Consider the following 57,671-nt stretch of genomic DNA (forward strand, 5'->3'; position numbering starts at 1 on the left):
GCGGTGGGAGTAGACCACGCCCTTGGGGTCCCCGGTGGTGCCTGAGGTGTAGCACATGGCGGCGGCGGACCGTTCGTCCAGCTCGGGCCAGTCGTAGCGGGTGGGACGGCCCGCTATCAGCTCCTCGTACTCGTGCACCCGGGCCTCGGTGTCGGCGAGCAGCGAGCGGTCGCCGGGGCCGGAGACGACGATGTGCTCGATCGTCGGGAGGTGCGGCAGCAGCGGTGCGAGCAGGGGGAGCAGGGTGCCGTCGACGATGACCGCGCGGTCGGCGGCGTGGTTGACGATCCACACCAGCTGCTCGGCGGGGAGGCGGAGGTTCAGGGTGTGGAGCACGGCGCCCATGGAGGGGATCGCGAAGTACGCCTCCACATGCTCGGCGTTGTTCCACATGAGGGTGGCGACGCGCTGGTCGGCGTCGATGCCGAGTTCGTCCCGCAGGGCACCCGCCAGCTGATTCGCCCGCTCGCCGACGTCGGCGAAACTGCGGCGCCGTGGCTCGGACTCGCCCGTCCAGGTGGTGATCTGCGATTTTCCGTGGATCGTCATCCCGTGGTGCAGGATGCGGGTCACGGTCAGCGGTACATCCTGCATGGTGCTCAGCACGGCGTCCTCCCGGTGGGCGCTGGCGCTACGTGGCAGTAGGGGTGTGCAGATTCTGCGCCCATACCGATTGGTATGTCACTACCCGCCGCGCAAACGATTCCGCGCGCTGTGCCGTGACAGCCGCCTGCCGGGCGCGCCGGGGGGCGCCGGGCGCGCCGGGGTTCGCCGGGGGTCAGCGCACCGGGGCCAGCTCCGGGTCCTCGCGGAGCTTGCCGAGCGCGCGGGACACCGCGCTCTTGACCGTGCCGACCGACACCCCGAGCACCTCGGCGGTCTGGGCCTCGCTGAGGTCCTCGTAGTAGCGCAGCACGACCATCGCCCGCTGCCGGTCCGGCAGCTTCATCACCGCCCGCCACATCGCGTCGTGCAGCACCTGCTGCTCGGCGGGGTCGGGCGAGGGCACGGTCTCCGGCTCGGGCAGCTCGTCACAGGCGAACTCGTCCACCTTGCGCTTGCGCCACTGCGAGGTCCGGGTGTTGAGCAGCGCCCGGCGCACATAGCCGTCGAGCGCCCGGTGGTCCTCGATCCGCTCCCAGGCGACATAGGTCTTGGTGAGCGCGGTCTGCAGCAGATCCTCCGCGTCGCACGGGTTCGCGGTGAGCGAGCGCGCGGTGCGCAGCAGTACGGGTCCCCGCGCCTTCATGTACGACGAGAAGGACGAGTAGCGGGCGTGCGGCGCGTATCTGGCATCGGTCCCGGCACCCGCCCCGACCCTGGTCACGGCCCCGGGCCCGGTTCCGGTCGCGGTCCCGAAACCGTACGGCGGAGGCACCGGCAGGGCAGCTCTCGAAGCGTTTGTGCAGACTGGCGTGGTCATGGGTCCACGCTAGGAGCGGGGCCCGCTCAAGCGGATCGGCCGGAGGGCCTGAAGCCGTCTCCGCCTCAGGTTGTACGGGTGGGGTCGCCCCCACCTCCTGAAGGTGGAGGAGACCCTCAGAGGCGATCACCCCGCTCTCAGGGCTGATCTCACCCCTGCCGGGCCGGGAGAAGGCCGGGACCGGGCCCGGGCCGGGACCGGTTCAGTCGCGGATGCGGGCCACGGGGGCGTCGGTCATGTTCCGTCCGATGGTCAGCCGATGGCCGCCGTACTCCTCGCTGACCCGGCCTTCGTACTGATGGATGCGGCGCTTCACCCGCCAGGCGTACGGGTGCAGGGCACGCTCCCCGTACAGCGACGGCCTGCGGTTCCAGCGGGCGAACCACAGCGCGGACGGCAGATCCCCGGCGCCGGCCCGGCGGGCGCGCTCCATGTGCCGCACGCCCGCGTCGGCGTCGCTGTGCAGGCCGGGAACGTACCCCTGCCGCCGTACTTCCCGGTTCCAGGCCCGGATGAAGTCGAGGGTCGCGCGAACGCAGGGGGAGTCGCCGAGATCGTACGACTTCAGGCTGATGTAGAGCGCGCTGCCCGGGCCCATCCCGAGAGCCGCCGCCCGGCGGACGGCCTCGTTCCCCTCGCGCTCTCCCTGGACGGCGGGGACGGCTCCGATGAGGTGGCGGGGGCGCCGGGCGTCGGGGGCCTGCCGGGCCTCCTCGGCGGCCTCCTCCGCGGCCTCCCCGGCGGCCCGGGCGCCGTCCCGGTCCTCCCGGGACTTCCCGGTGTCGTGGGGGGTGTCCGTGCCGGTGCCGGACGCACTGGTCTCGGATGGAGTGGTCTCGGACGCAGTGGTCTCGGACCGGCCGGTCTCGGACGCGCCGGTCTCGGACGCGCCGGTCTCGGACGCGCGGGCGCAGGAGGGCTGCGCCCCGGTGAACACCGGCAGCACCCGCCACCCCATCCGGTGCACCTCGGCGACCCAGCTCCGGGTGAGGTGGGGCTGGCCGGCGCACTCCCGGCCCCGGCCCGCGTAGGGGATGCCGACCGCGCCGTACGGGGAGGACTTCCGCCAGGCCCTCATGGCGGCGAGGGACGGGGCCCGGCAGATGTCGAACGCCGGCCCCCGGAAGGTCACGGCCGTGTCGGCGGTGGTGTCGGGCGGGGTGCTGGTCGCCGACGCGAAGCGGGCGTCCTGCCGGGCCGGTGCCGGGGGCGGGGCCAGCAGCAGATCGGGCAGGCCGAGCAGCACGGTGAGGACGAGGGCCGCGGCGACCTGGGCCCGGGCCGATCTGCGGGTGCGCATGGCCCGAGTCAACGTCGGCCCGGGGCGGGCGGCCAGCGCTGCGGCCCCTCACTCAGCCGTCCGCGCCCAGGATCAACCCGGACGTGGGAACGCCCGTGCCCGCCGTGACCAGGACCCGGGCCGCCTCCGGTATCTGGTTCACCGAGGTCCCCCGGATCTGCCGGACGGCCTCCGCTATGCCGTTCATCCCGTGCAGATACGCCTCGCCGAGCTGACCGCCGTGGGTGTTCAGCGGCAGGGCGTCCGACGCCACGAACCCCGAGCCCTCCCCCGGCCCGCAGAAACCGAACTCCTCCAGCTGCATCAGCACATACGGCGTGAAGTGGTCGTAGAGAATCCCCACGTCGATGTCGGCGGGGGCCAGCCCCGAGCCGCGCCAGAGCTGCCGGGCGACCACCGCCGTCTCGGGCAGCCCGGTCAGGTCGTCCCGGGAGAAACTCGTCATCTGCTCCTGCGCCCGGCCCGCCCCCTGGGCCGCGGCGACCACCAGCGCCGGCGGCCGGCGCAGATCGCGGGCGCGCTCCGCTCGGGTGACGACCACGGCCTGGCCGCCGTCCGTCTCCTGGCAGCAGTCCAGCAGCCGCAGCGGCTCGGCGATCCAGCGCGACGCGGCGTGGTCGGCGAGGGTGATGGGCTTCCCGTGGAAGTACGCGGCGGGGTTGCGGGCCGCGTACCGGCGGGCGGTGACGGCGACCGGGCCGAACGCCTCGGGGGTGAGACCGTGGGCGTACAGATAGCGCTGGGCCGCCATCGCCGCCCAGGAGGCCGGGGTGAGCAGTCCGAACGGCAGAACCCAGCCGAGCGCCGCGCCCTCGGCCGACGGCTCCCGGTGCTGGACCCCGGAGCCGAAGCGGTGGCCCGAGCGCTCGTTGAACGCCCGGTAGCAGACGACCACATCGGCCACCCCGGCGGCGACCGCGAGGGCGGCCTGCTGCACGGTGGCGCAGGCCGCACCGCCTCCGTAGTGGACACGGGAGAAGAAGGACAGCTCTCCGATGCCGGCGGCCCGGGCGAGGGTGATCTCGGGGTTGGTGTCCATGGTGAAGGTGACCAGGCCGTCGACATCGGCGGGGGAGAGACCGGCGTCGTCCAGCGCGGCGTGGACCGCCTCCACGGCGAGCTTCAGCTCGCTGCGGCCGGAGTTCTTGGAGAACTCCGTCGCCCCGATACCGGCGATGGCCGCCCTGCCGCCGAGGCCGTCCTTCCGGCTCCGGCTCATCCGGTCCCCTCCGTCCGGACCGGGAGGGCCACCGTGACCGTGCCGGTCACATGGGTGCCGAGGGCGTGGGTTCCGGTGATCCGCACCTCGGCGGTGCCGTCCCCGGCGGAGGTCACCGTGCCCCGCAGCACCAGGGTGTCCCCCGGCCCGCAGGGCGCGCCCAGCCGTATCGCGACCCGGCGGAGCAGCGCGCGCTCCCCGAGGCAGTCGGTGATGTACCGGCCGACCAGGCCGTTCGTCGTCAGGATGTTCATGAAGATGTCGGGGGAGCCCTTGCGGCGGGCCAGCTCCGCGTCGTGGTGGACGTCCTGGAAGTCCCTGGAGGCGATGGCTCCGGCGACGATCAGGGTGCGGGTGACCGGGATCTCCAGCGGGGGCAGTTCGTCACCGACGGCCGGGGTGGGTACGGGCGCGGGGACGGGTCCCGGGGCGAGAACGGGTACGGGCGCGGGTCCCGGCGCGGGTCCCTGCGCGGCCGGAGCCACGGAAGCGGTCCGGGCGGAGTCGGGGTCCGGGTCCGAGTCCCGGTCCGGGTCCGAGTCCCGGTCAGGGTCCGAGTCCCGGTCAGGATCGGGGTCCCGGTCAGGATCGGGGCCCGGGGCCGGGGCCGGGTCGGCGGGGGCCCGGAAGACCGGAAGCTCCAGCCCCGCGTCCACCCGGAGGAACTCCAGCTCCACCGGCATCCCGATCCGCACCCGGTCGTACGGCACCCCGGTCACACCGCTGACCATCCGCACCCCCTCCGACAGCTCGATCAGCCCGACCGCGTAGGGCCCCTCGCCGAAGGCGGGGAAGGGCGGGTGGTGCATCACCACATACGAGTGGACGGTGCCCGCGCCGCTCGCCTCGACCGTGTCCCACTCCGCCGAGCCGCAGCCACCGCACCCCGGCAGCCAGGGGAAGCGCAGCGCCCCGCACCCGGTGCAGCGCTGGATCAGCAGCCGGTGGGCGGCCACCCCCTCCCAGAACCCGGCGTTGTCCCGGTTGACGACGGGGCGCGGCCGGAGCGGCGCCGGCCCCTTCCGCCCGGGGGCCCGGGGGCCGGCCGGCGCGTACTTCAGGATGCGGAAGCGGTGGGTGCCGGCCGGTTCCCCGTCCGCCCGGATGTCCATACGGGTGGTCACGAAGTGGCCCGCGCCCAGCCTGGTGGTCTTGCGCCCGGACACCGACTCGATCACCGCGTCGTAGGTGATCCGGTCCCCGGGCCGCAGCGGGCGCGGATACTCCTGCTCGCAGTCGGTGGCGACCACCGAGGTGTACCCCGCCCCTTCCAGCAGGGCGAACAGCTCGTCCTGCGGGGTCCCGCCGTCCGAGTGCCCGGAGAGACCGCCCATCGTCCAGACCTGGAGCATCGTCGGCGGCGCGATGGCGTCCGGCCCCCGGTAGGCCGGGCCGGTGTCGCCCATCGCCTCGCACCAGTGCCTGATCATCGGCTCGTTGACCAGGTCCTTGCCCACCGCCGATGTGACGGCCGGAAGCCCTTCGTACGCCTTCAGCCGGCGCCGGAACCCCGCGTCCTCAGCGTCCTCCGTGTTCCCCGCGTTCCCCGCATTCCCCGCGTTCCCCGCGTTCCCCGCGCTTCCCGCGCTTCCCGCGCGCCCCGCACTCCCCGCACCGCCCACGGCCCCCGTGCGGCCGAGCCGCGCCGTGGTGACGACCTCCCGCTGCACCTCGCTCACCCCTCCCTGAGGAAGCCCCGGCGAAGGAGCCCCGGTCCTCGTCCCGGAGGCCACCGCCCGCCCCGCCCAGACTTTCTGACTGTCCGTCAGACAGTTTGGGCGTGTCAAGGCCGCCGACCGCGCCGGGGCTCCGGAACCACCACGCGCGGCAGCCCGCGCCGGGCACCGAAGTGCCCCGCGCGGGCTGCGCTCACCCCTCGGACAGTCCCCCCATCGGGCCGGCCCTCACCACCACAGCGGAGTGAAATTGATCGAGACATTGTCCTGGTCGACGAAGGTGAAGGCGGAGCCGCTCACACCGGCGACACTGCTCTGGCCGGTCGATCCGGGGGACGTCAGCAGCTGGCTGGTGGTCGACGTGCCGTAGTTGTCACCGGCGACACCGCCGATGAGCGCACCCACCGTCGTGCTCGATCCGTCGTCCGCGAAGAGAACCCCGTTGTCGGCCGCGGCGGCACCCGAGAAGAGGGCGACGGTGAGAGGCAGCGCGGCGACAGCGGCGAGAACGCGGGCGGTACGGATGCTTGCCATGTGTTTCCTCCAGGAACCGGATGGGCAAATCAGGGCCTTCTCCCGGGGGTTGGCCGGCCGCCCGGGAGCCGCTCACGACGTCGCGACCTCAGAGTTGCCCACCGATTCCCCATCGAACCACCCATGAGGCGACCATCCCCCGCAAGCGTGAGCGTTCCCCGATAAACCTCCGCCCGCCCTCTCCGCATCGCCCGTCGCCCCCCGCTTCTCTCTCCCCCCGCTTCTCCCGGTGGGCCGGCCAGGGCCTCACCCCGGCGGACCGGCCAGGGTGGCGGGGCCGAGCACCCCCGGTCCGTACCGGGCCCGTGCCCGGTCCGCCACCGCCTCCACCGCCAGCGCCCGGTCGGCACGCGGATCGAAGGTTAGCTGCCGGACGGCCTCCGCCGCCGGACGGAGCCCCTCCGCGCCGAGCGTGAACCGCCGGACCCTGGCGCGCTGGAGGCCGAGCCGCTCGTACAGTCCGTACGCGCTGCGGGCCAGCGCCGCCGAGTGGTGGGTCGGCTCGGTGAGGGTGCGGGTACGGGTGGTCGTCGACCCGTCCGCGTACCGCACGGTGAGCGTCACCGCCCCCGCGATCCGCGCCTCGTCGCGGAGCCCGGCCCCGAGCCGCTCGGCGAGCCCGAGCAGGGCGCGCCGGTGCCGGACGGGGTCGAGTTCATCGGCGTCGAAGCGGTGCTCGGCGGTGGCCTGCCGGGGCGCCGCAGCGGGTGTGACCGGCCGGAGGTCCCGCCCGTGCGCCCGCTCGTGGAGGTTCCGTCCGACGGCGGCGCCGAAGAGGCGCTGCACGGTCGGCAGCGGAGTGTCCGCGAGGGCGCCGATGGTGTACAGCCCGTACGCCGCCAGGGTGGCCGCCGTCGCGGGCCCCACCCCGTACAGCGCGGCCACCGGCCTCGGCCGCAGAAACGCGGCCACCGCCCTCGGTTCGTGCCTGATCACCGTCATACCGCCGGGCGGGGTGGCATCGGCCGCCATCGCGGCGATCATCCGGTTGGGGCCCGCGCCCACGGTGGTGTCGTGGAGGCCGTAGAGGGCGGCCGTGCGGAGCTGGACCAGCTGCCCGATCCCCCGGACGTCCCGGCCCCAGAACCGCAGCGCGCCGGTGACATCGAGATCGGCGGCGTCGGGCTCGACGGCCTGGACACGGGGGGTGATCCCCTCCAGGGTGCTCAGCACCCTGGCGTGGAGCCCGGGGTCCCCGCCCGGTGGCAGGAAGAGCTGGGCGCGCAGGACATGGCGGTGTGCGGAGGTCATCGCGGATCACCCGGCGCTTCCGGGGCTGGTGTATCCCAGCGCCCTCAGATCCGGGGTGTTCGGGGCGCCCGCGGGCCTGAGGTCCGCCCAGGGGTGCAGGCTCGCCCCGGTCTCCCGCGCGATCGTCCGCCGCGCGGTCCCGCGGCGCACCCCGTCCCGGTCCCGCGGTACGGAGGAGTCCCGGGCCGGGTCCGCGCCGGGTCCGAGCAGCCGGCGCACCGCCTCGGGTCCGCCGTCGCGGCGGGCGACCGCGAGCGCCTCCAGGTCCCACACCATCGACCCGACGACGCCGGGCCGTCCGCCCCGGCGCTGCACGGTGCCGCGCACCAGCAGCAGCCCGGAGTGGAAGACCGTATGGGCACAGGCCTCGTGGCTGTCCTCGAAGAAGGCGAGATCGACCATGCCGGAGCCGTCGTCGAGGGTGACGAAGATGATCCGCTTCCCGGAGGCGATGGGCGGGGTCTGGGTGGCGGCCCGCACCCCGGCGACGAGGACGGTCTCCCCGGCCCGCACCCCGCCCAGATGCCGGGAGTCGACGGCGCCGAGTTCGCGCAGCAGCCGGTGGTGGTGGTCCATCAGATGGTGGCTCACATCGATGCCGAGCACGCCCAGTTCGGCGCTGAGCGCCTCCCGTCCGGTCATCTCCGGCAGCCCGGCGCCGTGCGTGGGCAGGTCGTACCCCTGGATCGGCAGCTGGCCGTCGTCGAGAGGCCGCCCCCGGTGCTGCCGGTGGAGTTCGGCGATCCGGAGCAGCAGATCCCGCCGGGTGGGCCGGTCTCCGCGCCGGCCCGGGGCGCCGGGCGCGCCCGAGGTGCCCGGCACGTCCCGCGGGCCCGGCGTGCCCGGGGTGTGCCTGCCCGGCGTGTGCCTGCCCGGCGTGTGCGTGTTCTGCGGGCCCGGGGTGCCCGAGGTGCCCGGGCCGCCCCGGGCCCCCGGCGCCTCCAGGTCTCCCAGGTCTCCCAGGTCTCCCAGGCTCCCCAGAGCCCCCAGCCCGTCCATCGCCCCGATGTTCGCCAGCCGCTCGGCGGTCGGCCGCCCGGGCCGGGCCCGCTGCCAGAAGTCGGAGAGCGAGGTGTAGGGCTGGCCCGCGGCGATACGGGTGACCTCGTCCGCGCTGATGCCGCGCACCCCGGACAGCGCAAGCCGCACACCCCAGGTGCCGTCCGGCGCCCGTTCGATGGTGTGGGCGGGGCGGGAGCGGTTGATGTCGACGGAGAGCACGGCGATGCCGTGGCGCCGGGCATCGGCGACGATGACGCGCTTCGGCCACATGCCGGGGTCGTGTTCGAGCAGCCCCGCGTAGAGGGCCGCCGGGTGGTGGGCCTTCAGCCAGGCCGACTGGAGGGCGGGCACGGCGAAGGCAACCGCGTGGGCGCGGGAGAACCCGTACGCCCCGAAGGACTGGACGATCTCCCAGACCTTCTTCCGCACGGCCGGTGAGTAGCCCCGGGCGGCGGCCTCCCGGTGGAACCAGTCGTGGACCCGGGGGAGCCGGGCACGGTCGCTGAGGGCCCGGCGGGCGTAGTCGCCGAACCCCCGGTCGCAGCCGGTCAGGACATGGAACATCTCGATGATCTGCTCGTGCCAGATCACCACTCCGTAGGTGTCGCGGAGCACGGGTTCGAGGTCCTTGTGCGGATAGGCGAGCGGACGGCCGTGGCGGGCGGCGACATACTGCTCCGGCATCCCGCCGGCGACCGGCCCCGGCCGGAAGAGGCTGATGTCGGCGATGACGTCCTGCGGGTCGCGGGGCTGCATCCGGCTCAGCAGATCCATCTGGCCCGGGGACTCCAGCTGGAACATCCCGAGGGTGTCCGACGACTGGATGAGCTTGAAGGCGAAGGGGTCGTCCAGGGGGACCTGGCGCGGATCGTCGAGGTCGACGCGGCGGCCGGTGGCGCGCTCGATCTCGGCGGTGGCGTGGGCCATCGCCGACTGCATCCGGACACCGAGGACATCCAGCTTGATCATTCCGAGGTCCTCGACGTCCTCCTTGTCGGCCTGGACCATCGGATAGCCGCCGGTCGGTGTCGGCTGCACCGGGAGCCGGTCGAGCAGGGAGGCATTGGTGAGGATCACTCCACAGGGGTGCATGGCGATGCCCCGGGGGAGCGCGTCCAGCCCCTGGGCCAGTTCGAGGAGGAGGCGGTACGGGGCCGCCCGCGCGGCCAGTCCCCGCAGCTCGGGCAGCTCTTCGAGGGCCGCGCCGATATCCGACGCACGGATATGAGGAAACGATTTTGCAATCCGGTCCACCTCGCCGGGGGCGATCCCCAGGGCGAGCCCGGCGTCCCGCAGCGCGTGCCGGGCCCGGTAGGTCTCGGGCATACCGGTGATCGCGACCCGCTCCCGTCCGAACCGCTCGATGATCCGGTCGTAGACATCGAGCCGCCGGGCGGACTCGACATCGAGGTCGATATCGGGCAGATCGGTGCGCTGCCGCGACATGAAGCGCTCGAACAGCAGCCGGTGCTCCAGCGGGTTGGCGGTGGCGATATGGAGCACGTGGTTGACCATGCTGCCCGCGCCCGAGCCCCGGGCGGCGACCCGGACACCCATCTCCCGCACATCGGCGACCACTTGGGCGACGGTCAGAAAGTAGGTATCGAACTCCAGTTCGGCTATCAGGGCCAGCTCGTCGTCGAGTCGTTCACGGGCGGCGGGGTCGCGGTCCAGGCCCCGGGCGACCAGACCGGCCGCGCAGCGCTCCCGCAGGACGCGGGCGGCGTCGGCCCGGTCCACGGCACCGACTGTCGCGGGCTCGGGCAGCTGCCGGCGCCCGAGCCCCAGATCGGCGACGGGGTCCACCCGGCACAGCTCACCGGTCTCCACGGTCTCCGCCAGCAGCCGCACGGCCCGGCGGCGGCCGAGCCCGGCCGCCGCCGCGATCCGCTCGGCGGCCTCGCCCATGGCGGACGGGTCCTTGAGCCAGCGCTGCCCGGAGTCGACGGCGCGGGGGTCGATGGGGCGGAGCAGCCGGGCCGCGTCCAGCACATCGGCCAGCCGGTGCCGGTCCGGATCGGCGTACCGGACGGCGTTGGTGAGCACGGCGGGGACCCGCTCCCGGTCGGCGAACTGGAGAGTGCGGGCGGCGAGCCGCAGCGAACCGGGCCCGGCGCCGGCGCGGCCGTGCCAGACGGCCTCCATCCGCAGGGAGTCGCCGAAGAGTTCCCGCCAGGGCGCGAGCAGCCGCCCGGCGAGGTCGGGGCGGCCGGCGGAGAGAGCGCGCAGCGGCTCGGAGACGGGTCCGAGCAGGGCGATCAGCCCGGCGGACGGCACACCGGCCCACCGGCGCAGCGCCGCCCAGGACAGAACGGGCCGGCCGTCGACCGGGTGGGCGTGCGCGTCCGAGGTGAGCCGGCAGAGCGCGGCCCAGCCCCGGGCGTCCCGGGCGAGCAGGGTGACGCGCAGGGCCGGCTCCCGGATGTGGGCGCCGCCGCGCACGGGGGTACGGCGCCGGTGGGCGGCGCGGTCCGGGGCGGCCGGGAAGAGGGGTTCGACCGCGAGATCGACCCCGAGGACCGGCCGCACTCCCTGCCCGGCCGCCGCCTTGGCGAACCGCACCACCCCGGTGACGCCGTCCCGGTCGGTCACCGCGAGGGCGCCCATACCCCGCTCGGCCGCCCGTCGTACCAGGTCGTGGGGGTGGGAGACGCCGTAGCGGGCCGAGTAGCCGGATGCGACATGCAGATGCGTAAAGCCCTCCATGCCGTGCCTCCTGCCATGACCCCCTCTGTCCGTCTGGTGCGCATCACCCCGAAAACGTCATCGAACCTCTGTTCGAGAGTAACGCGTGGGGCGGGGAGAGGCGAACGTTCCAGGTGAGGCGTTTATCGTGGTGCGGTCCGGGAGGCGGCGCCCCTAAGGTGGCGCGATGCCGCATATACGAGAAATGACCGAGGCCGACATCGACGCGGTCTGCGACCTGCGGGTACGCGGCTGGCGGGCCGCCTATGCCGGGATCGTCCCGGCGGACCACCTCGACTCCATGAGCGCCGAGTCCGATGCCCGCCGCCACCGGCGGCGCTTCTCGGCCGGGCCCGCCGGTGGCGGGCCCGCCGACTCCGGGCCTGGCAGCCGGGCCACGGATCTGGTGGCGGTGGCGGGCGGCACCACCCCTGTCGGCTGGCTCTGCCTGGGCCCGTACCGCGCCACCGCCACCACTCCTGGTGCGGGGGTGGGCCCCGGTGCCGGTGCCGGCTCCGGTGCTGGTGCCGGTGTGGACTCCGGCTCCGGTGGCGGTGGCGGTGGCGGTGGCGGAGCCGGCGCGGACCCCGGGGCGGGCGCGAACCCCGGTGCGGGCGCGAACCCCGGTGCGGGTGAGGGCCCCAGCGCCGGTGTGAGCCCCGGTGCGGGTGAGGTCTACGCCCTCTATGTCCACCCCGCCCACACCGGCACCGGTATCGGCCGCGCCCTGCTCACCGCCGCCCACACCGCCGCCCGGAGCCGGGGCTTCACCTCCCTGGCCCTCTGGGTCCTCGCCGAGAACCACGGCGCCCGCCGCTTCTACGCCCGCGCGGGCTACGAGCCCGACGGCGCCACCCAGGACGACCCCTACGACACCGTCACGCTCACCGAACTGCGCTACCGCACAGCCCTCTGACCGGCCGTCCGCCACCGGAGGGAAGCACGCCCGGCAGCACGGACGGGTCCGCCCTCAAGCGCCGGACGGGTCAGCGCTTCAGTCCACCGGCGATTGAGGGACACCCACCCAGCCCCTCCGGCGATTGAGGAGCGGGGGTTCGGGGGCCGGCCCCCGACCGTGACCCGCGCCGCGCGGGGCGCCGATCGCACAGGCTTCCCACCATGTGGTCAGCCGACCCGCCCGGCTACCCCTCGTCAATCTCGTGCCGCCCCCCGCCCCCACTCCTCACCCGGGCCTGCACCAGCGGAACGAGCACCGCCGAAACCGTCGCCCCGGTCGCCACAGGGGTGGCAAGAGACGGTGCATAGTGCGACATAACCATCACCGTCAGCCCGACTCCGACGACAGCGACACCCCAGAACAGACCCCGCCGACGCCCGGAGCGACGCACTCCGGAAGAGGCTCGGGGGACGGTGTCCGGCTTCGCACGGTGGGCCGCCCCGGACTCAGTGGGTACTGTCATAACTGACCTTCTCTCCAACAAGGGACTGGGTCAGGGCGGCTCCCGTGCCAGCGGGGGCCGCTTTACGTGCGGCCTCACCACCCATGACCGTCAATGGTGGCACCACAGACGGACATCACCAATCCGCTTCTCGACAGAGAGCAATGGAGAACTGTCTCCATTCCGGTGACAAATGCGCAATTCCCACGCACAGAGATGATCAATTAGGCAACTACTTTCCTAACGCACACCATCTGACCTGCATGTTCATCAAGCAGTTCACCGTGGGCAAAGATTTTTCAACGAACCTTCAGTAAGTAAGCGGAACCTGCGACTCCACCGTGACTACTACACGCGTAGAGTTCCGTTTCCGGAAACTTCGGCCGTGGCCGCCGGCAAATACCGGCCGCTGATCCATGAATCAGCCACGGCACGGGGAGGTCCGGAGGGCCGCCCGCCCCACGCGATCACACCCGGCCCACCGCCGGAGCGGGCCCGATCCAGCGCCGGGGCGGGCCCGAAGCGAAATCCGGCGCTCCGACCGGGCCGCCGCGGCGACGCCGGCCCGGACCGGACCGGCGACAGCTCTCCCCGCGTCAGCGGGCCGAATCCGCCCCCAGAAGCAGGTCGTTCAGCTCCTGGTAGCCGAGCCCGCCCTCCAGCGCGCTGGTGGTGCCCTGGTCCAGCAGCTCCCGCGCCGCGCGGGCGGCGAGCCCGTACGCAGCCTCGGCGATCGCCGAACCCGCGCTGACCCGGCCCGCCCCCGCCGCAGCGAGCGCCGCCACGGGCAGGGACCCGGGTCCGGCCGAGACATTCACCGGCACCCGCACCGAGTCGGCCAGGACGCCGACGGCCTCCGCGTCCAGGGCCCCGAGAACAAAGATCCCGTCCGCGCCGGCCGCGACATAGGCATAGGCGCGGACCAGTGTCTCCTTCATCCACTCCGCGCGGTCACCGGGCGGCAGCCGGTGCGTGTCGATACGGGCGTTGACGAACAGCGGAACCCCCGCCCCGTCCGCCGCCCCACGAGCCGCCGCGATGCGCTCGGCCTGCTCGTGGACGGGCCGCAGCGAGTCCTCCAGATTGATCCCGACCGCCCCCGCCTCCAGCACACCGCGCACCGTCTCCGCCACACCGTCGGCGTCGGGGGCGTACCCGCGCTCGATATCGGCGGTGACCGGGAGGTCAACGGCCGCCGCGATACGGGCGATCGCCGCGAGAGCCTCGTCCCGGCGGAGGTGATCCCCGTCCGCCGCCCCGAGCGACCACGCGACCCCGGCACTGGTGGTGGCGATGGCCCGCGCCCCCGCCTCCGCCACGACCCGCGCGGACGCGGCGTCCCAGGCGTTGGGCAGAACCAGCGGCCTGCCCTTCACATGCAGAGAACGGAACAGTTCGGCCTGATCGCGAAGAGGTGCCATGTACCGCATTCCACCACAGACCCCCGCCAGGTGATCAAGAATCCCCCACCACCCCGGCCCCGCCCCGCGCCGGCGCGTGGACCGGCAGCGGAACGGGCCCGGTGCGCGGCGCAGGGGCCGGTGCGCGGAGCGGGAGACCCCGGACGAGAAAGGGGCGCCCCCGCATCGGGGGCGCCCCTTCTCCATCCGCGCGTACAGCGGTGGGTGTGGGATTTGAACCCACGGTGACATCGCTGCCACGACGGTTTTCAAGACCGTTCCCTTAGGCCGCTCGGGCAACCCACCCACGCTTCGCGCCATCACCTGGCGCGGAGCGGCCTACAGAGTACCGGCACGGTGGGGGCGGTCGCAGCCGCGTTGTGGTGGGGCGGGGGCGGGTCAGCTGTCGCCGGTGCGTTCGCCGAGGGTGACCTCGGTGGTGGCGGGCTTGCCGTCGCGCTCGTAGGTGAGCTTCACCTTGGTGCCGGGGCGGTGGTTCCAGATTTCGCCGATCAGGGTCGGGCCGCTGTCGATCGGCTTGCCGGCGAACTGGGTGATCAGGTCGCCCGCCTTGAGGCCGGCCTTCGCCGCCGGGCCGTCCGGGGTCACGGCCGGGGTGCCGCCGGAGCTCTGGGCGGTGATCCTGGCGCCGGTGCCCTTGTTGGCCATGTCGACGGTCGCGCCGATCACGGGGTAGACGGGCTTGCCCGTCTTGATGAGCTGCTCGGCGACGTTCTTCGCCTGGTTGATCGGGATGGCGAAGCCGAGGCCGATCGAGCCCGCCTGGGACTGGCCGAAACCGCCACCGGTCGACTGGATGGCCGAGTTGATCCCGATGACGGCACCGCGCGCGTCGAGCAGTGGTCCACCGGAGTTGCCGGGGTTGATCGAGGCGTCGGTCTGGAGGGCGCTCATGTACGAGTTCTTGCCGCTGGAGCCGTCGCCCGAGGCCACCGGACGGTTCTTGGCGCTGATGATGCCGGTGGTGACCGTGTTCGACAGGCCGAAGGGCGCGCCGATCGCGATCGTGGAGTCGCCCACGGCCACCCTGCCGGAGTCGCCGAGCGGGAGCGGGGCGAGCGCCGAGGGCGGGTTCTTGAGCTTGAGCACCGCGACGTCGTACCCCTGGGCGCGGCCGACCACCTCGGCGTCGTACTTCTTGCCGTTGGAGAACGTCACCGACAGCGCGCCGCCGTCCGCGGCGGAGTCGACGACGTGGTTGTTGGTGAGGAGGTGGCCCTCCTGGTCGTAGACGAAGCCGGTGCCGGTGCCGCCCTCCTGCTCGCCCGTCCCGCCGGTGCCGCCGAGGTCGCCGGTGCCCGCGCCCGACTTGGCGTCGATGGTGACCACGCTCGGCAGTGCCTTGGCGGCGACCGCCGAGACCGTGCCCGGTTCGCGCTTCAGCTCCTGGGGGATGTCGGCCGCCGAGACGGTGGTGGAGTCGACGCCGTCGTCGTTGCGCTCGGCCGCCCAGTAGCCGATTCCGCCGCCGACGCCGCCCGCGACCAGCGCGGCGACCAGCACCGCCGCGAGCAGGCCGCTCGGGCGCTTGCGCTTGGGGCGCTCCGGCTGGACCGGTACGCCCCAGGTGGCGGGGGAGCCGCCGTCGTGGAAGGCGCCGTCGCCTCCGTACGCGGGGGAAGCGGGCGGCGGCGGGGGCCAGCCCCCCGCCTGGTGGTGGGCCGTGCCCGAATCCTGGGGGCCCGGCGGGGGCGGGACGGGGCCGCCGGGAAGGGGTGCGGTGGCCCCGGTCCCGGGGTGCGGGGACGGGAGAGGGTAGTCGGCCGGCGCCTGGGCCCGGGCGGCTTCGCCGGGCGGCGGCTCCGGGGAGTGCGCGGGAGCGGCCGGGGCGCCCGGGGAGGGCGGGCCCGCGGGGGCGGGCGGCGGGGCGGCCCCGGGAGGCGCTGCCGGCACAGGAGGTACGGACGGGGCTGCCGACTGCGCAGTGCCCTCGTTGCCCTCGTTCTCAGTGCTCACAGCTCTCTCCTCAGTTCCACGTCGATCACTCCGGCAGACGTCCGCTGGTGCCGCTGGTGCCGCTGTCGCGGAAAGAATGTCTCAAGGTGTCTCACTCCAGCATTTCCCACGGCCCGTCAGGCCACTGTAAGCAGGAGCTGTGGGTATTCCGGCAATCATTTACTTAGGGCGAAACGGACACCCACCGGGACACCCGCCCGGACACCCACCGGGACACCCGCCCGGACACCCACCGGGACACCCGCCCGAACACCCGCCCGGACACCCGCCAGAACACCGCCCGGACACCCGCCGGAACCACCGTCCGGAGGACCGCGCGGCGCCCCGTCGGGGTACCCGGCACCTCCGCGTACGGCATCGGGCTCGCCACCCCCAGAGTGCCCGACCGGCGCGGGAGCGGGAAGCGCGCCCCCCGTTGGCATCAAGCCCCGTCCGGCCGCCCCCGCCCCTCGCCCGTCCCCTCACGATGGCACCATGACGCGGTGACCCCAGCACGGCAGCACCACATCCAGGTCGTCGCTCACCGAGGAGCGTCCGAGGACGCGCCCGAGCACACACTCGCCGCGTACATGAAGGCGATCGAGGACGGTGCGGACGCCCTTGAGTGCGATGTGCGGCTGACCGCCGACGGTCATCTGGTCTGTGTCCACGACCGGCGTGTGAACCGGACGTCCAACGGCCGGGGCGCCGTCTCCGCCCTGGAGCTGGCGGATCTCTCGGCTCTCGACTTCGGGACCTGGAAGGGGCGCGAGGACTCCGCGGAGAGCCCCGACTGGGGCGATCCCTCACTGACCTCCGTACTGACCCTGGAGCGGCTCCTCGAACTCGTCGCCGACTCCGGGCGCCGGGTCGAGCTGGCCATCGAGACCAAGCACCCGACGCGCTGGGCGGGCCAGGTCGAGGAGCGGCTGCTCGGGCTCCTCGGCCGGTTCGGGCTCGCGGCGCCCGCCAGCGCCGAGGACTCCCCCGTACGCATCATGAGCTTCTCCGCCCGTTCGCTGCACCGGGTGGCCGCGGCGGCGCCGACCGTGCCGACCGTCTATCTGATGCAGTTCGTGAGCCCCCGGCTGCGGGACGGACGGCTGCCGGCCGGGGCGCGGATCGCGGGCCCCGGCATCCGTATTGTCAGGAATCACCCCGCTTACATCGCCCGGCTGCACCGCGCCGGCCACCGGGTGCATGTCTGGACGGTGAATGAGCCGGAGGACGTGGAGCTGTGCGCCCGGCTCGGGGTGGAGGCGATCATCACCAACCGGCCGCGGCAGGTCCTCTCCCAACTGGGCCGCCGGTAAACGCCGGAGCACCCGCCCCGGGGATGCCCGGGAGCGCACCGGCGCGCTCCGCCCGGATCGGCGGTGAGGAGTGCGTCACTGCCCCCGCCTCGAACGGTTTCCGGTCCAGTCCATTGGGGCATTCACACCGTGGCGTGGGGCAAAGGAGGTCTCGGGGGTGGCGTTGGTGGTGGCACAAGAGGTGCCCACGTCGTCGAGCATGGCCGTACCCCATGGCCCTGCGGGCGTGGGTCAGGCAAGGCACCGTATGCGCGAGGAATTGCGCCGCAGCGGGGTCCAGGACTCGGTCGTCGACGATGCAGTTCTGATTCTTTCCGAGCTTCTCAGCAATGCCTACCGGCATGGCAGGCCGCTGGGACACGTGGAGGTGGGAGACGGAGACATTCGCGCCGCTTGGCGCGTCGACAGAGCGGGCCGGCTCACGGTCGAGGTGACGGACGGCGGAGGTCCCACCCGGCCCATTCCGGCGACGCCGTCGGTGACCGCGAGAGGCGGGCGCGGGCTGAACATCATCAGCGCGCTGGCCCAGGAGTGGGGCGTCCGCGACAGTGCGGCGGGCGAGGTCACCGTATGGGCCCGGGTGAACGAGGGGCATCGTCGCGGCGATTTCGCTACGCGCGTCACTGCCCCGGGCTTCGACTTCGCGGAGGTCTGTGACGATCTCGGCTGAGATGGCGGGACGTTCGGCGACCAGGGCTCCGAGGGCCCCAAGCACTCCGGGGAAGAGGGCCGGAAGGACGGGAAGGAACGGAAGGGCAGGGAAGAGAACCAGCACGAGGACGTGCTGAGAAGCACCGGAAAGCGTCGAGGAGCGTTATGGAAGGCCTGGCGGCTCGGGCCGACCGTACGACCGCTCCGGCCGGCGCCCGTATCGAACACGACCGGGGCCCCCGAAGCAGGCCGGGGGCAGGGCAGCCCATGGCACCGCGAGCGCGTGCGCGGCGGACGGCTAGGCTCGCGCCCAGAGACAGCACCGCCGCATACAGCGGACACCGCTGACAGCAGCGCCGCCGCACCCGGGAGAAGCCGCACATGGCCAAGAAGCGCCCCCAGACCAAGGCATCGAAGCCTCAGCCCAAGAACCGGACCCGCGGCGCCCATGAGCCCGTACCCGTGGTCGGGGCACGCGAGCCCTGCCCCTGCGGCTCGGGCCGCCGCTACAAGGCCTGCCACGGCCGGGAGGCCGCGCACTCCGTGACCGAGCTGGTCCAGCGCCCCTTCGAGGGCCTGGCGGGCGAGTGCGACTGGGTCGCCCTGCGCGAACTGGTGCCCGCCGCCACCGTGCGGCTCACCCTCAGGGACGGACTGCCCGACGGAGTGCCGTCCGTGACCCTGGCGACCGTACTGCCGATGGCCTGGCCCGCGCTCCGCCGCGACGACGGCTCCGTGCTGCTCGGCCTCCAGAACGACACCTCCTCCGGCGACCTCAGCCGCGACCTCGCCGACACGCTGAGCCGTGCGCTGGCGACGGAGCCGGGGAATCCGGTCGGCGGAGAGCGGGTCTCCGGCGATGGTCCGAGGCTCCAGGACCTGCTGGACCCGGCGGCCGACTTCACCCCCGAGGTCCATTCCGGTTTCGAGTTCTGGGTGCCCGAGTCCCAGGAGAGCTCCACCCCGGAGGTGGCCGCGTCCCTGGAGCGGGCGAACGCGGCGGCGATCCCCACCGTGAAGCTCTCGGGGGTCGAATCCGCCTACTGGTGCGAGACGCCGGAGAAGAACCATCTGCGCTGGGTCATGCCCCACCCCGAGGAGAAGCTGCTGGACGCGCTGGCGCGGCTGCATGCCGCCGGCGGGACCTCGCTCGGCGAGGGGACCCGGCTCGTCGGCTCGTTCCGCGCGCACGGCCTGATGGTCCCGGTCTGGGACCTGCCGAGCGCGATGGGCGCCACGGAGTGCGGGAAGCCGGCCGCCGAGTTCGCCGAGCGGCTCGCCGACGCGCTCGCCACGGAGGTTCCGCTTACCGCCGATGAGCGGCGGGCGCGCGGGGGCCTCACCAACCGTCAGGTCACCCTGAGCTGAGCGGCCGGTCCACCGGATGACCCGGCTCAGCCGCCCGCCGAGAAAAGCCGAGTGACTCCAGTCACAACTCGCGCCAATGGCAGCTGAATCGCTGTCCGAATACCCGAGATCGAATTTGCGAACCGCCGATCTCTTGTTACCGTTCTAGAAGCCCGGTCGCTGGTGCATCCCCCGTCGCCAGCGATCGGGCCTCTCCATTTACTGAATCTTCAACGGAACGACATGCCCCGTTGACGATCCGTCAACCTCTGGTGGACGCAGTGGAGTTGCCCCCTCCGCCCCGAGGGCACCCGGGCATCTGCCCGGCGCGCGGGAGCCGGCCACCATCGATGAACTGCGAAATCGCGGAATTCTCCATGGTCATGCCACATGTAGGCCCGGAGTAAAGACCTCGCGGGATCTCATCGGCGCCCGGCCCGCCATCCAAGTCAACCGCACGGGTGGTTCGTCACTCTCACCCGGTCGGCCCCTCGCGGCGCGTACGGAACTGAATTCGCCTCCACCGCATTGCACCGATATGGACCCGGGACACCCCATGGCGTTCTCCGGCCGCCGTGCCGGGCGGCTGCGCGCGGCAGCTCCGGAGGGGCGAGTTCCAGCCCGGAACCGCGGCTTCCGAAGGCGTGCGCGCCCGAAGACCTACGCTCGGAATCCGCGTGATCACGCTTAGTTTCGGCCGACTCTGGTGCCCTTGACCCATCGCCGGTTTTCCCCTAGACGGCCGAGGGCCGGCCCCCGCCCCCGAACGGGTGCGGAAGCCGGCCCTCCCAGCCGTGACCGCGCACAAGCGACTCCGCGCGCGGATGGTTCGCGCGCGGATGGCTCCCCGCGCGGGTGGTTCAGTACGCGAGCCGGCTTCCGCCGTCCGGCGCATTCGTGCTCGCCTCCACCAGGGCGTCCACCACCGCTTCCACCCGCGGCAGCCACGGCGTGGCCGACCCGGGCAGCGGAGCCCGCTCCCAGCGGACCTGCCCCACGCCCGTCTCCGACGGAGGCAGCACCAGATATCCGCCCTCGCCGTGGAAGCGCAGCGAACTCGGCACGCAGTCCTTGGCGAAGAGCAGCTCACCGAGCTGTTCGAGGCTGTAGGGGGCGACCAGCAGCGACCACCGCGTGGGCGTCGCGACGACCGGCCCCAGCCGCAGATCCATCCGGTCGAGCGCCGCCAGCGCGCGCGCTCCCGCCATGGCGGGGAGGCTCACCGCGCAGGGTGCGCTCCCGCCGGTGGCCAGGACGACCGGCGAGGCGGGCCGATTCGCCCACCACCAGCGCAGCATCCGCTCATCGGTGGTCGCCGCGAGGAGTCCGGGGTCAAACGGGTGTGCGCCGGGCACGACGCACTCGGGGTCCGGGCAGGCACAGCCGCGCCCGCGGTCACCGCGACCGCCGGCCGACTTCAGCCCCGCACCGGGAAGTACGGGCCATTGCCACTCGGTGGCGCAGAGGAGCGCCGCTTCCAGCTGTGCTGGCTGTACAGGTCCCCTTTTGCGCCGAAACCGGAGCCTGCGTCGCCTTCCGAGGATCTCGCGCATGTGCGCTCGTTCCTTTCCGTTGAACGCCGAGGTCCACATGACACCATGTGTGCAGCTCTTCACTGTGCGTACAAAATACGTACTGGGCGTTACGAGTACGTACTGGCCGGCGTTTCACCGCCCCGCGCCGGCGACATGGGCGGCCCTCGCATCTCCTGCGGCAGGGTCGCCGCCGAGGGCCGAACGTGGGCTGTACTCCATTCAACGCGCCGCCCGTGGTGGCGCGCGCCTGGCACTTGCTGTCCGCGCCCACCGCCCGGGGGATCGCCCCCCACTCCTGTGGGGCCTGCCGTGCGGTTCTGGCACGGCCTGCGACTATGAGGACGCCAGAGTCGATCGCCAGGTTCCGGGGCGGTGCCAATTGCCCCTGGCCATCACTGTTTACGTACCCACAACGTTTGGTATGACGCTTTCCGCGGAGGGCCGCTCCAGGACCCGTGCCCCGGAGAGATCCACCGAGGGATCGACTGCCGAACACCCTCAGTCGACCTCACCGACCTCCATCAGGCGCTTTTTTCAGCCAAGTTCAAGATTGACCCAAGAGCGGTTCAAAGTCCCTCAGACACCATCAATCCCACTGGTGCAATGCTGGACATCCCCTTCCTTCTGCGTGTAGATGTGGATGCATGGGTAGCCACGCAGAATGACATGAATGACATGGGGGTTTGCGATGCTATTGAGCAGAACGCACCAGGTGGAAAGCCGATCGCGATGAGCGCCCCCCATCTGCCGAAAGTGGCTGGAATCAACTCAGCACTTCCGCTTCCGCAGCACACTACGGCGCCCCTCTCCCCTTCTCTCTCCCCGCCCGCCATCCCCGGGATCGCGGCCGGGACGGCTCCGGGTGTCTCCCCCGGGGCACTGGTCCAGGACCGGCTGGCGGGCTGGGTCTCCGATCTGGCCACCCTTCACGAGCTGACCGAGCGGCTGGCCGCGACCCGTTCGCTCGACGACGCCCTCCGGGAGCTGCTCGAAGCCGGGGCGGCGCTGCTCGGCGCCCGCCGCGGTCTGGTCGTCCTGGAACCGCCGCCCACGGCCCCGCCCTCCCGCGCCGACCGCTTCGCCGCCGACCGCGGCCCGGCCCTCACCAGGGGCCTCGGCCTCACCCATGCCGAACTGGGGCACATCGAGACGGTCCCGCGCGCGGCGACCGCGTACGGGCGCATTCTGGAGAGCCGGGGGCTGCCCGGCGCGCCGCCGCAGGCCGTCGCCCACCCCGACGTCCTCGGGGACATCTCGCTCGACCCCCGCCACCGCGAGGTCGCCCGCCGGCTCGGCTGCGCGGCCGGTTACACCCAGCCCCTGGCGTCCGAGCCGTCCGGCACCCTGGGCGCCGCCGTCTGGCTGTACGACGAACCCACCGCGCCGGATCAGCGCCGGCGCCGGCTGGCGGCCCTCTACTCCCGGTACGCCACCGAGCACCTGGCCCGGCTGCTGGAGCTGGAGCACGCCCGCGCCACGGTGGCGGCCGTCGCCGGGGAACTGCTGCCCAGCAGGCTGCCCAGGGTGCCCGGGGTGGAACTCGCGGTCCGGCACCGCACCGGACCGCACGGCGGCGGCGACTGGTACGACGCGCTGGCGCTGCCCGAGGGGGCGCTCGGGCTGGCCGTCGGCTCGGTCAGCGGCTCGGGCCCCGGGGCGCTGGCCGCGATGGGGCGGCTGCGGGCCTCCCTGCGGGCGTACGCCGTGATGGAGGGCGAGGACCCCGTCGCCGTGCTCTCCGATCTCGAACTGCTGCTGCGGCTGACCGAACCGGCCCGCACCGCCACCGCCCTCTTCGCCTACGCCGAGCCGTCGGCCGCCCGCATCGTGCTCGCCGGGGCCGGGCACACCCCTCCCCTGGTGATCGGGGAGCGGCGCACCGAGTTCGTCGAGACCTCGCTGTCCGCGCCGCTCGGGATGCTGGCCTGCTGGGAGGCGCCGAGCGTGGAGCTGTCCCCCGAGCCCGGAGAAACGGTGCTCCTCTATACGGACGGTCTGCTGCGGCGCACCGGCGACCCCATGGACCGGGCCTTCGCCCGGCTGCGCTCCGCCGCCGCGAGCGTGCCGAGGGCGGCCCGCGCGGACCCGGGGGCGGTCGCGGACCACGTCCTGGACACGGTGCTGCGGGAAGGGCCGGGGCAGGGCCCGGAGGACGAGGACATCGTGCTGCTCGCCGCCCGTTTCGGCTGACGGAGACGAAGACGGAGACGGAGGCCGCAACGGACGGGCCGGGGATCGAGGACCGCCCGTTATGTCTTACTTCTCACATCTCTCGGAGCCTCTTCGGCGTCGCACATACGATGGAGACCGGTCCAGTGACGTATCGAGGAGGCAGACGTGGCCGAGGAGCTCACCCCGAGTACCCCGGAAGAAGAAGAGCCGCAGATCAAGCCGCGCAAGAACGGCCTCTACCCCGGCGTGTCCGATGAACTCGCCGCGAGCATGGCGAGCGGCTGGGCCGACACCGAGCTGCACGACCTCCAGCCCCTGGAGCAGGCCGGTCACACGGCGGACCGCCGCGCGGCGCTCTCCGCGCGCTTCCCCGGCGAGCGGCTGGTGATCCCCGCGGGGAAGCTGAAGACGCGCTCCAACGACACGGAGTACTCCTTCCGTGCCTCCACCGAGTACGCGTACCTCACCGGCGACCAGTCCGAGGACGGCGTCCTGGTGCTGGAGCCCACCGCCGACGGCCACCGCGCCACCATCTACCTGCTGCCGCGCTCCGACCGCGAGAACGGCGAGTTCTGGCTCTCCGGCCAGGGCGAGCTGTGGGTCGGCCGCCGGCACTCCCTCACGGAGGCCGAGAGGCTGCTGGGCATCCCGGCCAAGGACGTACGGGAGCTGGCCGGGCGGCTGCGCGAGGCGACCGGCCCGGTCCGCGCCGTGCGCGGGCACGACGCGGACATCGAGGCGGCGCTGACCGACAAGGTCACCGCCGAGCGCGACGAGGAGCTGCGCACCCACCTCTCCGAGGCGCGTGCCGTGAAGGACGCCTTCGAGATCGCCGAGCTGCAGAAGGCGTGCGACTCCACCGCCCGTGGCTTCGAGGATGTCGTCAAGGTCCTGGACAAGGCCGAGGCGACCAGCGAGCGCTACATCGAAGGAACGTTCTTCCTCCGGGCCCGCGTCGAGGGCAACGACGTCGGCTACGGCTCGATCTGCGCCGCCGGCCCGCACGCCACCACGCTGCACTGGGTCCGCAACGACGGCCGGGTCCGCTCCGGCGACCTGCTGCTGCTCGACGCCGGTGTCGAGACCACCGCGCTCTACACCGCCGATGTCACCCGCACCCTGCCGATCAACGGCCGGTACACCGAGCTTCAGCGGAAGATCTACGACGCCGTCTACGACGCCCAGGAGGCGGGCATCGCCGCGGTGCGGCCGGGTGCGAAGTTCCGTGACTTCCACGACGCCGCGCAGCGGGTGCTCGCCGAGCGGCTCGTCGAGTGGGGGCTGATCGAGGGACCGGTGGAGCGCGTGCTCGAACTGGGTCTCCAGCGCCGCTGGACGCTCCACGGCACCGGTCACATGCTCGGCATGGACGTCCACGACTGCGCCGCCGCGCGCACCGAGGCGTATGTCGACGGCACCCTGGAGCCGGGGATGTGCCTGACGGTGGAGCCCGGTCTCTACTTCCAGGCGGACGATCTGACCGTGCCCGAGGAGTACCGCGGCATCGGCGTGCGGATCGAGGACGACATCCTCGTCACCGAGGACGGCAACCGGAACCTCTCCGCGAGCCTGCCCCGGCAGGCCGACGAGGTCGAGGCCTGGATGGCCTCGCTCAAGGGCTGAGCCACGGCCGCCACGGCCGCGTGAACCGGAGTTCTCCGGGGGAGGGCGCGCTCGCTCAGGGTCTACGAGACCTTGAGCAGCGCGTCCTCCCGCCATTTGAGGACTTTGTCGAAGCTGACCACGGCGCCGTGACCCGGCCGGTTGCCGAAGTGCACATGATCGGCGAGCTGCTCGATCAGACAGAGCCCGCGACCGCTCTCGGCCATCGCCGGCACCTGGGCCCTGACGGGGGCGCGCCCGGTGCCCCGGACGGGGAAACCGGCCGGCAGCTCGCGCCCGGTGTCCCGGCCCGGGTCGCGGCCGGGGAAGCCGGGACCGGAGTCGGCGACCTCGATATGGCACTTCTCGCCGTCCAGATAGGCGGTGACCCGGTACGCCCCGGCGGTCTCGCCCGGCTCCCGCCCGCCACCGTGCTCCACGGCGTTCGCACAGGCCTCGCTGAGCGCGACGGAGAGATCGAAGGAGATATCGGGGTCGACCCCGGCGGTCTCCATCGTGCCGAGCAGAAGACGCCTGGCGAGCGGAATGCTCGCAGCTTCGCGCCGCAAGTGGAGAGACCACCAGATGCTCATGCTCCAGCCTCCTGGCTGCGGCTCGACATACCGATACGTATTGCCCCTGGGCGGGGTTCATAAGCACCCGGCCGCTGTGATTGCGCTCATTCGGCCGACGCGCGGCACCGGTACGGCGGTGTAGACCACGCGGCCGGGGGGCCGCCCCGGCGGTGCGCGCGAGAGGCACGGGGCCGCGGGGACAGCCGGACAGCCAAAGAGGGATCTTCCGGACCTGCCGTTCCGGAGCGGAGGGCTCAGTGGGATGATGACCCGGCCATGTCGTCCCTGTCGTCGCCCCCACCGACTGCGCCGGGTCCACCGCCTCTCTTCACCGGAGCCGGTCCACGGCTGCTCAGGGCCGCGGTCTTCACCGCGGTCTGTGTCGCGCTGTCCGCGGCCGGTCATGTGGTGGCCTCCTGCGCGGCCGTGCCCTGGTGGACACTGGCCGTGGGATTCCTCGGGGTCTTCGCCCTCGTGCTGCCCTTCACCGGCCGGGCGCGCTCGCTGCCGTCGGTGATCGTGGCGCTGGGCACGGGACAGCTGGCCCTGCACGCGCTCTTCGGCCTCTCCCAGAACCATCGGCTGCGGATGCCGCAGACCACCGATGACGCGCTGCTCACGATGGCGGCGAAGCTGGTCTGCGGGGCGGGGGCCTCCTCGCTCTCGCCCTCCGACGCGCACCGGGTCGTCACCACGGCGGGCCTGACCCCGCCGCGGCACCCGGCGCACATCCCGCTCGCCGAGCCCGAACTGCTGCCCTCCCTCCCCATGCTGCTGGGGCATCTGCTGGCCGCTCTGGCGACCGGCTGGCTGCTGCGGCGCGGGGATCTGGCGCTCACCCGGCTCACCGAGCTGTCCGCCCGCTCGGTGCGGGAGGCCGGCCGGGCCGCCGAGGCCGCCCGGCTGCGCCCGCTGTGTGCCGCGCTCACTCTCGTACGGGCGCTGTGCGGCGGTCTGCTGCGCGCCCCGGTGGTCCTCACCCGCGCCCCGCGCGCCCAGGACGACCCTCCCCCGTCGCTCGCGGGCGAGGCACTTCAGCACGCGGTGATCAGGCGCGGGCCGCCCGCTCTCCTCGTGCTCGCAGCCTGACCGGCCCACTCGACGGGAGTGCGGCCGGTGTGCCGGCGCGGTTCCGTGTGCCCGGCGCCTCCTGTCTCTCCTCACCCTGTGGAGTGTCTTCGTCATGAGTGCCTCAAACATCACCAACATCTTCCGCACCTTCCCCACCTCCCGTTTCTCGCGCAACGCGCTCCGCGTCACGGTCGCGACCGGGGTCGCCGCCTCCGCCGTGCTGCTGGTCTCCGGCACCGCCGCCGCGCATGTGAGCGTCCAGCCGCAGGGCCAGGCCACCAAGGGCGGCTACGCCACCGTCAACTTCCGGGTCCCCAATGAGCGCGACGACGCCTCGACCGTGAAGCTGGAGATCAGCCTGCCGTCCGAGCACCCGCTGACCTCGGCGCTGCCGCAGCCCGTGCCCGGCTGGAAGGTCTCGGTCGCCAAGGCCAAGCTGGACAAGCCGCTGGAGTCGCACGGCAAGAAGATCACCGAGGTGGTCTCCAAGATCACTTGGACGGCCGAGTCCGCGAAGGTCGCACCCGGTCAGTTCCAGCAGTTCCCGGTGGCGCTCGGACGGCTGCCCGAGGACGTCGACCAGCTGGTCTTCAAGGCCCTCCAGACGTATGACAACAAGGAGATCGTGCGCTGGATCGAGGCGCCCGAGGAGGGCAAGGAGCCCGAGCTGCCCGCCCCGGTGCTGGCCCTGTCGGAGCCGGTGGAGGACGACCACGCCACCCAGCCCGGCGCCGGCGCCACCGCCACCGCCGACGCCAAGAACGCCGGGCAGGAGAAGGAGACCGCGTCCGCCTCGGACGACTCATCGGACTCGACGGCTCGTGTCCTGGGCGGCATCGGCATCCTGGTAGGAGCCGTGGGCGTCGCCTTCGGTGTCCTGGCCGGCCGCCGCCGCGCCTCCTGACACCGTTCACGTGTACCCCCTCCCGTAACCATTTCTGGGATGTTTTTCCATGCGTAAGAAGACCGCGCTGGCCGCCGCGCTCGTCGTGGCGGCCGCGCTCACCCTGTCCGCCTGCTCCTCCGGCGACGGCGCCGACTCCGCGAAACCCTCGGAGAGCTCCATCGCCAAGATCGAGGGCCAGGAGGAGAAGAAGCCCGGCACCGTGCTGCACCAGCCGTACACCAAGCCGGATCTGGTGCTCACGGACACCAAGGGGGAGAAGTACGACCTCCGCGAGCGGACCAAGGGCAAGCCGACGCTGATCTTCTTCGGCTACACCAGCTGCCCCGACGTCTGCCCGCTGACGATGAGCAATGTCGCCATCGCCGAGAAGACGCTGTCCAAGGCCGACCAGGAGAAGCTCCAGGTCGTCTTCGTCACCACGGACCCCGAGCGGGACACCCCCGCCGAGCTGGGCAAGTGGCTGGCCAGCGCCGGTGACAAGTCCTTCGTCGGGCTCAGCGGCGACTTCGCGACCATCCAGGCGGGCGCCCGCCAGATGGGCATCGGGATCGATCCGGCGAAGAAGGAGAAGAACGGCGACGTCGTGTCCATGCACGGCGCGCAGATCGTCGCCTTCTCACCGAAGACGGACAAGGGCTATGTGCTCTACGGCGAGGGGACCTCGGCCGACGAGTACGCGGAGGACCTGCCGAAGCTGGTGCGCGGGGAGAACCCGTGAGCCCGTGGGGCCGGGGACGGCGGACGTCCCTGAACCAGGGGGGCCGAGAACAGCGGTGGCCGACGGGCCGGTGGTCCTCGAACCGCAGCAGGGCTCTGGCCGGTGCCGTGGCCCTGAGCGCGGGGCTGGCACTGACCGGCTGCTCTTCCGAGAGTAGCGGTCAGGAGCCGGAACTCAAGGTGGTTGGCGCCTTCATGCCACAACCCGTCAGCGACATGGCCGCCGGCTTCCTCACCGTCCGCAACGACGGCGGCGGAGCCGACCGGCTCACCTCCGTCACCAGCCCGCTCTCCGACGATGTGACGATCCACGAGTCGAAGGACCAGCGGATGCGGAAGGTCGAGTCCTTCGGCATCCCCGCCGATGGCGAGCTGAATCTGGAGCGCGGCGGCAACCACGTCATGTTCATGGGCCTCAGGGAACAGCCGAAGGAGGGCGCGAAGGTCACGGTGAAGCTGCACTTCGAGAAGTCCGACCCGATCACGGTCGACCTTCCGGTCAAAGCACCGACGTACAGCCCCGAGAAGCACTGAGTACGAAGGACTGACCACGCCATGACAGCCACCGCCCCGTACCTCGGCCCGCACCCGGCCGAATCCGCGAGACCCCTGCCCAGAGCGGCGCCCCTGCTGAGGGCGCTGCTCACCCTGGCCGTGCTCATCGGCACGGCCCTCGGCACACTGCTCGCCACGGCCGGGCCCGCTTCGGCCCACGCCGCGCTGACCGGGAGCAATCCGAAGGACGGGGCGGTGGTCGCCACCGCCCCCACGGAGGTCACCCTCACCTTCTCCGAACAGATAGACATGGGGAAGGACTCGATCCGGGTCCTGGACCCCCAGGGCGAGCGCGCCGACGAATCCACCGTCCGCGACGTCTCCCGGGGCGGCACGGTCGGCTACGGAGTCGATCTGCGGCCGGACCTGCCCGAGGGCACCTACACCGTCGCCTGGCAGGCGGTCTCGGCGGACAGCCACCCCATATCCGGCGCGTTCACCTTCTCCATCGGCGCGCCCTCCGAGACCTCGGTCGCGCTGCCCGACACGGCGGCGGGCGGGGGAGCCGTCGGTGTCCTCTACGACATCGCGCGCTATGCCGCGTACGCCGGCTTCACCGTGATGACCGGCGCCGCCGCGTTCATCCTGCTCTGCTGGCGGCGCGGCGCGGCCGTCCGTCCGCTCCAGCGGCTCGTCGCCCAGGGCTGGGTGACGCTCACCGCCGCGACGCTGGCGATGCTGCTGCTGCGCGGCCCGTACACGACCTCCGGAAAGCTCGGCGACGTACTCGACCTCGGCGTGCTCCAGGACGTGCTGGAGACCAGGACCGGTGCGGCCCTGGTCTCCCGGCTGCTGCTGCTCGGCGCTGCGGCGCTCTTCATCGCCGTGCTCTTCGGCGCGTACGCGCGGCAGACCGCCGCCGGCCCCGGCGCCCCGGACACACCAGGGGACGCGGACCGGGACCCGGCCCGGGCGAAGGACCTCACCTTCGGACTGGCCGTCGGCGGCACCGTCGTCGCCGCCGGGATCGCCGCCACCTGGGCGCTCTCGGAGCACGCCTCCACCGGTATCCAGACGGGGCTGGCGATGCCCCTCGACGTGCTGCACCTGCTGGCCGTCGCCTGCTGGCTCGGCGGTCTCGCGGCGCTGCTCACCGCCCTCCACCGGGCGCCGTCGATCGAGCCATCGGCGGTACGGAGGTTCTCCTCGGTCGCCTTCGCGAGCGTGGTCACCCTGGCGGTGACCGGGCTGTACCAGTCCTGGCGGCAGGTGGGCTCGTGGTCCGCGCTGACCGGTACGGAGTACGGGCGGCTGCTGCTGATCAAGGTGGCGCTGGTGGCCGTGATGCTCGGCGTCGCGTGGTTCTCCCGGAAGTGGACGGCACGGCTGGCACCGGCGGCGGAACGGCCCCGGGACACCACCGGGGACCCGGCCCGGGACGAGTCGGCGGACGACGCGGGCACGGACACGGGCACGGACACGGGCACGGATACGGACGCGACGGGGAACGAGGACGCCGGGCGGGCCGCCCAGCTCGCCCGTCAACGGGCCGCGCTCGCCACCGCCCGCCGCAGGAAGGCACGGGACGCCGACCCCGTGCGCTCCGGACTCCGCCGCTCCGTACTGGCCGAGGCGGCCGTCGCCGTCGTCCTGCTCGCCGTGACCACCGTGCTCACGACCACCGAACCGGGCCGTACGGAGGAGGAGGCCGGGAAGGCCGGAACGAGCACCTCCGGCAGCACCGCTCCGGCCCCCCGGGGCCCGGCCGAGGCCGAGCTGCCCTTCGACACCGGCGGCACCAACGGGAAGGGCACCGTACGGCTCACCCTGGACCCGGCCCGGCCGGGCGCCAACCAGCTCCATCTGTGGATCGACGGACCGGGCGGAAAGCCCATGGACGTACCCGAGGTGAAGGTCTCCCTCACCCTCCGGGCCAAGCAGATCGGCCCGCTGCCCGTCACCCCCGAGCGCCTCGCGGCGGGACACTGGAGCACGGATTCCGTGCAGATCCCGATGCCCGGCGACTGGCAGGTCCAGGTGACCGTGCGGAGCTCCGACTTCGACCAGACGACCGTCGACACTCACGTGAGGATCGGCTGAGCCACACATGAGCGGGAAGCGCGCATGACCTCCGAACCACGCACCACCCCCGAACCACGCACCGCCTCCGTGCCGCGCACGACCCCCGAACCACGCACCGCCTCCGTGCCGCGCACGACCCCGGTGGACGGAGCCCCCGGGGTCTCCCGGCGACGGCTGCTCGGCACCGCCGGCACCGTCGGCGCGGCCGGGCTCGCGCTGGGCGCGGCGGGCGGCGCGGTGACCCACGCCGCCACGGCCGGCGAAGCGCCCACCGCGCTGAGCAGCGTCGGATCGGGCACGGTGGCCTTCCACGGCGAGCACCAGGCCGGCATCACCACACCGGTGCAGACCCATGGCCATCTGATCGCCCTCGACCTCGCGCCCGGCGCGGGCCGCAAGGAGGCGGTGGCGCTGATGCGCCGCTGGTCCGCGCTGGCCTCGGAGCTGATGGCGGGCCGGCCGGCCGGGACCGGCGACACCGGTGTCGCGCTGGACGCGGGCCCCTCCTCGCTCACCGTGACCTTCGGCTTCGGCCGCGGCTTCTTCGGCCGTACGGGACTGACGGCCCGGCGGCCCGCCGGTCTCGACCCGCTGCCGCCCTTCACCGCCGACCGGCTGGACACCCGGCGCTCGAACGGCGATCTCTGGGTGCAGATCGGCGCGGACGACGGCCTGGTGGCCTTCCACGCGCTGCGCGCGATCCAGCAGGCGGCCGGGGCCTCGGCCCGGGTGCGCTGGCAGATGAACGGCTTCAACCGTTCCCCGGGCGCCACCGCCCGCCCGATGACCACCCGCAATCTGATGGGGCAGGTCGACGGCACCAACAACCCGAAGCCGTCCGATGAGGACTTCGACCGGCGGATCTTCGTGGCGCGGGGCGGCGAGCAGGAGTGGCTGGCGGGCGGCTCCTTCGCGGTGGTGCGCCGTATCCGGATGCTGCTCGACGACTGGGAGTCGCTGCCGCTGGAGGAGCAGGAGCGGATCATCGGGCGGCGCAAGTCGGACGGCGCCCCGCTCACCGGCGGCACGGAGACCACACCGCTCGCGCTCGACCGGCGGGGCCCGGACGGGAAGCCGGTCATCCCGGCCGACGCCCATGCCCGGATCTCCGCCCCGGAGCAGAACGGCGGGGCGGCGATGCTGCGCCGCCCGTTCTCCTATCACGACGGAATGGGCGCGGACGGAACACCCGACGCCGGGCTGCTCTTCATCTGCTGGCAGGCGGACCCTCTGCGCGGCTTCGTGCCGGTGCAGCGCAAGCTCGACCGGGGGGACGCGCTGTCGCCGTTCCTGCGCCATGAGGCGAGCGGGCTCTTCGCGGTGCCGGGCGGGGCCCGGGAGGGCGAGTACGTGGGACAGCGGCTGCTGGAGTCCTGAGAGCCGGTGCGGCCGGGCACGGTCGGGTGCGGTGGCACGGGTAAGGGGCGGTGTCCAGGGGCGGAGCCTCTTACACGGCCGCCCACGGGTCTCCGGCCGCACTAGGGTTGCCTCATGTCAGCCACGCGCTACACGTATCTGGGGCCCGAGGGCACCTTCACCGAGGCCGCTCTCCGCACGCTTCCGGAGTCCGCGACCCGGGAGCTGGTCCCGATGGTGTCCGTGCCCGCCGCACTGGACGCCGTCCGCAACGGGGACGCGGCAGCCGCTCTCGTACCGATCGAGAACTCGGTGGAGGGCGGCGTCACGGCCACCATCGACGAGCTGTCCTCCGGCAAGCCGCTGATGATCTACCGCGAGGTGCTGCTGCCGATCGCGTTCGCCCTGCTGGTGCGGCCGGGCACGGAGCTGTCCCGGGTGCGGACGGTGACCGGGCACCCGGTGGCCCAGCCGCAGGTGCGGAACTGGCTGCGGGCGAATCTGCCGGACGCCCTGTGGGAGTCGGCCGCGTCGAACGCCGACGGTGCGCGGCTGGTGCAGGAGGGCACGTACGACGCCGCCTTCGCGGGTGAGTTCGCGGCGGCGACCTACGGCCTCGAACCGCTGGTGACCGAGATCCACGACGCGGAGAACGCGGAGACCCGGTTCGTGCTGGTGGGCCGCCCCGCCCGGCCGGCCGCGCCCACCGGCGCGGACAAGACCTCGGTGGTCATCTGGCTGGGCGAGGACCACCCCGGTGCGCTGCTCGGTCTGCTCCAGGAGTTCGCGGTGCGCGGGGTCAACCTGATGCTGATCCAGTCCCGGCCCACGGGGGCGGGGATCGGCAACTACTGCTTCGCGGTGGACGCCGAGGGCCATATCTCCGAGCGCCGGGTCGCGGAGGCGCTCATGGGACTGAAGCGGATCTGCCCGAATGTGCGCTTCCTGGGCTCGTATCCGAGAGCCGGGGTCGCGGTGGAGGATGTGCGTCCGCCGCGTGCGGGGACATCGGACGCCGACTTCACGGAGGCGTCGGACTGGCTGACGCGCTCCCAGGACGGCCGCGCGAGCGGCTGAACGCGGGGCGGCCCGGGCGGCTGGACGCAGCCCGGCGCGAAGACCGGCGCGGGCCGGCACAGGCCGCCGCGAGGGCTCACGCGGGGCGGCGCGGGCGGCCGAGCCGTCCACCCCGGTCCTGCCCGACCTGCTGATTTCCGCATCCACAGAGTTATCCACAGGTCACCCTCCAACCTGGGGACAAGTCGACATCTCACGGCCTCTCAGTCGATAAATCGGCCCGCTCGCACCACCCCCCTCCACAGGCCGGCCGACCGGCGCCACCCCGCTCCCGTCACCTTCATTTCATTGATCAACTCTTTGGAGCGAGCAATTCCCACCCGAATGAGGGAGTGGGGTGGGTTTGGGAGAGGAATCACCGGACCTTCGCCACACCCACGGAATGATCACTTCCACGATCCACAACTTTTCCGCACAGCCTGTGGATAACTTTTCGGAACTCCCTCCACCTGTGGACAAGCCCGACCCAAGTCCCCCGTTCCGCAAGGGATGCAGATCCCTTCCGGCCGTCCCGGCGGCCCGCTCCCTCCTCGATTCCCGCCCGTCGCCGGCCCATGGCATGGTGTTTATCGGGCGCCCGTCCGCGCGAGTCCGAGCCCTCCACCGATAAACCGGCAAAGAGCATCAATTAGGCCGAAATGCCGTGCATGGCTATAACGAGTGGCGGGGCGGTGAGCACGCACCGGTAGCCTGGTGGGGTGATTGACCTTCGCCAGCTCCGTGAGGACCCCGACCGTGTCCGCGCCTCCCAGCGCGCCCGTGGAGAGGATGTCGATCTCGTCGACGCCCTGCTCTCCGCCGACGAGCGGCGCAGGTCGTCCGGGCTCCGCTTCGACGAGCTGCGCTCCGAGCAGAAGCAGCTCGGCAAGCTCATCCCCAAGGCCTCTCCCGAGGAGCGCGCCGAGCTGCTGATCCGCGCCGAGCAGCTCAAGGCCGATGTCAAGGCCGCCGACGCCGCACAGCACGAGGCCGACGAGGAGGCCCGCGGCCTGCTGCTCCGGCTGGGGAACATCGTCCACGAGGACGTCCCGGTCGGCGGCGAGGAGGACTTCGTCGTCCTGGAGACGCACGGCACCATCCGGGACTTCGCGGCCGAGGGCTTCGAGCCCAAGGACCACCTGGAGCTGGGCGAGGCGCTGGGCGCCATCGACGTCGAGCGCGGCGCCAAGGTGTCCGGCTCGCGCTTCTACTACCTCACCGGTGTCGGCGCCCTGCTGGAGCTGGCCCTGGTGAACGCGGCCATCGCCCAGGCCACCGAGGCCGGCTTCATCCCGATGCTGACCCCGTCGCTGGTCCGCCCGCGCGCCATGGAGGGCACGGGCTTCCTCGGCCAGGCCGCCGAGAACGTCTACCACCTGGAGAAGGACGACTACTACCTGGTCGGCACCTCCGAGGTCCCCCTCGCCGCGTACCACATGGACGAGATCATCGAGGCCGAGAAGCTGCCGCTGCGGTACGCGGGGTTCTCCCCGTGCTACCGCCGCGAGGCCGGCACCTACGGCAAGGACACCCGGGGCATCTTCCGTGTGCACCAGTTCGACAAGGTCGAGATGTTCTCGTACGTGGCCCCGGAGGACGCGGAGGCCGAGCACCAGCGGCTGCTGGAGTGGGAGAAGCAGTGGCTGACCGGCCTTGAGCTGCCCTTCCAGGTGATCGATGTCGCCACCGGCGACCTCGGGGCCTCCGCCTCGCGCAAGTACGACTGCGAGGCGTGGATTCCGACCCAGGGCAAGTACCGCGAGCTGACCTCGGCCTCGAACTGCAACAGCTTCCAGGCCCGCCGGCTGTCGATCCGGATGCGGGAGAGCCGGGACGGCAAGAAGGTGGTCCAGCCGCTGTCGACGCTGAACGGCACGCTCTGCGCCGTACCGCGCACGATCGTGGCGATCCTGGAGAACCACCAGCTGGCCGACGGCTCGGTGCGGGTGCCGCCGGTGCTGCGTCCCTACCTCGGTGGCCGGGAGATCCTGGAGCCGATCGCCCAGTGAGCCCGGCCGCGCCCGTCACCCCGCCCCCGCACCCGTTTCCGTATCCGCTGATCGCGACCGACCTCGACGGCACGCTGCTGCGCGCCGACGGGACGGTCTCCCGGCGCACCCGTGACGCGCTCGCCGCGGCCACCGCGGCGGGTGCGGCGCACATCGTCGTCACCGGCCGTTCCGTGCCATGGACCCGGTACATACTGGACGACCTCGGCTACGAGGGTCTCGCGGTCTGCGGGCAGGGCGCGCAGCTCTACCACGCGGGCGAGCACCGGCTGCTGACCTCGGTGACGCTGGACCGTCAGCTCGCCGGGCTGGCGCTGGCCAAGCTGGAGGCCGAGGTCGGCCCGCTGGCGCTGGCGGCGAGCCGTGACGGGCTCGACGGCCAGGTGCTGGTCAGCCCCGGTTACGCGGTCCATGACGGGCCGCTCCCGGTGGTGGCCCTCACCGACGAGGCCGAGCTGTGGTCGGCCCCGCTGAACAAGATCTACATCCAGCACCCCACCCTCGACGACGACGCCCTCACCCGGGCCGCACGGCAGACGGTCGGCGGTCTGGTGGATGTGGTGCTGGCGGGCGCCGGAGTGGTGGAGATGCTTCCCCTCGGCCTCACCAAGGCCACCGGGCTCTCCCTGGCGGCCCGCCGTCTGGGGGTCCGCGCGGCGGACACGATCGCCTTCGGCGACATGCCGAACGACATCCCGATGTTCGCCTGGGCGGCCCGGGGTGTGGCCATGGCCAACGCGCACGCCGAACTGAAGGCGGTGGCGTCGGAGGTCACGGCGTCCAACGACGACGACGGCATAGCGGTGACGCTGGAGAGCCTGCTGCGGGGCTGAGCCCGCGGCTCCGGCCGATCCCGGCGTCCCCCATCCGGAGGCGGTCCAACCCCTGGAAGGGGGCCACCCCGGAAAGGGGGCCACCCCAGGAAGGGGTCCAGCCCCGGGAGGCCCCGGCTCCGGAAGAGGTCCAGCCCCGGGAGGCCCCGGCCTCCGGGAGGGGCGGTCCGCGCTCACGCGCGCTCGAAGCGACCGCCCCCCGGGCAGCGGCTCCCGGGCAGCGGAGCGGTCGACCGCTACTCCGCGCGCTGCCCTCCGCCGCCCTGCGAGAAGCCCGGCGTACCCGCGTACCGGGTCATCGTCGTGCTCCTCTCCCGGCCGGTGACACCGGTCGTACGGGTGTACTCCCGGTTCCCTCACTGTGCCCCCGGCCCCGGGCTCCGCGCCACCGGTTTTGGTCCCGCCCCCACGCGCCGGCCCCCGCCCGGTGATCCGGACAGGGGCCGTGGGCGCGGACTCCGGGGCACCGGCACCGACACCGACACCGGAACAAGAGGCGGGGACGCGGGCGCGGGCGCGCTTCCTACTCCTCGCCCGCGAGCTTCAGCACCCGCAGCTTCTGCCCCGCGTACCAGGTCGCCACCACGGTGACGACGGCCAGCAGGGTCACGGCGAGCGGCAGCCCGACGTCCGAGCCGATCAGGCCCTCGCCGGCGATCCGCTCCGCGAGCGAGAGCGCCCACTGCTGCACGCTCAGCGTGCGCGCGCCGCTGACCAGGCTGCCGAAGAGGCTCTCCCAGACGATGGCGTAGATCAGACCGATGACGACCGCGTTCCGGCTGACCGTGCCGAGCAGCAGGAAGAGCGCGCTGTAGGCGATCGAGGCGACGAGCGCCGCGACCATGTACGCGATGGCGACCTGCTGGCCGTTGCCGTTGAGGATGAACCCGGCGATGAGGGTGGGTATCGCGGAGAAGGCCATCGTCACGGAGATGGCGACGATCAGCTTGGTGAAGATGATCGTCGACCGGCTCACCGGCTTGGAGAGCAGATAGACGATCGAGCCGTCGTCGATCTCGGGTCCGATCGCACCGGTGCCGGCGATCACTCCGATCAGCGGCACCATCGCGGCGATGGCGAACCCGCCGAGGAGGTCGGCGGCTATCTGGTCGTCCGCGCCGTTGAAACTGCGGACGGCGACGGCCATGACCAGCAGCAGGGCGGGAAGGACGAAGAGAATCGCCGCACGGCGCCGGCCGAGCAGGGCCCGGTAGGTGAGCCGGGCGACTGTGGGGTTGTACATGACGTCACAGCTCCTTTCAGGCCGCTACGAGGTACGAGAAGACCGATTCGAGGGACTCGTCCGAGGGCGAGACCGTGAGCAGGCGGATGGAGTTGTCCCGCGCCACCCTGGGGAGCAACTCGGTGAACCGGCCGAAGTCGACGGCCTGGACCCGCAGCGCGCCCTCGGTGACATCCACCTCGATACCGGCCGTGGAGGGGTCGGCGATCAGGGCGGCGGCGAGCGCGCGGTCGTCGCTGGAGCGGACGAGATAGCGGTGCGGGCGGTCCGTCATCAGCCGGCGGATCTTGTGGAAGTCACCGGAGGCGGCGTGGCGGCCGGCGACGATCACCTCGATGTGCGAGGCGAGTTGCTCGACCTCCTCCAGGATATGGGAGGAGAAGAGCACGGTGCGGCCCGTGGCGCCCATACGCCGCAGCAGTTCCATGAGCTGCATGCGCTGACGCGGGTCCATGCCGTTGAACGGCTCATCGAGAAGCAGCACCGACGGGTCGTGGACCAGCGCGGACGCCATCTTCACCCGCTGGCGCATGCCCTTGCTGTACGTGGAGATCTTGCGGTCCTGCGCGTACTCCATCTCGACCGTGGCCAGCGCGTGCTGGGCCTCCCTGGCGCTCAGACCGTGCAGTTCGGCGTTGGCGACGACGAACTCGCGCCCGGTGAGGAAGTCGTACATCGCCTCCCGCTCCGGCACGACGCCGATCTGCGTGTAGACGGACTCGTTGCGCCAGATCGGCTGCTGGTCGAGCGTGACCCGGCCCGTGGAGGGGGCGAGGAAGCCGCCCATCATGTTGATCAGAGTGGACTTGCCCGCCCCGTTGGGGCCGAGCAGCCCGGTGACACCGGGGCCGATGGTCATGGTGACGTCGTTGACGGCCACCACGTTTCCGAACCACCGCGAGGCGTTCTCGATATGGATGGTGGTCACAGCCCGGCCTTTCGGTAACGGCGCATCAGGACGGCGTACGAACCGGCGATGAACGCGAGGACGACCAGCAGATAGAGCACTCCGAACGCGGCGTCCGGCCCGGCCTCGCCGGGGAAGCCCGAGGTGGCCCCGAGGAACGCGGTCTGCACACCGTCGATGAGGGTGGTCGGCGAGAAGAGACCGAACCACTTGATCACATCGATCGAGTCGGTCGACCGGGCGATCTCCTGGATCACCGTCACGGCGACGGAGGAGATGGTCAGGGTCGCGATGATCGCGGCGACGCCGAAGCCGCGGCGCGGGGTGAGCGCCGCCAGCACCAGGGCGATCCCGCCGAAGAGCACCGACATGAGCGCCACGGAGACCAAGGACTGCCCCAAGCCTGTCGTCTGGTCGGTGAAGTCCATCTTCGCCAGCAGCGCGCCCGCGTAGAGGATCACCAGCGGCGCGGCGGTGAGGATGAACAGGGCCGACGCCATGGCGCCGTACTTGGCGAGGACGTAGTCGGCCCGCTCCAGCGGGCGCGAGAAGTACAGCGGAACCGTCCTGAACCGGAGGTCCCGGGAGACCGACTGCGGCGCCTGGGAGGCGAGATAGAGCCCGATGACCGGCTGGGTGAAGAGCGCGTACGCGGTGTACTCCAGCGGCAGCTCGGTGGACTTGGTGGCCACGGCGACCGCGACGATGATCGCCGCGGGAAGGCACATCACCGCGAAGAGGATCATCGGCAGCACCTTGGACTTGGCCGAGCGGCCCAGTCCGTAGGCGCCCCGGAGGGACTGCGAGTACAGCGAGCGGCGCACATAGGCGCGGCCGAGGCGCCGGCCCTCGTAGTTGCGGTATCCGATGTTGTGGATACGGGTGGAGTCGGGGGCCGTCCCCGGGGTCTGGGTGCTCATCGGGTCTGCGCCTCCGTCGACTGGTCCTGGACCCCGGCGGGCCGGCCCGCGCCCTGGGCGGCCGCGTCCGGCCGGAAGACCTCCGCTATGTGGTGGCGCCGCTGTTCCATGCGTACGAGACCGAGGCCGAGGCCGGCCACCGTGTCGCGCACCACGTCGTAGGTCTTCTCGCCCTCCGCCTCGATCAGCAGGATGTGCCCGGCTCCGGGCAGCCCTTCCTCCGCGGTCGTGTGGAAGGTGATTCCGGCCGAGGCCAGCCCCTCCCGGAGCGCGGCGGTGCCGTCGGGGTGTTCGTCGCTGTCGGTGACCTCGACGGCGAGGGTGGTGGTGTTCTGGGTGAACTCGCTGGTGGAGCTGGAGCGCAGCAGGGAGCCGCCGTCGATGACGACGACATGGTCGCAGGTGCGTTCGAGTTCGCCGAGGAGGTGCGAGGTGACCAGGACCGATATGCCGAAGTCGGTGTGGATGCGGCGGATGAGGCCGAGCATCTCGTCCCGGCCGGCCGGGTCGAGTCCGTTGGTGGGCTCGTCCAGCAGGACCAGCTTGGGGTCGTGCACCAGGGCCTGCGCGAGCTTGACCCGCTGCTTCATGCCCGTCGAGTAGCCGCCGATGGGGCGGTAGCGCTCTTCGTAGAGGCCGACGTGGCGCAGGGTGTCGGCGGTCCGCTCACGGGCGGCGGACGACGGGAGTCCGGACATGCGCGCCATGTGGACGACGAACTCGGTGGCCGAGACATCGGGCGGCAGGCAGTCGTGCTCGGGCATGTATCCGACCTGCTCGCGGATGGCGGGGCCGCTGGTGGCGACATCCAGGCCGAGCACGGCGGCCCGGCCCTCCGTGGCGGGGGAGAGACCCAGCAGGATCTTGATCAACGTCGACTTGCCGGCCCCGTTGGCACCCACCAGACCGGTCACACCCGGTCCGATGTCCAAGGAGAGCCGGTCAAGAGCGGTCACCCGGGGGTACCGCATGCTCAGGCTTTCGGTCACGATCACAGTCACGTTCCGACGGTAGTGGCGCCCCGCGCGCGGGGCGTCAGTCTGGACGGCTGGATCGGTCTCCGACTCCAGAGGTACTCCCCCTAGGGGCGTGAGACCCGGGCGGGAGGGTTTTCCCCAGGGCGGGGACCGGCTCTTGACGCAGCCGCCGGGGATTGTCACATTCATCTGTGTCACGTTACGGCTGCGTACTGCGCACGACCGCGGGCCAGGGGAGGGGCCCGGCGAATCTCGGCGGTGGTGGATGAACTCCCGGTGGGGTCACCGGGGTTCCGGTGGCGGGAGATCACGTGGGTGTGCGGGGAGCGCGGGAGCGCTGGGTGCGTACGGGCGGTATCGAGCTGTGTGTCGCCGAACTGGGCGACCCCGCGCGGCCCACGGTGATACTCGTCCACGGCTATCCGGACAGCAAGGAGGTCTGGTCCGAGGTGGCCGGGCGGCTGGCCGGCCGTTTCCATGTGGTGCTGTACGACGTCCGGGGCCATGGCCGGTCCTCCGCGCCGAGGCCCCTGCGCGGCGGCTTCACGCTGGAGAAGCTGACGGACGACTTCCTCGCGGTCGCCGACGCGGTGAGCCCGGACCGCCCGGTGCATCTGGTGGGCCACGACTGGGGCTCGGTGCAGTCCTGGGAGTTCGTCACGGTGCGGCGGACCCGGGGGCGGATCGCCTCGTTCACCTCGGTCTCCGGCCCGTCGCTGGACCACTTCGGACACTGGATCAGAGCGCGGGCTGCCCGGCCGACCCCCCGCCGCGCGGCCCAGCTCCTCGGCCAGGGCATCAGATCGTGGTACGTCCTGATGCTGCACACCCCGGTCCTGCCCGAGCTGGCCTGGCGCGGACCGCTGGGCCGGCGGTGGCCGAGGGCGCTGGAGCGGCTGGAGAAGGTGGACAGGGGCGACTACCCGACGGCGTCGCTGCCGCGGGACGCCGCGCACGGGGCCTGGCTCTACCGCGACAATGTCCGCGCCCGGCTGTCCCGTCCCCGCGCGGACGCGCACGCCCATGTCCCGGTCCAGCTCATCACCCCGACGAGGGACGCCTTCCTCTCCGAGCGGCTCCACGACGACCTGGAGCGGTGGGTGCCGGAGCTGACCCGGCGCACCCTGGCCGCCCGCCACTGGGCGCCGCGCACCCGGCCCGACCAGCTCGCCGACTGGATCGGCGGGTTCGCCAATGCCGCGGAGGGCGGGTCGGCGGCCCGGCGGCCGGCCGCGGCACCAGGGGTGTACGGCGAGCGGTTCGGCGGCCGGCTGGTCCTGGTGACGGGCGCGGCCAGCGGTATCGGCCGGGCCACGGCGCTCGCGTTCGCCGGGGCCGGGGCGCGGATCGTGGCCGTGGACCGGAACGCGGAGGGAGCGGCGGCGACGGTCGGCGCGGCCCGTCTCAGGGGTGCGCCCGACGCCTGGGCCGAGGTGGTGGACGTCGGTGACGCGGAGGCGATGGAGAAGCTCGCGGCCAGGGTCGCCGACACGTACGGAGTGGTCGATGTCCTGGTCAACAACGCGGGCATCGGGGTGTCCGGGCCGCTGCTGGAGACCGGTGTCGAGGAGTGGAGGAGGGTTCTCGACGTCAATCTGTGGGGTGTGATCCACGGCTGCCGGCTCTTCGGCCGGCAGATGGCGGAGCGTGGTCAGGGCGGCCATATCGTCAACATCGCGTCGGCGGCCGCCTTCCAGCCGACCAAGGGCCTGCCCGCGTACAGCGCGTCGAAGGCCGCGGTGCTGATGCTCAGCGAATGTCTGCGGGCCGAGCTGGCGGGGCGGGAGATCGGGGTCTCGGCGATCTGTCCGGGGCTGGTCAACACCAATATCGCGGCCACCGCCCGTTTCGTCGGGGTCGACGCGGCGGAGGAGAGCCGGCTGCGCGAGCGGGCCGCCCGGCTCTACAGCCGGCGCGACTACCCCCCGGAGAAGGTCGCGGACGCCGTTCTGCGCGCGGTGGTGCGCGACCGGGCGGTGGTGCCGGTGACCCCGGAGGCCCGGGTCGCCCGGCTGCTGTCCCGGTTCGCGCCGAAGGCTCTGCGGGCCGTCGCCCGGCTGGACCCTCCGCTGTGAGCCCGGCCGGGAAGGGGGCGGAGCCCCGGATCGAGTACCGCATCGAGGATCTGGCCCACCGCAGCGGCGCCACGGTCCGCACAATCCGCGCCTACCAGGACCGAGGGCTGCTGCCGAAGCCGGAGCGGCGCGGCCGGTCCAATGTCTACGGCTCGGCCCATCTGGCGCGGCTGCGGCAGATCGCCGGGCTGCTCGACCGGGGCTACACCCTGGCGTCCATCAGGGAGCTGCTGGAGGCGTGGGACGCCGGGCGGGGTCTCGGCGGGGTGCTCGGCCTGGTGGCCGAGGTCCACGGCCCGTGGACGGACGAGGAGACGGCCCGGATCACCCGTCCGGAGCTGGCGGAGGCGTTCGGCGGCACCGCCGACGACGACGCCGTGGCGGACGCGGTGGAGCTGGGGGTGCTGGAGTCCGTCCCGGGGCGGGACGACGAGTTCCTGGTGCCGAGTCCCCAGGAGCTGGCGGTGGCGGCCGAGTTGCACGCGGCGGGGGTGCCGCTGAAGGCGATCTCGGTGCATCTGCGGGAGGTTCGCGGCCAGGTGGAGCACATCGCGGCCCGTTTCCTGGAGTTCACCACCGAGCATGTCTTCGACCGTCTCCTCGGACACCGCCCTCCGACGGAGGAGGACGCGGTCGAGGCGGCGGCCCTGGTGCGGCGGCTGCGCCCGCTCGCCCAGCAGACCGTCGACGCCGAACTGGCCCGGGCCATGCGGACCTTCGCCACCCGGCACCTCCGCAGAAGCCTGTCGGCGGAGGAGGGCCCCGTACCGGCCGGGGAGACCCGCCCGGTGCGTCTGCCGCCGGAGACGGTACGGGCCGTGGAGGCCCTGGTTGGCGGGGAGAACACGGCCCGTTTCATCACAGCGGCCACCGAACGCGAGCTACAGAGCAGGACTTTGGACGCCCTTGCCCCAAATACCAATGAAGGGAACTTCTTTGATCAAAACGGTTAATTCGCAAGGCTGTTGTCCACAGAATCGCCAAGCCGCCTGTGGATAACCCGTGTTGTCTGTGGAGCAAACCTGGGGGACAGGAAAATCTCGGCGACGGCGGGGCCGGGCCGGGCGGGTCGCGCCGGTCCACTCCGATCTCCTGAAAAGAAGCGGATACGCCCGGGAGGAGCCGGCCGGCCCTCCGGAGCCGCCCGTGCGACTGCCCGGCCTACCGGGGCCGGCTGCGGACCGGGACCGGGACCGACCCCTCCGGGGCCGGGACCGGACCGGGGCCGGGGCCCGGGCCGGGGGGCCGGTGCCTCGGGTCCGGCCCGGCTCAGCCGGTGAGCTGGGCGAGGGCCTCCGTCGCGATCCGCTCGAAGACCGTCCGGTCGGCGGCGAAGTCCGAGTCCGGGATCGGGGCGTGGATCGCCAGCTCGGTGAAGCCCAGCTCGAAGTGGCGGCCCGCGAAGTCCACAAAGGCGTCCAGCGACCGCATCGGAGCGTCCCGGTCCGGCGTGAAGCCCGTGAGCAGGATCTTCTCCGGCTCCTCCTCCCGCCCGGCCTGGGCACACGCCTTGCCCAGCCGGGAGAGCTGCTCGCGGAGCGCCTCCACGGAATCCTCCGGCGTACCCGTCTCAAAGATCGCCGGATCTCCGGTGGTCACCCACGCCTGCCCGTACTCGGCCGCGAGCCGCATCCCGCGCGGGCCGTTCCCCGCGACCGCGAAGGGCAGCCGGGGCCGCTGCACACAGCCGGGGACATTGCGCGCCTCGACCGCCGAGTAGAACGCCCCCTCGCTGGTGACCGAGGGTTCGGTCAGCAGCCGGTCCAGCAGCGGGAGGAACTCGCCGAACCGGTCGGCCCGCTCCTTCGGCGTCCACGCCTCCTGCCCCAGCACCGTCGCGTCGAACCCCGTGCCGCCGGCCCCGATCCCGAGCGTGACCCGGCCGCCCGACAGATCGTCCAGCGAGATCAGCTCCTTGGCCAGGGTCACCGGATGGCGGAAGTTCGGCGAGGTGACCAGAGTCCCCAGCCGCATCCGCTCCGTCGCCCCGGCGGCGGCCGTGAGGGTCGGGAGCGCCCCGTACCAGGGACCGTCGCGGAAAGTGCGCCACGACAGATGGTCATAGGTGTACGCGGTGTGGAAGCCGAGCTGCTCCGCGCGGAGCCACTCGTCACGGCCCCCGTGGAGCCAGCTGCGGACAGGAAGGATCACGGTGCTCAGTCGCATGGGCCCGAGGGTACGCGGGCGGGGCGGACCGACCCGGGCCGGGGAAAACCGGCGGCCCGTCCGTGCGCCCTCCCGCACGCACGCACGTACGACGCGTACGGGAGAATGGACCGGTGACCTCAGCTACCGATCCCTCGCCCGTGGCCGCAGTCCCCCGGCTGATCGCCACCGACCTGGACGGCACGCTGCTGCGGGACGACAAAACGGTCTCCCAGCGCACCGTCGCCGCCCTCGCCGCGGCCGAGGAAGCCGGTATAGAGGTCTTCTTCGTCACCGGCCGTCCGGCCCGCTGGATGAGCGTCGTCAGCGCCCATGTCCACGGCCACGGCCTGGCCATCTGCGCCAACGGTGCCGCCGTGGTCGACCTGCACGACAACGGACGGGTGCTGAAGGTCCACGACATCGGGCGGGAGACCGCACTCCGGGTCGTCGAGGCCCTGCGGGCTGCCGCCCCGGGCACCACGTTCGGGATCGAGACGACCGTGGGCTTCCACAACGAGCCGGACTACCCCCGCCAGCAGTCCCACGACCCCGGCTCGATCGTCGCGGTCGCCGAGAAGCTGCTCCACGAGGAGTCCCCGGGCACCGGCAGCCCGGTGCTCAAGCTGCTCGCCCACCACTCCGAGCTGGAGCCCGACGCGTTTCTCGCCCTGGCCCGCGCCGCCGCCGGGACGCTCTGCTCGATCACCCGCTCCAGCCCCTCGTCCCTGCTGGAGATCAGCGGCCTGGGTGTGAGCAAGGCCAGCACCCTGGCGCTCTGCTGCGCCGAGCGCGGCATCTCGGCGGACGAGGTCGTCGCCTTCGGCGACATGCCCAACGATGTCGAGATGCTGACCTGGGCGGGCACCTCGTACGCGATGGGCAACGCCCACCCCGCCGTGCTCGCCGCCGCCTCCGGCCGGACCGACGCCAACAACGACGACGGTGTCGCGGTCGTCATCGAGGAGATCCTCCGCGACCTCCCCGCCCTCCGGAACCACTGACCACGCGCACGGCCCCGCCGCCACGACGGCCGGCCGCTTCCGCCCCGGCCCGCCACTACAGCGGGGCCTCCCAGCTCACCGTCGTCCCCTGCCCGCCCTCGCCGATCCCCGGGCCGCAGACGCTCGAACCGCCGAGCGACTCGGCGCGCCGGGCGAGGTTCCGCAGCCCGCTGCGCCGGCCGCCGGGCGCGATGCCCACCCCGTCGTCGGCGACCGTCAGCCGCACCCCGCCGGAACCGTCGGGCAGCCGCACCGTCGCGTCCACCACGACCTCGATCCGGGACGCGCGGGCGTGCCGGAAGGCGTTGGAGAGCGCCTCCCGCAGCGCGGCGATCAGATTCTTCCCGGTCAGCTCGCCGACAAGGGAGTCCACCGGCCCGGCGAACCGGTGCCCGGGCTTGAAACCGAGCGGCACGGCCGCCATGTTGATCTCCCGCAGTACGCGGGTGCGCAGCCCGGACGGCGCCTCCGCCGGGCCCTGCTGCAAGGCGAAGATCGCCGTACGGATCTCCTGGATGGTCACGTCCAGCTCGTCCACGGCCTTGCCGACCCCGTCCTGCACCGCCGGGGTGACCGACTTGCGCTGGGCGCCCTCCAGCATCATCCCGGTGGCGAAGAGCCGCTGGATCACCAGATCGTGCAGATCGCGGGCGATGCGGTCGCGGTCCTCGTACACCGCGAGCCGCTCCCGGTCCCGCTGTGCCTCGGCCATGATCAGCGCCAGCGCGGCCTGGGAGGCGAACTGGGTGGCCAGGGTCCGTTCCGCCTCGCTGAACTGACGCGCGCCACGGGCCCGGGGGGTGGCGAGCGCGCCCAGCACCCGGCCGCCGCTGTGCAGCGGCAGCATCATGCTCGGGCCGTACCGATCCGCCGACCTCGTGACCAGACGCGCGTCGGTGGCCGCGTCCGCGACGAACACCGCCTCCCCGGCGAGCAGCCGGGTGGCCACCGGGCTCTCGGCGGGAACGACCATCCCCATCAGATCGCTGACGGGGAGGTCGGAGGCGACGGCGACGATTTCGAGGCCGCCGTCCGCGGCGGGCAGCATCACCACTCCGGCGGCGGAGTCGGCGAGTCGGCGGGCCTGCTCGGCGACGACGGTCAGGGCGTCGTCGGCGTCACCGCCCGAGAGCAGGGCGGTGGTCACGGCGACCGACCCGTCGATCCAGCGCTCACGCTGGCGGGCGGCCTCGTAGAGCCGGGCGTTGCCGATGGCGATCCCGGCCTCCGTGGCGAGCACCCGCACCATGTGGAGGTCGTAGTCGTTGAACGCGCCATCGGCCTTCTCCGCCAGATAGAGATTGCCGAAGATCTCCCCCTGGACCCGGATGGGCACACCGAGGAAGGTCCGCATCGAGGGATGGCCCGGAGGGAATCCGGCGAAACGCGGATCGGAGGTCAGATCCGCGAGCCGGAGGGGCGCGGGATCGTGGATCAGCGCGCCGAGCAGGCCCCGGTGTCCGTCGGGCCGGCGGCCGATCCGCCGCGCCACGTCCTCGCCGACACCATGGGTCACAAAGTCGGCGAGCCCTCGGCCCTCCTCGTCCACGACCCCGATCGCGGCGTAGCGGGCGCCGGCCAGCTCGGCGGCGGTCTCGCAGATCCGGTCGAGGGTGGAGTGCAGCTCCAGCCCGGTCCCGACGGAGCGCATGGCCTCCAGGAGCTGCGGCACCCGTGCGGTGAGATCGGTGGACAGGCCCTGGAGGCTGCGCGCCGCCGAGGTCACGGCGTCGAACGGCTCCCGTGGACCGCTCGGGTCCTTCGGTTCGGGCACGGTCATGTCCGTGAGCCTAGTAATTCCCATTTGGGGAGGAAAGTCGGCCGACCCGCCCATGACCGGCTGTTCGAACCGGGCGGCCCGGCCTCCCGGCCCCGGGAGGCCGCACCGTCCGTCCTCCCGGGGCCGGGAGCCGGTCAGCCGGCGGCCCGCGCGAGCCGCTCCCCGAGCCGGTCCGCTTCCCGCTCCCGCTCCACCATCCGCCGCAGCGGCCCGTCCACCCGCGCCAGCTCCGCATAGGTCCCGCGCTGCACGGCCCGCCCGTCCTCCAGTACGACGATCTCGTCCACGGCGTCGAGCCCGCGCAGCCGGTGCGTGATCAGCACGGTGGCCGCGCCCCGCGCCGTACGGCTCTCGGTGGCCGCCAGCAGGTCGGCGGTGAGGGCGTCGGCGGTCGCCAGATCGAGGTGCTCGGCGGGCTCGTCCAGGACCAGCACCGGGAAGTCCGCGAGCAGCGCCCGGGCCAGGGCCAGCCGCTGCCGCTGCCCGCCGGAGAGCTGGGCACCGTGCTCGCCGACCAGGGTGTCCAGCCCGTCGGGCAGCTCGTCGACCCACTCCAGCAGCCGGGCTTCCGCGAGGACCCGGCGCAGCTCGTCCTCGGTCGCGTCGGTACGGGCGAGCTTGAGGTTCTCCCGTACGGAACTGTCGAACAGATGGGCGTCCTGAGCGCAGAGCCCGACCAGCCGGCGGACCTCGTCCCCGTCCAGCGCTCCTGCGTCCGTTCCGCCGAGGGTGTAGCTGCCCGCCCGGGCGTCCAGGAAGCGGAGCAGGACCTGCGCGAGAGTGGTCTTGCCGGAGCCGGAGGTGCCGACGACGGCGACCCGGCTGCCCGCCGTGAGGGTCAGATCGAGCCCGGCGAGCGCGTCGCGCTCCCCTTCCGGATACCGCGCCCGCAGCCCCCGCACCCGGAGCGGGAACGCCGACGCGGGAGGTGCGGCCGGCCGCTCCGGCTCCTCTACGGGGACGGGTGCGTCCAGCACCTCGTACACCCGCTCGGCACTCCGCTTGACCCGCTGCCGGTACTGCACGGCCAGCGGCAGGGCGGTGACCGCCTCGAAAGCGGCGAGCGGGGTGAGCACGACCACGGCGAGCAGGACTCCGTCGAGCCGTCCATCGGCCACCGCCCGTACCCCGGCGAGCGTGGCGAGGACCACGGTCAGCCCGCAGGCGAGCGCGGTGAGTCCGCTGCCGAGCGCGGTGGCGGCGGCGGTGCGGGAGGCGATGGCGGTCAGCCGGCGGTCGGCATCCCGGGCGCCGTCGAGACGCCGGGCCAGCGCTCCGGCGACGGTCAGCTCCGCCGTACCGCGCAGCAGATCCACCAGCCGGGTGGAGAGCACCCCGCGCGCCGGGGCGAGCTGTCGCTCGGCCCGGCGGGCGACCGCGCCGCTGAGCAGCGGAACCGCGAGGCCCGCGGCCAGCAGTCCGGCGGCGAGCACCGCCCCGGCCTCGGGCAGCAGCCAGACGGTGAAGCCGATCGAGGCGGCGCTCACGGCGATGGCGGCGCCGACGGGGAGCAGCCAGCGCAGCCAGTAGTCCTGGAGGGCGTCCACATCCGCGACCAGCCGGGAGAGCAGATCGCCGCGCCTGCTCCGGCGCAGCCCGGCGGGGGCGATCCGCTCCAGCCGGCGGTAGACCGCGACCCGCAGATCGGCGAGCATCCGCAGCACGGCGTCGTGGGAGACCAGCCGTTCGGCGTAGCGGAAGACGGCGCGGCCGATGCCGAAGGCGCGGGTCGCCGTCACGGCCATCATCAGATAGAGCACGGGCGGCTGCTCGGAGGCGCGGGAGATGAGATAGCCGGAGACGGCCATGAGCCCCACGGCCGAGCCCAGGGCGAGGCTGCCGAGGAACAGTCCCAGCCGGAACCGCGCCCGCTGCTTCCGGGCGGCGTTCCGTACGCGGGTCAGCGCGGGCTCGGTGGGCCCGCTGGACCCGCCGGCGCTGGTGAAGGCGTACAGCTCCTCGTCCACCGGCACCGCCGCCGAGGCCGGCTGGAGCGGGTCGCCGGGGCCGCTCGCGGCGGTGGCGGACCGGCGCGGCTCCGGTACGGAGGCGGGGCGGCGGGTGAGGGTGACCACCCGGTCCGCCACGGCGAGCAGGGCGGGGCGGTGGACCACCAGCAGCACGGTCCGCCCCCGGGTCAGCCGCCGCACCGCCTCGACGAGACCGGCCTCGGTCTCGCCGTCCAGGGCGGCCGTCGGCTCGTCGAGCAGCACCACCGGACGGTCGGCGAGAAACGCCCTGGCCAGCGCGAGCCGCTGCCGCTGACCGGCGGAGAGCCCGGCGCCGTCCTCGCCGAGCGGGGTCCTCGCCCCCTGCGGGAGCGCGCTGACGAAGTCGTACGCCCCGGCGTCCCGCAGCGCGTCCGCCAGAGCGGCGTCGTCGGCGTCGGGCCGGGCCAGCCGTACGTTCTCGGCGACCGTCCCGGCGAAAAGATAGGGCCGCTGGGGCACCCAGGCGATCTGCTCGTGCCAGCGGTCCCGGTCGAGCCGGCGGAGATCGACGCCGCCGATCCGCACCCGGCCCTCGGCCGGCTCGGCGAAGCCCAGCAGTACGTCGAGGAGGGTGGACTTCCCGATCCCGCTGGGCCCGACGAGGGCGACGGTCTCCCCCGGCTCCACGGTGAGCGAGGCCGCGTCCAGCGAGGGTTCGGAGCGTCCGGTGTGCCGGACGGTCACCGACTCCAGCTCCAGGCGCGGAACGGTCGGCACCTGCTGGGTGCCGCCGGCGCGCGGCTCGGTCTCCAGGACCGTGAAGATCTCCTCGGCCGCCGCCAGCCCCTCGGCCGCCGCGTGGTACTGCGTCCCCACCATCCGGATCGGCAGATACGCCTCGGGGGCCAGGATCAGGATCACCAGACCGGTGTAGAGGTCCATGTCGCCGTGGACCAGCCGCATGCCGATGGTGACGGCGACCAGGGCGACGGAGAGAGTGGAGAGCAGCTCCAGCGCGAAGGAGGAGATGAAGGCGATCCGGAGGGTGCGCACGGTGGCCCGCCGGTACTCCGAGGTGATGGAGCGGATCGACTCGGCCTGCGCCTTGGCGCGGCCGAAGACCTTGAGGGTGGGCAGCCCGGCGACCACATCCAGGAAGTGGCCCGAGAGCCGGGAGAGCAGCCGCCACTGGCGGTCCATCCGGTTCTGGGTGGCCCAGCCGATGAGCACCATGAAGACGGGGATCAGCGGCAGCGTCACCACGATGATCGCGGCGGAGACCCAGTCCTCGGTGACGATGCGCGCCAGCACGGCCACCGGCACCACGACCGCGAGACCGAGCTGGGGCAGATAGCGCGCGAAGTAGTCGTCCAGGGCGTCGATGCCCCGGGTGGCGAGGGCGACCAGCGAACCGGTGCGCTGCCGGCTCAGAAAGCCGGGTCCGAGTTCGGCGGCGCGGACCAGCAGCCGCTCCCTCAGCTCGGACTTGACGGCCGCGCCGGCCCGGTGGGCGGCCAGCTCGGTCAGCCAGGAGACCGCCGCCCTGCCGACGGCGACCGCCGCCAGCAGGACCAGCGGGGTCGTCAGCTCGGAGGCGGTCAGACCCTTCTCGAAGGCTCCCACCACGGTCTCGGCGATCAGCATCGCCTGGGCGACGACCAGCGCCGCCCCGGCGAGTCCGAGAAGCACCACCGCGAGCAGGAAGCCCCGGGTGGCCCGGGCGTACCGGAGCAGACGCAAGTCGATCGGTTTCACGTGAAACATCCCCTGCCGATGGGACCGATGGGGCCGATGGCGCGGCCGGTGTGCATGATCGCTGGGAGCGGGTCAGTGGGCGTCGGCGATGTGCTGCGTACCGATCCGCTTGCGGAACACCCAGTACGTCCAGCCCTGGTAGACGAGCACGAGCGGGGTGGCGATACCGGCGCACCACGTCATGATCTTCAGGGTGTACGGGGTGGACGACGCGTTGGTGACCGTGAGGTTCCAGGCGTCATTGAGCGAGGACGGCATGACGTTCGGGAAGAGCGTCAGGAAGAGCATCCCGACAGCGGCGATGATCGTCAGTCCGGAGAAGGCGAACGACCAGCCCTCGCGCCCCGCCTGGTTCGCCACGATGGCGGCCACCAGTGACACCACCGCGATGACCATCGCGACGAAGCTGGCACCGCCCCCGCGCATGACCTGGGTCCAGAGCAGGAAGACGAGCGCCAGTCCGGCCGTGAGCAGTCCGAGCCTGAGCGCCAGCGCACGGGCCCGGGTGCGGATGTCCCCCACCGTCTTCAGGGCGACGAAGACCGTGCCGTGGAAGGTGAAGAGCGTCAGCGTGACCAGTCCGCCGAGGAGCGAGTAGGGGTTGAGGAGATCGAAGACATTGCCGACGTACTCCTTCTGCGCGTCGATCTTCACACCGCGGACGATGTTGCCGAAGGCCACGCCCCAGAGGAAGGCCGGGAGAAGCGAGGTCCAGAAGATCGCGTTCTCCCAGTTGGTCTGCCACTGGTCCTCCGGCCGCTTGTGGCGGTACTCGAAGGACACCCCGCGCACGATCAGACAGATCAGGATCAGCAGCAGCGGGAGGTAGAAGCCGGAGAAGAGGGTGGCGTACCAGTCGGGGAAGGCGGCGAAGGTGGCACCGCCCGCGGAGAGCAGCCAGACCTCGTTGCCGTCCCAGACGGGCCCGATGGTGTTGATCAGTACCCGCCGCTCCTTGCGGTCGCGGGCGAGCAGTTTGGTGAGGACGCCGACCCCGAAGTCGAACCCTTCGAGGAAGAAGTATCCGATCCACAGGACGGCGATCAGCACAAACCAGACGTCGTGGAGTTCCATGACTCAGCAGCTCCTCAGGGCCTCAGTACGAGAAGGCCATCGGACGGTCGGCGCCACGGTCGTCGCCGCCGATCTTGGTGGGCGGGTTGAGGTCCGCTTCGGTCAGCTCGGGCGGTCCCGCCTTCGCGTACTTGACCATCAGCTTGAACTCGATGACGGCGAGCACCGCGTAGAGGGCGGTGAAGATGATCATCGAGGTCAGGACCTCGCCCTGGGAGACACCGGGGGAGACCGCGTCCTTGGTGCGCAGCACTCCGTAGACCACCCAGGGCTGCCGGCCCATCTCGGTGAAGATCCAGCCCCAGGAGGTGGCGATCAGCGGGAAGGTCATGGTCCAGAGCGCGACCATCCAGTACCACCTGCTGAAGCGGGGCCCCAGTGGCTTCCGGAAGAGCACCAGATGCGGCACCTCGTCCTCGCCGGTCCGCAGCGCGGACGGGAGCAGGAACCTCTTCCTGGTGAGCCAGAGCCCCAGCACTCCGATGGTCACGGATGCCATGCCGAAGCCGATCATCCAGCGGAAGCCCCAGTAGGCGACCGGGATATTGGGCCGGTAGTCACCCGGTCCGTACTTCTCCTGTTCGGCCTTGTTGATGTCGTTGATACCGGGGACATAGGAGTCGAAGTCGCCGTTGGCGAGGAAGGACAGCACGCCCGGGATCTCTATGGCGACCTTGTTGTGGCCCTCGTCGACATCGCCGTAGGCGAAGATCGAGAAGGGTGCGGGCGCCTCGCCGTCCCACAGGGCCTCGGCGGCGGCCATCTTCATCGGCTGCTGCCGGAACATGACCTTGCCGAGCACATCGCCGCTGATGGCGGTGAGGAGTCCGGAGAGGATCAGGGTGACGAGACCGAGCCTCAGCGAGGTCCGCATCACGGGGATGTGCTTCTTGCGCGCCAGGTGGTAGGCGGCGATGCCGACCATGAACGCGCCACCGACCAGGAAGGCGGCGGTGATGGTGTGGAAGAACTGGGCGACAGCGGTGTCCTGGGTGAGGACTCGGCCGAAGTCGGTCAGCTCGGCGCGTCCGCGCTCCTCGTTGATGCGGTAGCCCACCGGGTGCTGCATCCAGGAGTTGGCCGCCAGGATGAAGTACGCGGAGCAGATGGTGCCGATCGAGACCATCCAGATACAGGCCAGATGGATCTTCTTCGGCAGCTTGTCCCAGCCGAAGATCCACAGACCGATGAAGGTGGACTCGAAGAAGAAGGCGATCAGGGCCTCGAAGGCGAGCGGGGCGCCGAAGATGTCGCCGACGAAGCGGGAGTAGTCGGACCAGTTCATGCCGAACTGGAACTCCTGCACGATGCCGGTGACGACACCCATGGCGATGTTGATCAGGAAGAGCTTGCCCCAGAACTTCGTGGCCTTGAGGTACTTCTCGTTCTCGGTGCGGACCCAGGCGGTCTGGAGACCGGCGGTGAGGGCTGCGAGGGAGATCGTGAGCGGGACAAAGAGGAAGTGGTAGACGGTGGTGATGCCGAACTGCCAGCGCGCCAAGGTTTCCGGCGCCAGAGCCAAGTCCACGTCGTCATCTCCTTACATCGACGAGGTCGAGCGGCAGTTTGCCTGAATAATCCCAGTGATCGCGGGATGAACAGGACACGCTTGTGAACGCGTTCACATTCACAAGCAATTATGGCTCATGCGAAAACCACACCTATGACCGGGGGGGTGGCCTTCGGCCGGATCGCGGTGGAATAGGGTGCCCGCCCGCTGATCGCCCCCGGGGCCCGGGGGGTGCGGGCACCGGAAAAGGTGCTGCTCGGGAGGCTCCCTGCCACCTTCGGGCGCCCCCGAGGTCCCACCGGTGCCCGAGGAGCACCGGGCGCGCCCGCCTCGGTTTCGCCGGCTTTCGAGGCGCGGGGGCTCAGGGGCCGGCCCCGGGCGGGTCCGCAGCGTGCGGACCGACCCCGAGCCGGGGCCGCAGCGTGCGGGGCTCCCATGGCACGGGGTCCGTCCTCAAACGCCGGACGGGCTGAACACAACCGGCCTCGCCGGGCAGACCGGGGCACGGCATCCATACACCCGGCCCCCGCCGGAAACCCCGGCACACCCGGCCTCGGCTCGGGGCACCTCCCAGAGGGAGACCCAGGAGAGCCGACCCCGAGCCGGGGCCGCAACGCGCCGGGCCCCCATGGCACAGGGCCCGTCCTCAAACGCCGGACGGGCTGAACACAACCGGCCTCGCCGGGGGCGCCTCCCGGAGACAGCTCCGAGGGGGCTCGGGAGCCGGGCCCCGGGCCGGGCCGGGGGCTCCAAGGGCGGATCGGGCGGAGCGGCACCCGCAGGGGTGGGGCTGGGTCGTCTCTTTCGGATCGTGCCGGGCTCGCGAACCCCGGCACCGCGCCCCGCCGCGTTGTCGTCGGTCGCCGGCGCTCCGCGTGGGCTCCCTCCTCCGCCTCGCGATCCACGGCACCGGACCCCGCTCACCGATCCGGCCTGATCCGAAAGAAACCCCCTAGCGGGCTTCCCGGTGGAAGGTCTCCGCCGCGCGGAGGAAGAGATCGTTGGCCTCTTCCTCACCGATCGTGATCCGAACCCCCTCCCCCGGGAAGGGCCGCACCATCACCCCCGCCCCCTCACACGCCTCCGCGAACTCCCCCGTCCGCTCCCCCAGCCGCAGCCAGACGAAGTTCGCCTGGGTCTCGGGAACCGTCCACCCCTGCTTGACCAGGCCCTCGTACACCCGGGCCCGCTCGGCGACCAGCGATCCGACCCGGCCCAGCAGCTCGTCCTCGGCGCGCAGCGAGGCCACCGCCGCGTCCTGGGCGAGCTGGCTCACCCCGAAGGGCACCGCCGTCTTGCGCAGCGCGGCGGCCACCGGCTCATGGGCGATGGCGAAGCCGACCCGCAGCCCCGCCAGGCCGTACGCCTTGGAGAAGGTGCGGAGCACCGCCACATTCGGGCGCTCGCGGTAGATCTCCACGCCGTCGGGCACCTCGGGGTCGCGGATGAACTCCCGGTACGCCTCGTCCAGCACCACCAGCACATCCGAGGGCACCCGGTCGAGAAAACGCTCCAGCCCGGCCCGGCGGACCACGGTCCCGGTCGGGTTGTTGGGGTTGCAGACGAAGATCAGCCGGGTCCGGTCGGTGATCGCCCCGGCCATCGCGTCGAGATCGTGCGCCTCGCCCGCCGTCAGCGGCACCTGCACCGGGGTCGCCCCGCTGATCCGGGTGATGATCGGGTACGCCTCGAAGGACCGCCAGGCGTAGATCACCTCGTCGCCCGGGCCCGAGGTCGCCTGGAGCAGCGACTGGGCGACCCCCACCGACCCCGTACCGGTCGCCAGATGCCCCACCGGCACGCCGAAACGATCCGCCAGCTCATTCATCAGGCCGGTGCAGGCCATGTCCGGGTAGCGGTTGAAGGAGTGCGCCGCCGCGAGCGTGCTCTCCATCACCCCGGGCAGCGGCGGGTAGGGGTTCTCATTGGACGAGAGCTTGTACGCGGCCGGACCCCCGGCCGCGGCGGGCCGGCCCGGCTTGTAGGTGGGGATGCCGTCCAGTTCGGCGCGCAGCTTGGGGCTCGTCTCGCTCACCGCAGGTCCTCCTCGACCGTCCGTACACCTCGGAATCCGGCACCCCGGAGCGGGGTCCCGGCGCCATTGCTGCTCACCCTATGAGGATGGGCGGCGGGTGCGTACGGCCGGAGCCGGAATAGGGGGAGCGCTCGTTTCCCTGGCGCACGCCGGTGGCTCACTCCGTAGCGCGCATCCCCCGTAGAGGTGAGTTGAGACCTCTTCGAGACATCCTCCATTCACCAAGACCATGCGACCAGACACCCAATACCGCATAGATGTAACGTTCAACTCCTTTATTTTCCAAGGCAGTTGATGGGTTATGATCATGCAGAAACGTGCCTGTCAACGAATGCATATGCGACCGGCCCAACCGTCCATGCGAGCCCTACTATCGGCTCGCCATGACAGCAGCAGGGAAGCACCAGGTGAGCCGGACGGACACATCCCGCCGGGGGAGCCGGCAAGGTCGGGCGGGCATCCGAGACGTCGCCGCCGCAGCCGGTGTCTCCATCACGACTGTCTCCGACGCGCTCAACGGGAAAGGCCGGCTCCCGGACGCCACCCGCCGGCATGTCCGCGAGGTCGCCGACCGACTGGGCTATCGCCCATCGGCCGCGGCCCGCACCCTCCGTACCGGAAAGTCGGGGCTCATCGGCCTGACCGTGACGACGTACGGGGATGAACCTTTCACCTTCACCGAGTTCGCCTACTTCGCCGAAATGGCGAGGGCCGCGACCTCGGCCGCGCTGGCGCGCGGCTATGCGCTGGTGATTCTCCCCGCCACCTCCCGTCACGACGTCTGGTCGAATGTCGCCCTCGACGGCACGGTCGTCATCGATCCATCCGACCACGATCCAGTCGTCACCGAACTGGTCCGGCAAGGGCTCCCCGTCGTCTCGGACGGCCGCCCCGCCGGCACCCTCCCGGTCACCGCCTGGGTCGACAACGACCACGAAGCAGCCGTACTCGATCTGCTCGACCATCTCGCCGACGCCGGAGCCCGCCGCATCGGACTGCTCACCGGCACCACCACCGACACCTACACACGGCTGTCCACCACCGCCTATCTCCACTGGTGCGAGCGCGTGGGCCAGGACCCGGTCTACGAGTCCTACCCCGCCCACGACCCCTGCGCGGGGGCCGTGGCAGCCGACCGGCTGCTCGCCCGCCCGGACCGGCCCGACGCCGTCTACGGGCTCTTCGACCCCAACGGCACCGATCTGCTCGCCGCCGCCCGGCGGTACGGCCTGCGCGTCCCCGAGGATCTCCTGCTCGTGTGCTGCAGCGAGTCGACCGTGTACGCGACGACCGAACCGCCCATCACCACGCTCTCGCTCAAACCGCGCCGGATCGGCACCGCGGTCGTCCAGCTCCTCATCGACGCCATCGAGGGAATCAACGAGGACCGGCCGGTCGAGCAGGTGATACCGACCGAACTGATCATCCGGACATCCTCACAGCGCCGCTCCCCGCGCACCACGGTGAGCGCGCCCCGTTCCCCCGCACCGGACTAGACCTCCCTCAATCAGGACGAAACAGCCGACGCATCAGGGGTAAGGATGGATTCACCACCCCTGGTGCGTCACAGAGCGCGGACCTCATTCCTATGATGGGCGCACGACACCGCGGACCACCCCGACCAGGCTGGGCCGAGAGGTGAACGGCGGCGCGACGGTGGTGGAGGGGTCGATGACTCAGGGGGCCGGTCAGGGACCCGTGGTGCGGACGGCGACATTGCGCGATTTCCGCGTCCCGCCGTATGCGCAGGTGCCCGTTCAGTCGCAGGTGCCCGCCGACTCCCCGGCACCCGTGTCGCCGCAGACGCCCGAGGCCATGGGCCATCCGGCTCCCCCGGCCCCCGCCCGCCCCGAGGCCCTGGGCCATCCCGGCAACGCCGTGCCGGAGGACGAGGTGCCCGAGGGGTACACCCCCACGGAGCGCGACCTTCCGGTGATCGGCCGCCAGGGCGCCGACGCCCTCCAGCCGCACGGCGCGCCGGACACCTCACCCGTGCCCGACGGCCCGGGCCCGCTCTATGTCGTCGGCGATGTGCACGGCTATCTCGACGAGCTGGTCGCCGCCCTCACGGCCCAGGGCCTGATCGACGCCGAGGGCCGCTGGGCCGCCGGCAACGCCCGTCTCTGGTTCCTCGGCGACTTCACCGACCGGGGTCCCGACGGCATCGGGGTGATCGATCTGGTGATGCGGCTCTCCGCCGAGGCCGCTGCGGCCGGCGGCTACTGCAAGGCCCTCATGGGCAACCACGAACTCCTCCTCCTCGGCGCCAGGAGATTCGGGGACACCCCGGTCAACTCCGGTGCCGGAACGGCGACCTTCCAGGCGGCCTGGCTGCTCAACGGCGGCCAGAAGTCCGACATGGACCGGCTCCAGGACGTCCACCTCCAGTGGATGGCCCGGCTGGACGCGGTGGTCGAGGAGGACCGGCATCTGCTGCTCCACTCCGACACCACCGCCTATCTCGAATACGGCTCCACCATCGAGGACGTCAACGAGACCGTCCACGAGATCCTCACCCGCAATGACGCCGACGAGTGCTGGGACCTCTTCCGCAAGCTGACCAAGCGCTTCGCCTTCCGCGACGAGGCCGGCCCCCGGGCCGTGCGGGAACTGCTCACCACCTACGGCGGCCACCGCGTCGTCCACGGCCACAGCCCCATCCCCTATCTGCTGGGAGAGGTCGGCACGGAGGACGGCGAGGGCGGGGAGCGCGAACGCCCGACCGTCGAGGGTCCGCACGTCTACGCG

41 protein-coding genes, 1 tRNA gene and 1 pseudogene (2 of these 43 cut by a window edge) are annotated in these 57,671 nt (G+C 72.2%); 20 read left to right on the forward strand and 23 right to left on the reverse strand.

The window, feature by feature from the left end; translation table 11 throughout:
* The 8 genes and pseudogenes from ABT122_RS04080 to ABT122_RS04115 all read right to left on the reverse strand — a co-directional run.
* On the reverse strand, window positions 1-606 hold the 5' portion of the coding sequence (locus ABT122_RS04080) for a long-chain fatty acid--CoA ligase (RefSeq protein ID WP_351544965.1). 1,041 nt of this gene lie to the left of the window's left edge; only the first 606 of its 1,647 coding nucleotides appear in the window; its start codon is at window positions 604-606; the stop codon falls past the left edge of the window.
* 172 nt (window positions 607-778) lie between these two features.
* Window positions 779-1,423, reverse strand: coding sequence for a SigE family RNA polymerase sigma factor (locus ABT122_RS04085; RefSeq protein WP_351544968.1), 645 nt, complete (start codon window positions 1,421-1,423; stop codon window positions 779-781).
* A 202-nt stretch (window positions 1,424-1,625) separates the two neighbouring features.
* Window positions 1,626-2,723 (reverse strand): DUF1906 domain-containing protein, encoded by a 1,098-nt coding sequence (locus ABT122_RS04090; protein ID WP_351544970.1) that lies wholly within the window; start codon window positions 2,721-2,723, stop codon window positions 1,626-1,628.
* Window positions 2,724-2,775: 52 nt separating this feature from the next.
* Window positions 2,776-3,942 carry a lipid-transfer protein gene (locus tag ABT122_RS04095; RefSeq protein WP_351544971.1) on the reverse strand — a complete coding sequence of 389 codons (1,167 nt, stop codon included), beginning with the start codon at window positions 3,940-3,942 and terminating at the stop codon, window positions 2,776-2,778.
* A 614-nt stretch (window positions 3,943-4,556) separates the two neighbouring features.
* A pseudogene (locus ABT122_RS04100) lies at window positions 4,557-5,438 on the reverse strand (bifunctional MaoC family dehydratase N-terminal/OB-fold nucleic acid binding domain-containing protein); the annotation flags it as partial.
* Window positions 5,439-5,846: 408 nt separating this feature from the next.
* Window positions 5,847-6,152 carry a hypothetical protein gene (locus ABT122_RS04105; RefSeq protein WP_351544974.1) on the reverse strand — a complete coding sequence of 102 codons (306 nt, stop codon included), beginning with the start codon at window positions 6,150-6,152 and terminating at the stop codon, window positions 5,847-5,849.
* A 246-nt stretch (window positions 6,153-6,398) separates the two neighbouring features.
* Entirely contained in the window at window positions 6,399-7,403 is a 1,005-nt protein-coding gene (locus ABT122_RS04110) for a DNA polymerase Y family protein (protein WP_351544977.1), read from the reverse strand.
* 6 nt (window positions 7,404-7,409) lie between these two features.
* Window positions 7,410-11,111 (reverse strand): DNA polymerase III subunit alpha, encoded by a 3,702-nt coding sequence (locus ABT122_RS04115; protein ID WP_351544979.1) that lies wholly within the window; start codon window positions 11,109-11,111, stop codon window positions 7,410-7,412.
* Window positions 11,112-11,277: 166 nt separating this feature from the next.
* Between ABT122_RS04115 and ABT122_RS04120 the strand changes: the two genes are divergently transcribed.
* Window positions 11,278-12,006 carry a GNAT family N-acetyltransferase gene (locus ABT122_RS04120; RefSeq protein WP_351544982.1) on the forward strand — a complete coding sequence of 243 codons (729 nt, stop codon included), beginning with the start codon at window positions 11,278-11,280 and terminating at the stop codon, window positions 12,004-12,006.
* A gap of 1,080 nt (window positions 12,007-13,086) precedes the next feature.
* Here the strand turns inward: ABT122_RS04120 and ABT122_RS04125 are convergent.
* The 3 genes from ABT122_RS04125 to ABT122_RS04135 all read right to left on the reverse strand — a co-directional run bounded on the left by ABT122_RS04125 (window position 13,087) and on the right by ABT122_RS04135 (window position 15,867).
* Window positions 13,087-13,911, reverse strand: a complete 825-nt coding sequence (locus ABT122_RS04125; protein WP_351544985.1) for an isocitrate lyase/PEP mutase family protein — start codon at window positions 13,909-13,911, stop codon at window positions 13,087-13,089.
* 198 nt (window positions 13,912-14,109) lie between these two features.
* Window positions 14,110-14,196, reverse strand: a tRNA-Ser gene (locus tag ABT122_RS04130).
* A gap of 93 nt (window positions 14,197-14,289) precedes the next feature.
* Entirely contained in the window at window positions 14,290-15,867 is a 1,578-nt protein-coding gene (locus tag ABT122_RS04135) for a S1C family serine protease (RefSeq protein WP_351544988.1), read from the reverse strand.
* 482 nt (window positions 15,868-16,349) lie between these two features.
* Between ABT122_RS04135 and ABT122_RS04140 the strand changes: the two genes are divergently transcribed.
* The 3 genes from ABT122_RS04140 (at window position 16,350) to ABT122_RS04150 (ending at window position 19,178) form a co-directional block, all read left to right on the forward strand.
* Window positions 16,350-17,159: a glycerophosphodiester phosphodiesterase gene (locus ABT122_RS04140; RefSeq protein WP_351544991.1), complete on the forward strand. Its 810-nt coding sequence runs from the start codon at window positions 16,350-16,352 to the stop codon at window positions 17,157-17,159.
* Between the two features lie 70 nt (window positions 17,160-17,229).
* Window positions 17,230-17,829 (forward strand): ATP-binding protein, encoded by a 600-nt coding sequence (locus tag ABT122_RS04145; RefSeq protein WP_351544994.1) that lies wholly within the window; start codon window positions 17,230-17,232, stop codon window positions 17,827-17,829.
* A 362-nt stretch (window positions 17,830-18,191) separates the two neighbouring features.
* A complete protein-coding gene (locus ABT122_RS04150) occupies window positions 18,192-19,178 on the forward strand; it encodes a DUF5926 family protein (RefSeq protein WP_351544997.1) in 987 nt (328 codons plus the stop codon).
* 839 nt (window positions 19,179-20,017) lie between these two features.
* Here the strand turns inward: ABT122_RS04150 and ABT122_RS04155 are convergent.
* Window positions 20,018-20,710 (reverse strand): bifunctional DNA primase/polymerase, encoded by a 693-nt coding sequence (locus tag ABT122_RS04155; RefSeq protein ID WP_351544999.1) that lies wholly within the window; start codon window positions 20,708-20,710, stop codon window positions 20,018-20,020.
* 585 nt (window positions 20,711-21,295) lie between these two features.
* On the opposite strand from ABT122_RS04155, the gene ABT122_RS04160 reads away from it, so the two are divergent.
* Both ABT122_RS04160 and ABT122_RS04165 read left to right on the forward strand, forming a co-directional pair.
* Window positions 21,296-22,882 carry a PP2C family protein-serine/threonine phosphatase gene (locus tag ABT122_RS04160; RefSeq protein ID WP_351545002.1) on the forward strand — a complete coding sequence of 529 codons (1,587 nt, stop codon included), beginning with the start codon at window positions 21,296-21,298 and terminating at the stop codon, window positions 22,880-22,882.
* 147 nt (window positions 22,883-23,029) lie between these two features.
* Window positions 23,030-24,487 carry an aminopeptidase P family protein gene (locus ABT122_RS04165; RefSeq protein WP_351545005.1) on the forward strand — a complete coding sequence of 486 codons (1,458 nt, stop codon included), beginning with the start codon at window positions 23,030-23,032 and terminating at the stop codon, window positions 24,485-24,487.
* Window positions 24,488-24,549: 62 nt separating this feature from the next.
* Here the strand turns inward: ABT122_RS04165 and ABT122_RS04170 are convergent, their stop codons facing one another.
* A complete protein-coding gene (locus tag ABT122_RS04170) occupies window positions 24,550-25,059 on the reverse strand; it encodes an ATP-binding protein (protein WP_351545008.1) in 510 nt (169 codons plus the stop codon).
* A 258-nt stretch (window positions 25,060-25,317) separates the two neighbouring features.
* Here ABT122_RS04170 and ABT122_RS04175 point away from each other — a divergent pair, with 258 nt between their 5' ends.
* From ABT122_RS04175 to ABT122_RS04215, 9 genes are all read left to right on the forward strand, one after another.
* Window positions 25,318-26,130, forward strand: coding sequence for a hypothetical protein (locus ABT122_RS04175; protein ID WP_351545011.1), 813 nt, complete (start codon window positions 25,318-25,320; stop codon window positions 26,128-26,130).
* Window positions 26,131-26,224: 94 nt separating this feature from the next.
* Window positions 26,225-27,016, forward strand: coding sequence for a YcnI family copper-binding membrane protein (locus ABT122_RS04180; protein WP_351545014.1), 792 nt, complete (start codon window positions 26,225-26,227; stop codon window positions 27,014-27,016).
* 49 nt (window positions 27,017-27,065) lie between these two features.
* A complete protein-coding gene (locus ABT122_RS04185; RefSeq protein WP_351545017.1) occupies window positions 27,066-27,737 on the forward strand; it encodes an SCO family protein in 672 nt (223 codons plus the stop codon).
* 29 nt (window positions 27,738-27,766) lie between these two features.
* Entirely contained in the window at window positions 27,767-28,270 is a 504-nt protein-coding gene (locus tag ABT122_RS04190) for a copper chaperone PCu(A)C (RefSeq protein ID WP_451067327.1), read from the forward strand.
* Window positions 28,271-28,291: 21 nt separating this feature from the next.
* Window positions 28,292-30,331: a copper resistance protein CopC gene (locus tag ABT122_RS04195; protein WP_351545019.1), complete on the forward strand. Its 2,040-nt coding sequence runs from the start codon at window positions 28,292-28,294 to the stop codon at window positions 30,329-30,331.
* 24 nt (window positions 30,332-30,355) lie between these two features.
* Complete coding sequence (gene efeB, locus ABT122_RS04200) at window positions 30,356-31,690, forward strand: iron uptake transporter deferrochelatase/peroxidase subunit (RefSeq protein WP_351545022.1); 1,335 nt, start codon at window positions 30,356-30,358, stop codon at window positions 31,688-31,690.
* 114 nt (window positions 31,691-31,804) lie between these two features.
* Entirely contained in the window at window positions 31,805-32,746 is a 942-nt protein-coding gene (gene pheA / locus ABT122_RS04205) for a prephenate dehydratase (protein WP_351545025.1), read from the forward strand.
* Window positions 32,747-33,444: 698 nt separating this feature from the next.
* Window positions 33,445-34,734 carry a serine--tRNA ligase gene (gene serS, locus ABT122_RS04210; protein WP_351545028.1) on the forward strand — a complete coding sequence of 430 codons (1,290 nt, stop codon included), beginning with the start codon at window positions 33,445-33,447 and terminating at the stop codon, window positions 34,732-34,734.
* Complete coding sequence (locus tag ABT122_RS04215) at window positions 34,731-35,567, forward strand: HAD family hydrolase (RefSeq protein ID WP_351545031.1); 837 nt, start codon at window positions 34,731-34,733, stop codon at window positions 35,565-35,567. The genes serS and ABT122_RS04215 overlap by 4 nt, the downstream gene beginning before the upstream one ends.
* A 523-nt stretch (window positions 35,568-36,090) precedes the next feature.
* Here the strand turns inward: ABT122_RS04215 and ABT122_RS04220 are convergent.
* Genes ABT122_RS04220 through ABT122_RS04235 form a run of 4 tightly spaced genes read right to left on the reverse strand, consistent with a single transcriptional unit; the run spans window position 36,091 to window position 39,632 of the window.
* Entirely contained in the window at window positions 36,091-36,810 is a 720-nt protein-coding gene (locus ABT122_RS04220) for an ABC transporter permease (protein ID WP_351545034.1), read from the reverse strand.
* A gap of 16 nt (window positions 36,811-36,826) precedes the next feature.
* On the reverse strand, window positions 36,827-37,738 hold the full coding sequence (locus tag ABT122_RS04225) for an ABC transporter ATP-binding protein (RefSeq protein ID WP_351545037.1): 912 nt from the start codon (window positions 37,736-37,738) through the stop codon (window positions 36,827-36,829).
* Window positions 37,735-38,637 (reverse strand): ABC transporter permease, encoded by a 903-nt coding sequence (locus ABT122_RS04230; protein ID WP_351545040.1) that lies wholly within the window; start codon window positions 38,635-38,637, stop codon window positions 37,735-37,737. Before ABT122_RS04230 ends, ABT122_RS04225 begins: the two co-directional genes overlap by 4 nt.
* A complete protein-coding gene (locus ABT122_RS04235) occupies window positions 38,634-39,632 on the reverse strand; it encodes an ABC transporter ATP-binding protein (protein ID WP_351545167.1) in 999 nt (332 codons plus the stop codon). Before ABT122_RS04235 ends, ABT122_RS04230 begins: the two co-directional genes overlap by 4 nt.
* 293 nt (window positions 39,633-39,925) lie before the next feature.
* On the opposite strand from ABT122_RS04235, the gene ABT122_RS04240 reads away from it, so the two are divergent.
* A complete protein-coding gene (locus ABT122_RS04240) occupies window positions 39,926-41,689 on the forward strand; it encodes an SDR family oxidoreductase (RefSeq protein WP_351545043.1) in 1,764 nt (587 codons plus the stop codon).
* Entirely contained in the window at window positions 41,686-42,642 is a 957-nt protein-coding gene (locus tag ABT122_RS04245) for a MerR family transcriptional regulator (protein ID WP_351545045.1), read from the forward strand. The genes ABT122_RS04240 and ABT122_RS04245 overlap by 4 nt, the downstream gene beginning before the upstream one ends.
* A gap of 316 nt (window positions 42,643-42,958) precedes the next feature.
* Here the strand turns inward: ABT122_RS04245 and ABT122_RS04250 are convergent, their stop codons facing one another.
* Complete coding sequence (locus ABT122_RS04250) at window positions 42,959-43,855, reverse strand: LLM class flavin-dependent oxidoreductase (RefSeq protein ID WP_351545048.1); 897 nt, start codon at window positions 43,853-43,855, stop codon at window positions 42,959-42,961.
* Window positions 43,856-43,968: 113 nt separating this feature from the next.
* Here ABT122_RS04250 and ABT122_RS04255 point away from each other — a divergent pair, with 113 nt between their 5' ends.
* Window positions 43,969-44,838, forward strand: coding sequence for a Cof-type HAD-IIB family hydrolase (locus ABT122_RS04255; RefSeq protein ID WP_351545050.1), 870 nt, complete (start codon window positions 43,969-43,971; stop codon window positions 44,836-44,838).
* 55 nt (window positions 44,839-44,893) lie between these two features.
* Here ABT122_RS04255 and ABT122_RS04260 read toward each other — a convergent pair whose 3' ends face one another.
* From ABT122_RS04260 to hisC, 5 genes are all read right to left on the reverse strand, one after another.
* Window positions 44,894-46,618, reverse strand: a complete 1,725-nt coding sequence (locus tag ABT122_RS04260; protein WP_351545053.1) for a GAF domain-containing sensor histidine kinase — start codon at window positions 46,616-46,618, stop codon at window positions 44,894-44,896.
* Between the two features lie 134 nt (window positions 46,619-46,752).
* On the reverse strand, window positions 46,753-50,304 hold the full coding sequence (gene cydD, locus ABT122_RS04265; protein WP_351545056.1) for a thiol reductant ABC exporter subunit CydD: 3,552 nt from the start codon (window positions 50,302-50,304) through the stop codon (window positions 46,753-46,755).
* Between the two features lie 72 nt (window positions 50,305-50,376).
* Window positions 50,377-51,378: a cytochrome d ubiquinol oxidase subunit II gene (gene cydB / locus ABT122_RS04270; protein WP_351545059.1), complete on the reverse strand. Its 1,002-nt coding sequence runs from the start codon at window positions 51,376-51,378 to the stop codon at window positions 50,377-50,379.
* 22 nt (window positions 51,379-51,400) lie between these two features.
* On the reverse strand, window positions 51,401-52,906 hold the full coding sequence (locus tag ABT122_RS04275; RefSeq protein WP_351545061.1) for a cytochrome ubiquinol oxidase subunit I: 1,506 nt from the start codon (window positions 52,904-52,906) through the stop codon (window positions 51,401-51,403).
* Window positions 52,907-53,840: 934 nt separating this feature from the next.
* The gene (gene hisC, locus ABT122_RS04280; RefSeq protein WP_351545064.1) at window positions 53,841-54,923 is read right to left on the reverse strand and encodes a histidinol-phosphate transaminase; all 1,083 of its coding nucleotides are present in this window, start codon (window positions 54,921-54,923) and stop codon (window positions 53,841-53,843) included.
* A gap of 383 nt (window positions 54,924-55,306) precedes the next feature.
* Here hisC and ABT122_RS04285 point away from each other — a divergent pair, with 383 nt between their 5' ends.
* Together ABT122_RS04285 and ABT122_RS04290 are read left to right on the forward strand one after the other, a co-directional pair.
* Entirely contained in the window at window positions 55,307-56,419 is a 1,113-nt protein-coding gene (locus tag ABT122_RS04285; protein WP_351545066.1) for a LacI family DNA-binding transcriptional regulator, read from the forward strand.
* A 175-nt stretch (window positions 56,420-56,594) separates the two neighbouring features.
* Window positions 56,595-57,671: the 5' portion of a metallophosphoesterase gene (locus ABT122_RS04290; protein ID WP_351545069.1), read on the forward strand. The gene runs 81 nt beyond the window's last position; only the first 1,077 of its 1,158 coding nucleotides appear in the window; it begins with the start codon at window positions 56,595-56,597; its stop codon lies off the right edge, out of view.

This window comes from Streptomyces sp. NPDC001985 (genome assembly GCF_040296845.1).
Classification (GTDB): Bacteria; Actinomycetota; Actinomycetes; order Streptomycetales; family Streptomycetaceae; genus Streptomyces.

Excerpts from the sequence above, each read along its gene's own strand:
- ABT122_RS04085 (WP_351544968.1), bottom strand. The coding sequence starts at position 1,423 with ATGACCACGCCAGTCTGCACAAACGCTTCGAGAGCTGCCCTGCCGGTG.
- ABT122_RS04090 (WP_351544970.1), bottom strand. The coding sequence starts at position 2,723 with ATGCGCACCCGCAGATCGGCCCGGGCCCAGGTCGCCGCGGCCCTCGTC.
- ABT122_RS04095 (WP_351544971.1), bottom strand. The coding sequence starts at position 3,942 with ATGAGCCGGAGCCGGAAGGACGGCCTCGGCGGCAGGGCGGCCATCGCC.
- ABT122_RS04105 (WP_351544974.1), bottom strand. The coding sequence starts at position 6,152 with ATGGCAAGCATCCGTACCGCCCGCGTTCTCGCCGCTGTCGCCGCGCTG.
- ABT122_RS04110 (WP_351544977.1), bottom strand. The coding sequence starts at position 7,403 with ATGACCTCCGCACACCGCCATGTCCTGCGCGCCCAGCTCTTCCTGCCA.
- ABT122_RS04115 (WP_351544979.1), bottom strand. The coding sequence starts at position 11,111 with ATGGAGGGCTTTACGCATCTGCATGTCGCATCCGGCTACTCGGCCCGC.
- ABT122_RS04120 (WP_351544982.1), top strand. The coding sequence starts at position 11,278 with ATGCCGCATATACGAGAAATGACCGAGGCCGACATCGACGCGGTCTGC.
- ABT122_RS04125 (WP_351544985.1), bottom strand. The coding sequence starts at position 13,911 with ATGGCACCTCTTCGCGATCAGGCCGAACTGTTCCGTTCTCTGCATGTG.
- ABT122_RS04150 (WP_351544997.1), top strand. The coding sequence starts at position 18,192 with ATGGCCAAGAAGCGCCCCCAGACCAAGGCATCGAAGCCTCAGCCCAAG.
- ABT122_RS04155 (WP_351544999.1), bottom strand. The coding sequence starts at position 20,710 with ATGCGCGAGATCCTCGGAAGGCGACGCAGGCTCCGGTTTCGGCGCAAA.
- ABT122_RS04160 (WP_351545002.1), top strand. The coding sequence starts at position 21,296 with ATGCTGGACATCCCCTTCCTTCTGCGTGTAGATGTGGATGCATGGGTA.
- ABT122_RS04170 (WP_351545008.1), bottom strand. The coding sequence starts at position 25,059 with ATGAGCATCTGGTGGTCTCTCCACTTGCGGCGCGAAGCTGCGAGCATT.
- ABT122_RS04175 (WP_351545011.1), top strand. The coding sequence starts at position 25,318 with ATGTCGTCCCTGTCGTCGCCCCCACCGACTGCGCCGGGTCCACCGCCT.
- ABT122_RS04180 (WP_351545014.1), top strand. The coding sequence starts at position 26,225 with ATGAGTGCCTCAAACATCACCAACATCTTCCGCACCTTCCCCACCTCC.
- ABT122_RS04185 (WP_351545017.1), top strand. The coding sequence starts at position 27,066 with ATGCGTAAGAAGACCGCGCTGGCCGCCGCGCTCGTCGTGGCGGCCGCG.
- ABT122_RS04195 (WP_351545019.1), top strand. The coding sequence starts at position 28,292 with ATGACAGCCACCGCCCCGTACCTCGGCCCGCACCCGGCCGAATCCGCG.
- efeB (WP_351545022.1), top strand. The coding sequence starts at position 30,356 with ATGACCTCCGAACCACGCACCACCCCCGAACCACGCACCGCCTCCGTG.
- pheA (WP_351545025.1), top strand. The coding sequence starts at position 31,805 with ATGTCAGCCACGCGCTACACGTATCTGGGGCCCGAGGGCACCTTCACC.
- ABT122_RS04220 (WP_351545034.1), bottom strand. The coding sequence starts at position 36,810 with ATGTACAACCCCACAGTCGCCCGGCTCACCTACCGGGCCCTGCTCGGC.
- ABT122_RS04230 (WP_351545040.1), bottom strand. The coding sequence starts at position 38,637 with ATGAGCACCCAGACCCCGGGGACGGCCCCCGACTCCACCCGTATCCAC.
- ABT122_RS04250 (WP_351545048.1), bottom strand. The coding sequence starts at position 43,855 with ATGCGACTGAGCACCGTGATCCTTCCTGTCCGCAGCTGGCTCCACGGG.
- ABT122_RS04260 (WP_351545053.1), bottom strand. The coding sequence starts at position 46,618 with ATGACCGTGCCCGAACCGAAGGACCCGAGCGGTCCACGGGAGCCGTTC.
- cydB (WP_351545059.1), bottom strand. The coding sequence starts at position 51,378 with ATGGAACTCCACGACGTCTGGTTTGTGCTGATCGCCGTCCTGTGGATC.
- ABT122_RS04285 (WP_351545066.1), top strand. The coding sequence starts at position 55,307 with ATGACAGCAGCAGGGAAGCACCAGGTGAGCCGGACGGACACATCCCGC.